27 protein-coding genes and 2 pseudogenes are annotated in these 42,494 nt (G+C 51.7%); 13 read left to right on the top strand and 16 right to left on the bottom strand.

Annotation, left to right across the window (positions count from 1 at the left end; all coding sequences use genetic code 11):
- The first annotated feature begins 500 nt into the window (after positions 1 to 500).
- Positions 501 to 1,772 carry an MFS transporter gene (locus KP702_RS15485; protein ID WP_202207842.1) on the top strand — a complete coding sequence of 424 codons (1,272 nt, stop codon included), beginning with the start codon at positions 501 to 503 and terminating at the stop codon, positions 1,770 to 1,772.
- 291 nt (positions 1,773 to 2,063) lie between these two features.
- Here KP702_RS15485 and KP702_RS15480 read toward each other — a convergent pair whose 3' ends face one another.
- Positions 2,064 to 3,521 carry a PepSY-associated TM helix domain-containing protein gene (locus tag KP702_RS15480; protein WP_215769336.1) on the bottom strand — a complete coding sequence of 486 codons (1,458 nt, stop codon included), beginning with the start codon at positions 3,519 to 3,521 and terminating at the stop codon, positions 2,064 to 2,066.
- Positions 3,522 to 4,236: 715 nt separating this feature from the next.
- On the opposite strand from KP702_RS15480, the gene KP702_RS15475 reads away from it, so the two are divergent.
- Entirely contained in the window at positions 4,237 to 4,881 is a 645-nt protein-coding gene (locus tag KP702_RS15475; RefSeq protein ID WP_202207840.1) for an SCO family protein, read from the top strand.
- Here the strand turns inward: KP702_RS15475 and KP702_RS15470 are convergent.
- From KP702_RS15470 to KP702_RS15455, 4 genes are all read right to left on the bottom strand, one after another.
- Positions 4,861 to 6,210, bottom strand: a complete 1,350-nt coding sequence (locus tag KP702_RS15470; RefSeq protein WP_215769335.1) for a PepSY domain-containing protein — start codon at positions 6,208 to 6,210, stop codon at positions 4,861 to 4,863. The two genes, KP702_RS15475 and KP702_RS15470, sit on opposite strands and share 21 nt — an antisense overlap.
- Positions 6,211 to 6,215: 5 nt before the next feature.
- The gene (locus KP702_RS15465; RefSeq protein WP_202207838.1) at positions 6,216 to 8,543 is read right to left on the bottom strand and encodes a TonB-dependent receptor domain-containing protein; all 2,328 of its coding nucleotides are present in this window, start codon (positions 8,541 to 8,543) and stop codon (positions 6,216 to 6,218) included.
- Between the two features lie 70 nt (positions 8,544 to 8,613).
- Positions 8,614 to 8,967 carry a hypothetical protein gene (locus KP702_RS15460; RefSeq protein WP_237389988.1) on the bottom strand — a complete coding sequence of 118 codons (354 nt, stop codon included), beginning with the start codon at positions 8,965 to 8,967 and terminating at the stop codon, positions 8,614 to 8,616.
- Positions 8,968 to 9,091: 124 nt separating this feature from the next.
- Complete coding sequence (locus KP702_RS15455; RefSeq protein ID WP_202207836.1) at positions 9,092 to 10,420, bottom strand: lipopolysaccharide biosynthesis protein; 1,329 nt, start codon at positions 10,418 to 10,420, stop codon at positions 9,092 to 9,094.
- Between the two features lie 51 nt (positions 10,421 to 10,471).
- Between KP702_RS15455 and KP702_RS15450 the strand changes: the two genes are divergently transcribed.
- On the top strand, positions 10,472 to 11,584 hold the full coding sequence (locus tag KP702_RS15450) for a CDP-glycerol glycerophosphotransferase family protein (protein WP_215769334.1): 1,113 nt from the start codon (positions 10,472 to 10,474) through the stop codon (positions 11,582 to 11,584).
- Between the two features lie 24 nt (positions 11,585 to 11,608).
- Here KP702_RS15450 and KP702_RS15445 read toward each other — a convergent pair whose 3' ends face one another.
- Positions 11,609 to 12,901, bottom strand: a complete 1,293-nt coding sequence (locus tag KP702_RS15445; RefSeq protein ID WP_202207834.1) for an NAD(P)/FAD-dependent oxidoreductase — start codon at positions 12,899 to 12,901, stop codon at positions 11,609 to 11,611.
- A gap of 1,045 nt (positions 12,902 to 13,946) precedes the next feature.
- Between KP702_RS15445 and KP702_RS15440 the strand changes: the two genes are divergently transcribed.
- On the top strand, positions 13,947 to 16,061 hold the full coding sequence (locus KP702_RS15440; protein ID WP_252348777.1) for a beta-N-acetylhexosaminidase: 2,115 nt from the start codon (positions 13,947 to 13,949) through the stop codon (positions 16,059 to 16,061).
- 292 nt (positions 16,062 to 16,353) lie between these two features.
- Here the strand turns inward: KP702_RS15440 and nagB are convergent, their stop codons facing one another.
- From nagB to KP702_RS15420, 4 genes are all read right to left on the bottom strand, one after another.
- Positions 16,354 to 17,145: a glucosamine-6-phosphate deaminase gene (gene nagB, locus KP702_RS15435; protein ID WP_215769332.1), complete on the bottom strand. Its 792-nt coding sequence runs from the start codon at positions 17,143 to 17,145 to the stop codon at positions 16,354 to 16,356.
- On the bottom strand, positions 17,142 to 18,386 hold the full coding sequence (gluP, locus tag KP702_RS15430) for a glucose/galactose MFS transporter (protein WP_215769331.1): 1,245 nt from the start codon (positions 18,384 to 18,386) through the stop codon (positions 17,142 to 17,144). Before gluP ends, nagB begins: the two co-directional genes overlap by 4 nt.
- A gap of 122 nt (positions 18,387 to 18,508) precedes the next feature.
- On the bottom strand, positions 18,509 to 20,929 hold the full coding sequence (locus tag KP702_RS15425) for a TonB-dependent receptor (protein WP_202207830.1): 2,421 nt from the start codon (positions 20,927 to 20,929) through the stop codon (positions 18,509 to 18,511).
- Between the two features lie 206 nt (positions 20,930 to 21,135).
- Positions 21,136 to 22,275 (bottom strand): ROK family transcriptional regulator, encoded by a 1,140-nt coding sequence (locus KP702_RS15420; RefSeq protein WP_202207829.1) that lies wholly within the window; start codon positions 22,273 to 22,275, stop codon positions 21,136 to 21,138.
- A gap of 216 nt (positions 22,276 to 22,491) precedes the next feature.
- Between KP702_RS15420 and KP702_RS15415 the strand changes: the two genes are divergently transcribed.
- The 4 genes from KP702_RS15415 to KP702_RS15400 all read left to right on the top strand — a co-directional run bounded on the left by KP702_RS15415 (position 22,492) and on the right by KP702_RS15400 (position 27,714).
- The gene (locus KP702_RS15415) at positions 22,492 to 23,400 is read left to right on the top strand and encodes an ROK family protein (RefSeq protein WP_215769330.1); all 909 of its coding nucleotides are present in this window, start codon (positions 22,492 to 22,494) and stop codon (positions 23,398 to 23,400) included.
- 314 nt (positions 23,401 to 23,714) lie between these two features.
- Positions 23,715 to 24,659: a sugar phosphate isomerase/epimerase gene (locus tag KP702_RS15410; protein WP_202207827.1), complete on the top strand. Its 945-nt coding sequence runs from the start codon at positions 23,715 to 23,717 to the stop codon at positions 24,657 to 24,659.
- The gene (locus KP702_RS16485; RefSeq protein ID WP_202207826.1) at positions 24,656 to 26,323 is read left to right on the top strand and encodes an FAD-dependent oxidoreductase; all 1,668 of its coding nucleotides are present in this window, start codon (positions 24,656 to 24,658) and stop codon (positions 26,321 to 26,323) included. The genes KP702_RS15410 and KP702_RS16485 overlap by 4 nt, the downstream gene beginning before the upstream one ends.
- 50 nt (positions 26,324 to 26,373) lie before the next feature.
- A complete protein-coding gene (locus tag KP702_RS15400) occupies positions 26,374 to 27,714 on the top strand; it encodes an MFS transporter (RefSeq protein ID WP_202207825.1) in 1,341 nt (446 codons plus the stop codon).
- A 56-nt stretch (positions 27,715 to 27,770) separates the two neighbouring features.
- Here the strand turns inward: KP702_RS15400 and KP702_RS15395 are convergent, their stop codons facing one another.
- From KP702_RS15395 to KP702_RS15380, 4 genes are read right to left on the bottom strand one after another with little or no spacing between them, the layout of a single operon-like run.
- Positions 27,771 to 30,854 (bottom strand): efflux RND transporter permease subunit, encoded by a 3,084-nt coding sequence (locus KP702_RS15395; RefSeq protein ID WP_215769329.1) that lies wholly within the window; start codon positions 30,852 to 30,854, stop codon positions 27,771 to 27,773.
- A 3-nt stretch (positions 30,855 to 30,857) separates the two neighbouring features.
- The gene (locus KP702_RS15390) at positions 30,858 to 32,015 is read right to left on the bottom strand and encodes an efflux RND transporter periplasmic adaptor subunit (protein ID WP_237389986.1); all 1,158 of its coding nucleotides are present in this window, start codon (positions 32,013 to 32,015) and stop codon (positions 30,858 to 30,860) included.
- On the bottom strand, positions 32,012 to 33,280 hold the full coding sequence (locus KP702_RS15385; protein WP_237389985.1) for a TolC family protein: 1,269 nt from the start codon (positions 33,278 to 33,280) through the stop codon (positions 32,012 to 32,014). The genes KP702_RS15390 and KP702_RS15385 overlap by 4 nt, the downstream gene beginning before the upstream one ends.
- A gap of 12 nt (positions 33,281 to 33,292) precedes the next feature.
- Complete coding sequence (locus KP702_RS15380) at positions 33,293 to 33,559, bottom strand: metal-sensing transcriptional repressor (protein ID WP_202207823.1); 267 nt, start codon at positions 33,557 to 33,559, stop codon at positions 33,293 to 33,295.
- 853 nt (positions 33,560 to 34,412) lie between these two features.
- Here KP702_RS15380 and KP702_RS15375 point away from each other — a divergent pair.
- The 4 genes from KP702_RS15375 to KP702_RS15360 all read left to right on the top strand — a co-directional run bounded on the left by KP702_RS15375 (position 34,413) and on the right by KP702_RS15360 (position 40,074).
- The gene (locus KP702_RS15375) at positions 34,413 to 36,638 is read left to right on the top strand and encodes a TonB-dependent receptor plug domain-containing protein (RefSeq protein WP_215769328.1); all 2,226 of its coding nucleotides are present in this window, start codon (positions 34,413 to 34,415) and stop codon (positions 36,636 to 36,638) included.
- A gap of 204 nt (positions 36,639 to 36,842) precedes the next feature.
- Complete coding sequence (locus KP702_RS15370; protein WP_202207821.1) at positions 36,843 to 38,366, top strand: sodium:solute symporter; 1,524 nt, start codon at positions 36,843 to 36,845, stop codon at positions 38,364 to 38,366.
- Between the two features lie 5 nt (positions 38,367 to 38,371).
- Entirely contained in the window at positions 38,372 to 39,304 is a 933-nt protein-coding gene (locus tag KP702_RS15365; protein ID WP_202207820.1) for an N-acetylmuramic acid 6-phosphate etherase, read from the top strand.
- Between the two features lie 5 nt (positions 39,305 to 39,309).
- Positions 39,310 to 40,074, top strand: a complete 765-nt coding sequence (locus KP702_RS15360; protein ID WP_237389984.1) for a GntR family transcriptional regulator — start codon at positions 39,310 to 39,312, stop codon at positions 40,072 to 40,074.
- A gap of 58 nt (positions 40,075 to 40,132) precedes the next feature.
- Here the strand turns inward: KP702_RS15360 and KP702_RS16315 are convergent.
- A pseudogene (locus KP702_RS16315) lies at positions 40,133 to 40,567 on the bottom strand (IS481 family transposase); the annotation flags it as partial.
- A gap of 302 nt (positions 40,568 to 40,869) precedes the next feature.
- On the opposite strand from KP702_RS16315, the pseudogene KP702_RS15350 reads away from it, so the two are divergent.
- A pseudogene (locus KP702_RS15350) lies at positions 40,870 to 41,349 on the top strand (transposase); the annotation flags it as partial.
- 721 nt (positions 41,350 to 42,070) lie between these two features.
- Here the strand turns inward: KP702_RS15350 and KP702_RS15340 are convergent.
- Positions 42,071 to 42,494 (bottom strand): glycosyltransferase (locus tag KP702_RS15340; RefSeq protein ID WP_215769327.1); only part of this gene is annotated, 424 nt, incomplete at its 5' end.

Genomic DNA, 42,494 nt, shown 5'->3' with positions numbered 1-42,494 from the left:
GTATATATTTATATTATAATATTAAAAATTATTTTCATGCGAGTTTAATCCTGAAACCGACCATCTATTCTGCATCCATTAACATGATTTCCTGCGACCTAACTTATAACCTACTTTTGAAGAAATAGATTGCTCAGGCGGTTCAACCAGCTGTCGAGCACCACCGCCTTTCTGTTCTCCCAGAATGTTTCATGGAGTATCCGAACAAAATTCAGGTCAATAAAACCAGTAATGTTTGTATTAAAATAGCATATTATTTATATAATTATCCTTAGATATACGAATAAATTAAACTCCTCGCACTGTTCTACCCTTGAACTCAGTTCAATCACAAGACAGGCATAAGACTAACAAATCGATCAGAAATGATATTTTACGATTTTAAAATAGTATATTATTTCAGATATAATAGACTTTTTGAAACAAATTATTGTATAATATCCAATCCTTTTGTTCCGGCACCCCGCTGGAACCTTTCCGTGTGTAGGAAACGTTACTTCATGTCGTCCAGTCAGGCACCTGCGCCTCTCAGTTCTTCCCAACTTCGTATTCTAGCTTTGGCTTCACTGGGAGGAGCGCTGGAGTTCTATGATTTTGTTATTTTTGCATTTCTCGCAAAACTGATTGCCGCTCATTTCTTCCCGGACAGCCAAGCTGAATGGCTGCGACAGGCCGAGGCTTTTGGTCTGTTTGGTGCTGGCTATCTGGCTCGCCCAGTAGGTGGCCTCATCATGGCCCATTTTGGAGATATTGCGGGCAGAAAGAAGGTCTTTACGCTTAGTGTACTGCTTATGGCACTCCCAACGCTGTTAATGGGGCTTCTGCCCGGCTATCAGACACTTGGAGTTATCGCTCCACTCATTTTGCTTGTTCTGCGCATCATGCAAGGCGCTGCTATCGGTGGTGAAGCACCTGGAGGATGGGTTTTTGTCTCTGAGCATGCTTCCCGCCACCGTGTTGGCCTTGCAACAGGCCTTCTCACTGGTGGACTTACGGGCGGTATTCTCCTTGGATCCGTTGTTATTCTCTTGCTACACGCCGTATTTCCACCTGATGTGGTGTCCACTTGGGGCTGGCGCATTCCCTTCGTTCTAGGTGGTATTTTCGGTTTTGGGGCAATGTTTCTTCGACGATGGCTGGAAGAAACCCCGGTATTCCGGGAAATGCATGCGACCGCTAAAACGGCTGAAGCCATGCCGGTAAAACTTCTGCTACGTGACCATCGCCGCGCTATTTTATGCTCAATGATGACAACGTGGACGCTGACAGCAGCCATCGTGGTGCTTGTTCTCATGATGCCGCCTCTGATGCAGACCCTTCATCATGTGTCACCTTCTCAAACCATGCTGGCAAGCCTTGCTGCCACACTCTGCCTGACAATTTCTGTAGTTCTGGTCAGTGCGCTGACAGACATCGTGCCCCTCAAACTACTTAGTCTCATTTGCGGTCTGATGCTGGCTTTGGGAGGCTTCGGGCTCTACGCGTTCTTTCCGCTGCTCTCCGGAGCCCTTGCTCCCTGGGCGGCATTTAGCGGCCTGTGCTGTGGATTTGTAGGCCTCGTTCCGGTCGGAATGCTTCGCGCATTCCCCGCTCAGGTCCGCTTTTCTGGGCTCTCACTGTCCTATAATATTTCATACGCGATCTTTGGAGGCCTTACCCCCGCTATTATTTCTGCCTTGACACCACATACACCGCTCGCCCCGGCCATCTATGTTGCATTTACTGCACTGATCGGCGGTATTGGTCTCTGGTATTCACCCCAAAAGGGATAATAAGGAAAAATGTCTGTTATCGTTTCAACTCCTGGTATCGGGCCAGTATTGCCCAAACCAGAGCAACGATAACAGATGCCATTGAAAAGGCTGCCACCCAAAGGAAGATAGCGGTGATCGGTTCAAGCCAAAAGGCGATAACAAGGCCCAGAAGCGGAAACACGACCCGTCCGATCCTTACTGGTCTAGGTAAGATATCCTCAGGCAAGCGCGCAAATCGTAGCATTTTAGGTTCGCATGCTGCCTGTAAGCCAAGCCCCAGCAGCCAGAACACCATGCAAAGAGCAAGACTCACAAACGACGCACCATCTCAAGAGTGACCAACCCCAAAAAGAGGGCGCACAGATCCGTAGCCGCAAAAACTGTTGGCGCATGAAAAATGGACGCGCCCGGACGTGTAAAAAAGTCCAACGGTGTCAGGCAAATACTGAGGAAGGCCAGTGCACTTAATTGCATCCTCCACCCTCGTCGTGAGTGATGGAGTAGGGACCAGATCAGACCAGTCACAGTGCATAGGGCCCAAATGGTAAAGAAACAGTGGACCTCTGCCAGATGACGTTCAGGCAAAGATACCGGCAAAAGCCTGTTGGCCCAGAAAAAGGCAAGTGTTGCCAGAATAAATCCGGGAATAAAGCCAATCGTAAGCCCTTCGGCGACCCGGAAAATGACACGAAGGCCGGACATCTTCCGGCGCTTCATTAGAAAAATAATTGACCCACTTGCGAACATCACGGCGCCCATGATGCCGGATAGGAAATACAGCCACCGTAATCCCGGCCCCGTCCAACGGGCATAGTGAATGCCTTCCATGAGTTGCTGCGTTTTGGTGACTGGCGTTGAAAGCAGAACATGACGTAAAAAATGTCCATCAAACGGGCTAAAATCTACATGTTCTCCCTTCAGTCGGGGGACAGACATGTCCAATCGACTGAAGAGAAGGCTTTGGGGCAGGAATAGAATAAAACTCGTTTGGTCTTTACCGAGTGTCTTTTCAGCTTCCTGGAGAAGAGGAGGGAGAGAAGGACTGCCCGGAAACTCTCGTTTTTTCTTCGGTGGCACCAACACGGTTGAATGCGGTGAAACAATATTATGAATAGAATTGATGTACGATACAGGCGGAAAGAGCGTTCGTGCGCGAATGAACGTGCCCGTATAGGCCATCATGATAACGAACGGGATGAAAGGGACGCTAGCGAGGACATGTGCGTCCAACCATGCACGCAGTCTTGATGCGAAAGGCCTTACCAGAAGCAGATCCGAAACCAGTCCTCGCAAATGAATGATAATTCCTGACCCAACTGTTACAAGAAGGGCCAGACCCGCCGCAGCAATAAGTGTTGCTCCGTAGATGCCAGTCCTCAGCGTATAATGCAGATCATAGAAAAATTTCCCGCCAGCAGTATCGCGGGCCTGAAGCCGCTCTCCAGTCTGCGGATTATAGGGGACCGTCAGGAATTCATATCCATCATGGTGCTGCACTCGCAAGAAGGGATCCCGCTGTGACGGGAGCGTGATGAACGGCTTTTCTCCTTGCAGAAGCAACTCATGGACAACTGGAAGGGTGTGATCCAGTGATTGAGGGGAAAAAGCTGGTGCTTCTGGAGGTATTTCGGGCTGGAGCCAGCGCGTCAGCTCAGTATCAAAGACTGCAAGACTTCCCGTGACGAATACGCAAAAAAGAAGCAACCCGGTGATGAAGCCAACCCAGGCATGAAGCCAGCCCATGCGCGTACGAAGATTATCCTGCATCAAGAGTAAAACAGCAACGCAAGTGCGGCACAGATGCAGGCCGCGCCTGCGATAATCCCTCCAGACAAGGGTTTTTGTGTGCCAAAAGAGATGAGAAGAAGCACAGGAAACAGAGCGACTGCAATCATCTGGCCAAACACGAGTGAGTCATGTGGGGTACTCAGGCCCCATTGTGGAGATCCGACAGTTACGAGGTGTGCGAAAGTCCATGCAAGAACAAGGGCTAACAGGCCTCTCCACATCCACCATGATACAGGAGAGGATTTTCGTAAGCGTGAATGAGGTTTCTGCACTGTCATCGGGTGTAGTGTGTTCGCGACACTATGAGGTCTCTTGGTCTGTTAGTCGAGCAAATGCTCTCGGTATTCGGGAATTCTCTATAGCCGATTAGGAGACATTTGTTGACGTAACAAAGTATAAATCTTGTTTCTCCGACCTGAGTGCGAAATTCCTGTCTTTCTGAATGATGCATTCACGATTAATGAATGAGAGAGGCGTAGGAATCACGTCGACCTAGCAAAATTTCATGGCGGACTTATTCTTCTGTTCTAATGCGTATCGAGCCCATGACAATGAGCTCGAGGAGACTGTCAGCGAATATACCCGACTGCTTATAACGAATTTTCCTGTTGATGCAGATGGTGAGCACAGGCCAAGTCAGCTTTAGTAAAAAACATCTGATGCAAACCAATCATGTGTTTGCTATGAACATGCCATGAAACGGCGCTCTATCCGCAAAAAAACTCCTGCCAGAAAAGCCTCTGCGTCTCCGCGGCAGGATAGAAAAGCGCTCGTCCTGATTGTTAGTATTACATTTGCGCTGCTGATCGGCGCTGCCGGGTTTCGGACCTTCCTGACGTCACATCATCATGCAGCCATTGGCGGCCCTTATGCATTAACCGACGGGCAGGGGCACCCTGTCAGCCAGTCCGACTTTCAGGGACGCTATACGCTGATTTATTTTGGCTACACTCACTGCGTAGACGTCTGCCCCCTAACGCTTGAAACAGTTTCGTCAGCTCTAGATGAGCTCAAGACCAAAGGTAACTCTGTCACACCTATTTTCATCTCCGTTGATCCGATACGCGATACCCCTCAGGTTGTGAAGGAATATGTGGAGAATTTTTCGCCCAAAATCATCGGGCTAACAGGCACGTCTGAGCAGCTTCAGCCCGTTATGGAAGCCTTCCATGTTAAGATGCAGCATCATTCTGGTATGGGGTCCGACGATCTGATTGATCACAGTTCTCTGCTGTACCTGATGGACGGTGAGAACCAATTAGTCGGAATGATACCCGTTGATTCCAGTGCGCATCAGATAGCGACAGATTTAAAGCGTTTATTGCTGACCCATTCCTGACTCCCGATAACGCCAGAGCCTCCCCGCTACAGCCAAACAGATCATGGATATTCCCAGTTCTGGCAACAGAATAGCCAGAACACAAAGGACGCCTACCATAGCAAAGCCCATTCGTGATGATGGTAAGGAGGGCGGTACTCCGAATTCTCCCTCCGGCCTGCGTTTGAGCCAGAGAACTGTTGCTGCACAACTCATCAGCAGAAGCCCGAGGGCAACCAGAAGATTGAGCAGCTGATTTGCCCATCCAAACAGGTGTCCCTCATGCGCTGCAACACCATATCCTATGATCCGGTCAATTGCTGCCTTTTGGGAAAAATGCTCTCTCGCGATGATATGCCCATCTCCCGTGACCTTCACACTCTCCCTGAGAGGCCGGTTCTGGGCATCGGATCTGATGGTCCAAACACCATCAGGCCCATTTGGGGGCGTGATAAGAACAGGAGCAGCAAGTGATAGCGTTTCTGCTGTCCGGGCCACATTGTTCAGGCCGTTCAAGTTCACCTGCGACGGCATATCCTCGGACATATCCATGCCAGGCATGTCTTCATGGTGTGACACCATCGGGTGGCCAGCTATTGTCTCCTGAACGGGTACCGCACCAATTTCCCAGTCTTTCACTGATGTGATGCGGCCTACAGTCTTCTCGGCAGAAAGAAGGGCGTGCCCCCAGACATATGACCAAGGGAGGCCAGACACGAGAAACAGTGTCAGAACGATAGAAACCCAAACACCCGTAACGGCATGGAGATCTCTCCATCGTGCCCGTCCAGTCTGGTTAAGGCGCGGGTACAGCACACCAGCCAGCCCCCGTTGGTTTCGCGGCCACCATAGACAGAGACCCGAGAGGATAAGGACGATTGTCCATGACGCGACCATCTCCATGATGATCGAGCCCAGATTGCCCAGTAGAAGCTGGCCATGCAGCTTAAAAACCAGTCGTTCAAAGCGATGCTCTTCAATCACGGTCTTCAGAACGATATGGCGGTTTCGATCCACATAAACTCGTACTGCCTCACCATCCTCGCGATTAACGAGAATACGTGCAGCGCTGCGTGGGGAGGTCGGAACTTCGTACGCAAGAAAGCTGCCATCAGGCACTGCTTTCAGAGCAGCATTGACGTCCTCCTGCGGCAACGAGACGATTACCGCGGGAAGGTGATCGTATTTCCAATCGATCCACCCATCGATCTGTGGCTTGAACAGGTAAACGCTGCCCGTGAGAGACAAGAGGGCAACAAAGGGGAGGCAAAAGAGCCCCGAAAAGAAATGCCATCGCCAAACTGTAAGGCGATCGGGGGCCCAGGACGCCAAATCATCTTTCATACTCATGCGCATCACAATTTTATCCGTACGCCGCCGAAATATGCCCGGGGAGAGCCGGCATAAATCGATCCAGTGCTATTCATCAGCGTTGCTGCCGTTGCTTCTTGCCCGTTTGCTTGCAACTGATCGCTGATATTTGTCGCGCCAGAGACATAAGTCTGGTTGGTGACGTTTTGCACCTCGAAATACCAGTGCAGACGGTGAGCCCAACCCATCCGAGCTGGGGGATCGTAGTGCATTTCCAGATTCAGAAGGGTATATCCGGGCGCTTTCAGGCGGTTCGCATTATCCAGCCAGTAGGCATCTCGCCAGGTCACTTCTGCATATCCACCAACTCCCTCTAAGAAGCCAGAAGGCTGATCGTAAAGAAAACGGGCATTCAGGAAGTTGGGAATAACGCCGGGGATGTATTTCCCATTCCGGCTGAAACGCTTTGATGCGGTACTATTGGAAAGAACTTCCGTGTAGTTTGTGTAGAGTTGATTATCGTAGGTGTAGCTGAGCGAAATCCGTCCACCGGGAAGGGCATGGGCAAGCGGCTTCCAGTCAGCTCCCAAGACAATGCCACGATGCTGTGAGGCAGGGGCGTTGAATGTATAGGCCCCCACGGCGTTCACACCGGCGGACTGGTTAACGAGTTCATTGCTGTAAAACTCGTAAAATCCTGTGAGCTGAATATGTGTGGTCTCTGTTGGATGCCAGTCTGCTCCGAGGTCAACTCCAAGGCTCGTTTGGCTCTTTAGCTGTGTATTGTTCCCGTATTGCCCTTGGGGCGTGATGAAGAAATTCGAAGACGACGGCGTGCCATAAGCTGTTCCAACCCGTGTGTGGAACGTCCAGTGTTCGCTCGGATCATAAATCAGAGCACCTTCAGGCGCGAGATTGAAGTAGAAGCGGTTTGCCGTGACGTACTGGCTATGCACCCCGGAGGCTGAATATCCATATAGCGTCTCAGTGGCGCCAATATCGGAATACGTACCTCCTAGTCCGACAACAACATGCCAATCGGGTGCAAAGTGCCAGTCTTCCTGAAAGCGCGCGCCAAGGTTCCACTGATGTCCGTAGGAAGCAGAACTCATGGCGCCTCGGGTGGCACCGCCTGCCGGCATGATGTTGTACGTCTGATACCCATAGTCGAGGTAATCAAAACTCAGCCCGCCGAATGTATCGAGAGACGTTGTTCCGATCCGAGCATGGTTTGTCACGTCGCTGCTGACGTTATAGGAGTTGTAGGGGCCTACGAAAGACGTTGGTGAGGTGGGTTGGTCTACGTGGCGTTGATCGTATGTGAACTGGTTACGCCAGGTCGTCTGCTCGTTAAAATCATGCTCCCACCGTAGTCCTGTAACGGTACGACGATCAAAACGACCTAGACCAGCAGCCTCGGGACTCATGGCGACTTTGGTGCCGTACCGGCCATTAGCCAGCAGATTGACGGAAGCGCACCCAGCACGGGAAGTGGACGTGTTATAACATCCATTCTGATAAGGATTTGCGTGATACTGGTTCAAAGACAGGCGAACAGGTAAGGACGCGTCCGTCACATTGTTGACGAACTTCAGGATGAGACGGTCTGAAGACGTCAGATTGACGCGAAGCCGGACGTTTTCTGTTGAAGTATTATAACGACTATTGGCGATAAACCCATTTCCACGGACGTCGCTCGCGAACACCATAAGATCGTAACGCTGGTTACCAAGTCCGAGCGTTGCGTAGTTGTTGAACATACCGAAGCTGCCGAAATCCGATCCTAATTCCAGCCCGTGAATATCAGCCCCCTTGCGGGTTCGGAAATTGATTGCGCCATTGATCGCATAATTGCCGTAAACGGTAGATGCTGGTCCTTCGAAGACATCCACCCCCTGGTAAGCATGAGGGTCGATCAGATCGGCTCTTGCCGTTCCGTCGGGCTGCGTCATGGGGAAACCGTCTTCCAACACCTGCAAGTTCTTAAGCCCGTAAGACTGCCGATCCCCCGATCCGCGGACAGACACGACGGTATCGCGCGGACCATTGCCCTGAGTGAAACTGACCCCGGGGAGAGTGACAATCATGTCGGCGACGCTTTGGCCAATCTGATTCCCAAAACTACTTCGGTCTGAGCTGTAAGTCGTTTGCCCGGCCGGGCGGATAGGCGCGGGAGCATGCTTGGCGGCCGTGACGGTAATGACTTCCCTTTTAGGCTGCTTGGGGACAGCCGGAGCTTTACGTCGGCTAGCCTTGAGAGGCGTGCCTATCTCCTGGCGAGATGTTGCCAATGAGGCGGAAGAGAAGAAAAGGACGGCACAGGTCGTCACGCCCGCAAGCAGACGGGAAGATCGATACATAGAATGAAGCATTGGTCTGAACCTGGATAGACAGCACGAAAACCCGCGTGCGCTTGCAGGCGGGTGGCTTTTGCAGTTCAGATCAGGCGGGAGGGCCTTGGGGGCACTGAGAGGGGCGTTCGGGAGTGGGTGGCCCGCGGATTGGGGCAAACATCCAGACGCGATGAACAAACGCAATACTCAGCGCTATCAGTGCGCAGAAAGCGATTGTTAGCTGGAAAAGATCCAAAGCATCAGAGAGCAGGAAGGCATCATCCTGCTGATCGTTCTGATGGTGGTGTTTGTCTGGAGCAGAATAAGCCTCCTGTGGATCACAGAAGACGCTTAGTTTCGTCAATTCTTTCAGTGAATCGTCAAACACAGACGAAGCCGTCACGACGCCACCAAAAGTCAGGCGTGCCAGCAGGGCAAGCAGCACTAGGGGCCAAAAGCCCAATAGATATGCTGAGTTCCTGATCCGGCGATCCATACCGGATGTGCTACTCCACCTTTGGGGTTCTGACCAGATGGCGCCGTGATATTTGGTGAGCGAGGCAGAGGGCGAGGTGGTGACATTGCGTTCAAATGCTGTCTGGAAGCGCAGTAGACTGTCGCGGCGCCTTTGCCAGGGCTTTTCTGGTCGTCAGAACAGAGAGCACAAGCCCCAGAATAGATGACGCCACCATGCCTGAAGCAGCGCCCATAGTGCCAAAGTAGGGCAGCAGCACCGCAAGTGTCACAAATAGGACGCTCGTCCTGGCGATGCGAACCTGAAGGGCTCGGCCTGCATGACCCGTTGCAATAAGAGCGGGTTCGAAGCTGACCCCAATAAGGTCCAGAGAGGCGGCAATACCGAGGGTCACTAGCAAAGGAAATGCTGCTAAATAAGCATGTCCCGCCACTAACTGAAGGACAGGGCGACCTCCAGCCACAAGAGCTACGGCAATGACTAGTGTAACGATGATTGCAAGGCCAGTCGACCGGCGAAGCAATACCCTGATGTTGCGGGATTCCTGACTGGCATGAGCTCGAGCGAGCTCTGGCAATACAGCTCGAGAAAACATTTCTGATATACGGACGAGCGCCTGACTAAGCTGATAGGCCAAGCGATAATGGCCTGCGTCAGTTGCACCTGTAAAAATACCGACAAGCAGTAATACGATGTTATTGCAGCCCGTCCCGATAATTGAATTCAGATTTGTAAGCCATGTGAAACGCCATATTCCCGGGTTCTCGTGCGGAGCCCGCCATCCTTGCCTTAGCTCACTAACGCGAAGAGAGCGAGGCATGGTACGCAGGACGCACACCCAGTAGGCCAAGGCCGTAATAATGTCGGCAATGGCCCAGGCGACAAGAAAACCTGTAACTGTTGGGTGCCACAGGGTCGCGGCAATTGCCCCAATAAATCGCACGATTGGCGTTACAGCATCAGCCATTGCGCCTATACCGAAACGATCATGCAGCCGAAGTAACCCCACAGCCGTAGACCGGACAGACAATAGGATTACAAAACAGAAGGCCAACGCAGCGTGGGAAAGAGCGTGCGACCATCCGAGCAATGGACCAAGAAGAGTGACTCCGCCCCACGAAATCAGACACCCGGCTATGCCTCCAGACACGTCAAGAGCGATACAGAACCCCGTAAGACGTGACAGTGCGGCTTCGTCCCGTGCTGTCACGTGACGTACGCCATACCGAATAATGATTTGCCACGTCTGAAAACTGACGAACGCAGCAATAGCCTGAGCGGTACTGAAAACGAGCGTGAACTGGCCAAACCCTTCGCTTTTCAGCGTGCGAACGGCCAATCCCAGATAAATCAGACTCAGGACAGCCCCCACACCTTTGCCTGCCAGAAGCCATGCAAGATTTGATAACGTACGTTTCAGTAATCCGTTTTCTCGAGACATGGTATTCAATGACGCTTGCTTACCAAATGAGAGAAAACTATATATTCAGGCATGAAGAACGTTGCATTTCTGTACATTGCTGAATCTTATCAGTGTTATCACGCTGCGGCAATTGCGCTGGAATTAGCTCAGTCTGACAAAATCAATATTACAAACTTTTACAACGACCCGGAAACGCCTTACCACCTGGAGAGAGTTCGTTACGCTGCGGGGGCTCCTGAAATGAAGTATCAGCCACTCCGTCGATCGTTCCCTACCGCTGCCATGCAGTCCATCCGTATCCTGGGAATGTTCAAGGATATGGTCCTTCGCGATAATGCTGCAGAACTAGATCGATACGATGCGATTGTAACAGTTGAGGATACGGTTGCGTCCGCAAGGCGTTTCGGCATTTCGTCACCCCGCCTGATTTATATCCCACATGGATGCGGTGATCGAGCACGAGGCTTCACTAGTGAAGTCAAAGCGTTCGACCATGTTCTACTGTCGGGTCAAAAATCGGCTCAGAGAATGTTGGATAACGCTCTGATCAAGCCTGAAAATCATTCAGTGATTGGGTCAGTCAAGCTCGAAACCTGCAAACTTTTTCCAGACGCAACACAGTTCTTTTCTACTCAACGCCCCACAGTGCTTTACAATGCTCATAAGGCGAGGGGCCTCTCATCCTGGAAGCAGTTTATCGAGCCTATGCTCGAGCAGTTTTCCGCGCAGTCCGATTTTAACTTAATAGTAGCGCCACATACAAAAATGTTTGGACGGCGACGACAATCAATTCGGGACAGTTGGAACGGTAGGAGCAGTTCTCAAATTCTGATCGATACTGGATCTGAGCGTTGTGTTGATATGACTTATACCTCTTCGGCTGATATTTACGTTGGAGATGTCAGTAGTCAGGTCTATGAATTCCTGGAAACGCCTAGGCCCTGCGTCTTTCTGAACGCTCATCAGATTGATTGGCGAAATAACCCTGATTTTGCGCACTGGCACTTCGGAGACGTCGTCGAGAACCCCCGCGATCTACTTGATACTATCCGTAAGGCCCCGGCACGCCACGCGCTATATCGCGACCGGCAGAAAGAAATGGCGGACAGGTCGTTGGGTGATCGCTCTCCCGGAGCGGCACGTCGCGGAGCAAACGTTATTCAGAGTCTTTTGAACACCTAATAACGATTTGGGGCTAGGCGGTGTTTAATCCAGCCTCACCGAAGGGCGTACAAAACCTTCCACCCAATCAGAGTAACAAGAAATCAAACCGCGATAGAGGCCAAAGATTTCCATCTGGTGCTTTCTGTAAAGCATCAGATGCCCGAGTCTGGCGGACAAGCCATGCGACAGACCTCCTCCCCAAACGGTGCCGCCGGGAAGGGCTGCCCAGCCATTGTATTTTCCCAACGCGACGATCGCGCCCTTATTATGGAAAATACACGCTGGTACCTTCTGACCTTTTTCGATCCAGGCGGGAAGGTAACGCGCAAGATGCCGAGCCTGCTGCCTGGCGACCTGCGCAGTTGCGGGGAGGGGATCATTCTCAATGAAAGAACAGTCTCCCATGGCGAAGATCCTGTCATCTGCGATCGAAGACAGATTTGGATTGACCAAAATCTGTCCGGTTTTGTTCAAAGCAAGACCACCATAGGTTGTTGTGACTTCGGGTGCCTTGACACCGGCAGCCCAGACCCGAAGCTTTGCCGATACCTGTGTCCCATCCTTCAGAATAAACCCTGTTGAATTTGCTCCCGCAACGCGAGCTGACGTCCGCACCGTTACCCCAATTCGTTCCAACTCCTGCTGGGCCGCCGCGGAGACTGATTCAGGAAAGGCTGGGAGAATACGTGGCCCAGACTGAAGAAGGGTGACCCTGAGCTTCGGTGGGGGCTTACCAAAGGCGTGAAGGTTATATGGCCCGACGATCTCCAATGCCTTGTGTAATTCTGCAGCTAATTGGGTGCCTGTTGCTCCGCCGCCAACAATTGCAATGTCAAGCTCTGAATTATTCGCGAATGATCGTAGAAGCTCCATCCGAAATTTTTCATTGAAAGCGTTTGCTTCGACCAGATTATCAATGGAGAGACAGTGTTCTTTAACGCCTGGCGTCCCGAAATCATTGGCGCAACTGCCAATAGCGATGACTATGGTGTCATATTTAATGGTTCGGCTTTCCAGAACCACCGTACCATCTGAAGCATGAAGAGGACTGAGGACAACCTCATGTTTCTCTCGATCAAGTGACACAACTTCTCCCGGCCAAAACTCGAAATGATGACCGCTTGCCTGAGTGATAAAATTGATGCGGTCGTTTTCATTTCCCACCGTGCCTGACGCAAAACAGTGGAGCATTGGCTTCCAGACATGTGAGAAGCTTTTGTCGATCAGAGTGATGCGGGCTTTCCCAGGCTTGCCCATCGTTTTTCCAAGTCGCGTCGCGAGTGCAAGACCTGCAACGCCACCACCAACAATAAGAATTTCAGATTTAGACGCCATCGAATTTCTCGCCCCTTCATTAGGAGTCAGGCACTAGGAAGTGATACAGATCGTTTCCGACGGAGTTGGTAACCGAATGATCTGGTCACGAATGTTGTGGTGGACATTAAGGTTTTTTGAAATGTGAGAAAGTAATATTCTAGTGATTTCATAAGATTTTCACGAATAATATTACATATATGTTATAGTTTATTTGAATATATTGAAAATAAAACCTTATATTAATTGTAAAATGTCCGTTACAATCATGTATATTGTATAATTATGAGCGAAAATATCTATATTTATTTTAGATATTTTGAGGAAAGGGCACTGTAATAACGACAGAAGACGCAAGGTTTGTCGATTTTTGACTGTGTAAACTAGAGCATTTTTAATCTCGAAAGGGAGATATGACACGTGCATGATTTTTCAATTCAAAATCATGCATCTTCGTTTTAGCGCAGACCTGGATCTCCTTAGGATCGCCTCTCGGACAGCCCCCACGCTTTGCAAATGCCAGGTGGGAAGTGACCAGAGACGATCGTGATTCTGCTTCTAGAGCATTCAGTGACGCAAACGGTTTGAGGTGTCTGACAAGAGAGACGACCTTCCGCCATGAAAAGTGGCCGCTTTAGAGCTCCATTTTCCGTGATCAATTAAGTTTTTCAACTAAACAATCCAGCGAGGGTTAATACCGCCTGAAAATCTATTGACAGCAATTTAATTCCCACTCCGTAATAAGAGACCAGAAAGTCCCTTAGGCAGGAGCAAAGAAACATGACGTCAGATGCGTGACTTTGCGCCGGATTAGGATCAAGCGGTCGCGTTCCTAGAGCTATGGGTCGACCGGCCGCGGGAACGCAGTTTCTACCTCTCCTAGCCATCGCGTCGTGGCCTTTCGTCATCAATCGCTTTGCCAATCCACCAAAAATTTTCTCTCCACTTTGCAGGAAGACAGTTTGTGAAAAAAGGCCTTCACCGCGTTTTGGCGCTCTCTGGGATTTTACTCAGTAGTGTCTGTGCCTTCCCCTTTTCTCAAGCGCACGCGCAATCTCAGGACGTATTGTCTTCCGGACCGGTTCTGCTGCCAGCTCCCACTCATATTTCCTTGAGTGGTCAATCCATCCGCCTTGAGGGAATCAAGATCGTTTGGGACGGAAAGGCTACACCTCTCGAGAAAAAAGCGGCGACACGTTTTCTGGGTCGCCTGGAACAATTGCATGGTGCCGCAACGGATACGGGCCCCAAGACGGTTTTGCATATCCGAACAGGGCAAGACCCTTCATATCTGACGGTAAATGAACGAGAGGGATATCGTCTGTCCGTAAAGGGTCAGAATATTCAACTTGAGGCTGATGGGCCGGCAGGCGTGATCCACGGCTTCGCAACCATTCTGCAGCTTGTACATACCGGACCATCAGGTCGACAGATTACGGAAGCCGACATACAGGATGCCCCAAGGTTCTCGTGGCGTGGTCTCATGATTGATGTGTCGCGACATTTCATGTCGGTTGAAACCATGGAGCGCCAGCTCGATGCGATGGAGCTTACCAAGCTAAATGTCTTGCACTGGCATCTGAGTGATGGAACAGGTTTTCGCATTGAAAGTCTGCGCTATCCGAAACTTCAGCAAGCGGGAGCGCATCATCAATATTATACGCAGTCCCAAGTCCGAAGCATTGTTCAATATGCTGCCGATCGCGGGATCCGGGTTGTTCCGGAAATAGACATCCCGGGACACACACTATCCCTCCTGCAGGCCTACCCCGAACTGGCAGCACAACAGCCCGTATTGGTGACGGACGCTGCAGGTAGAGCCTGTACGACGAGTTCAGCGGATGGTCAGACGACTACACATTGTAACCGCAGACCCAACCTGAACAACGCCGCGCTGAATCCGGTCAGCCCTCAGGTCATTGATTTTGCAGCAAAACTTTATGCCGAAATTGGAAAGCTTTTCCCGGATCGCTATATTCATTCAGGTGGGGATGAAGTTCAGGATCAGCAGTGGCTGGATAACCCAGCAATCGTCTCTTACATGAAAGCTAACGGATACAAGGACGTCCCGGCCCTTCAGGCAGCATTTACAGCCAAAATTGAAAAGGCTCTGGCTGCTCAGGGCAAGATCATGATGGGCTGGGATGAGGTTAGTGAAGCTCCAATTCCTAAAGATGTTGTGGTCGAAGTCTGGCGAAACGCAAAATGGACCGGATCGGCCACAAAGGCTGGTCATCCGGTCGTCGTATCTGCGGGATACTATCTGGATCTATTGTACTCTTCCGCAAATCATTACGCTGTAGATCCTGATGCAACCCGTCCTGCCAATCTAAGCGCCGCGGACACTGAACGTTTACGTCATCAAACACTGGGTCGCCTTGAAAGCGCTTTCGCTCCAGACCCGGATATGGCGCCTTTGGATGAGGCCCAACGCAAACTGGTCCTTGGCGGAGAGGCCCCCTTATGGGCAGAAATTGTCTCTGACGAAATGTTGGATGCGAGGCTTTGGCCGCGTTCGGCAGCAATTGCCGAGCGCTTCTGGTCTCCGGCTACGGTTCAGGATGTTGATGATCTGTATCGCAGACTACCTGTCATCATGAATGAACTGGAAGAAACGGGCTTACTCGCCCGGGAGCACACGGATCGCATGATCGCTGAGCTCACGCCCAGCAATATCACACCGTTGACCATACTAACGTCTGTTACGGTCCCGGTGCAGAATTATGCCATGAACCATCTTGCTGCTCCTGCAGGAGACGCGATGCTAAAGAGCCCAGCCGCCATTGCGTCTCCGGATAGCTTCAGTGCAATCGAATTCAATGCACTCGCGAAGCGCTATGCGGCAGGGGATCGCAGTGTCGTTGAACAGCTTCGCAAATCATTGAACATCTGGGCAGCCAATGATGCAGCTTATGTTCAGGTTGCGACGTCGCCTCAACTCCAACTGGCAGAGCCTGTTTCCCAACAGTTATCTCAATTGGCGGTTCTTGGTCTGGAAGCGCTCGAACCCGGCGGTCATAATCGCGCCTGGCGCAAAAAGGCACATCAGCTTTTGGCTGCACAGGATCTTACCTTGATTGATCCCACCAGTTTCGCCGGTAAGGACCGCGTGATCCCACCGAGTGGGCTGCTGATTGCTATTGTTCCAGGCATTCACACACTGGTTCAAAGCACCCGATAACAGCCCTTCTACCCGGCGCAGCAGGAACATGTCCTGCAAAACGCCGGGTAGAACCGTATGCATTATGGCTCTTGTCGATTACCCAAAAAACCAGCCGGCTTCATAACTTAGCAGTCTACGACTGGACTGTGCGGGTGCTACAGGCGGGCCCGAAGCTGCGTTGCTCCAAATGGAATGCCCTAAACCTATTTTCTTACTATCTTTCGGCATGACGAGAGACCGGCTCGAAACTTCGAAGGAAGACAACGTGCAAGGGTAGGCTCCTAAAAGCCTACCCGGTTCGTCATTATCATCAGTCCATCAGAGCAATCAGCTCAGGATCGTGCTTTAACTGCCAATCTATTGCCGTGCGACCCATAAGAGCGGATGCCGCTTCTTCATCCAAAACCACCAGGCAGGACGGATGATACTGCAATGCGGAGCCGGGCACAGCGGCGGTAACAGGCCCTTCAATTGTTTGTGCAGCAATGTGTGCTTTCGCTTGGCCGGTTACCACCAGCAAGGCCATGCTCGATTCAAGGATGGTTGCCGTTCCCATGGTAATGGCGCGGGAAGGGACGTTGTCTGGATTGCCATCGAACATCTCTGCATTCTGCTCAAGAGTGGTTTGAGCAAGGGTGACGGCGCGTGTTCGGCAATTCAACGAAGAAAGAGGCTCATTAAAGCCAATATGTCCATTTTGGCCAAGGCCAAGGAGTTGAAGATCAATGCCTCCAGCCTGAGCGATAGCGGCTTCGTAATTTTTGGATTCTAAATTGACATCGTCGGCTGCACCATTTGGAACGTGAGTACGTTCCGGAGAAATATTAACCTTCGAGAACAAATGTTCCTGCATATAATATCGATAGGATTGCTCGTCAGCGCCATCAAGGCCGATGTATTCATCCAAATTGAACGTTGTTACAGAAGAAAAATCCAAACCATGTTCACAATGTTCTGCCACAAGAAGTTTATAGATTGCTTCCATCGTCCGGCCGGTTGCGAGCCCAAGGACGGATGACGGTTTCCTAAGTATCTGGCGCTTCAGGATATTGGCAGCAACGGTTCGAGCGGATGCCGCATCTGGGCAGATCAAAATTTTCATGCCTCGGAGGCTCCTGCAGGCGTTTTCGTGAGGTTAAGGTGAGTCGTTTTCATAAAAATAGCAGTCATCCAAAGCCCTATGAAGAGGTAGGACGGAATTACAAGCCCCATGAAAGCGAATGTCGTGCCAAGCCATGGGGTCAGATGAACAAAAATCTGGGGTAACACCGCGCCGCCAGAAAAAGCCATCACCAGAAAAGCCGTTGCTTTAGCCCCATCAGTCCCGGCCTCCGCCAAGACAATGGGGAAGAGAGCCGGCAGGATCATGGCATTAGTAAACCCAAGCAACGCGACGCAGAGGACTGGGATCACTCCTTGTGTGGTCAATGACAGCAGACAGACGAAAACACCCAGAATGCAAGACAGGATCATATAGCGTTCCTGGCTGATAAACCGAGGAACCACAACCATTCCGACAAGGTACCCCGCCATCATGGAGGCGAGTGTCATGGCTGTCAGATACTTGGTTACGTCCAGCGACAGACCGTAAGAGCGACCGAAGAGTCCAATAGCGTCGCCCGCCAGAACTTCAATTCCCACGTACAGGAACATTGCCAGCACACCCGAGGCCAATTTTAAAGGATTTCCCTGGCGTACCGGATCTTGCGTCGTCACTCCTTGTTCTATCGTGATTTCCGGGAGAGAAGATCGCGCAACAAGTATGGCCAACAATACAAGTAAACCGGCCATAACTCGGTATGGGGTATGTACGGCAGTAGTAAATTTTATAAGAATAGCGTCACGTTCTGGTCCGACAGGTGCATTATGGATGCTCGCTGCCACTTCGCCGACATGTGGCATGACAATAATGGCGAACAAAGAAGGAGCCACAATACCCGCAAACTTGTTCGCAACCCCCATGATGGCAATACGCTGAGCTGCACGATCATGATCACCAAGGAAGCTCACGTAAGGATTAATTGTGATCTGAAGCAACGAAAGGCCTGCCCCAATCACCGTCAGTCCACTAAGCGCGCCCGCATACCATCTTGCGTTGACACACTCCCCGAACAGGCCCGTGCCGACGGCCATAATGGCCAGCGATACAACGAGGCCATGTCTCAAGCCAATCCGCTTGGATAGCAAGGTCGCGGGAAGGGGAAAGACAAAATATGCAAGATAAAAACACACGGGAACAAGAAAGGACGCCACGTCACTAAGGTTGAAAGCAACCTGCACAAAAGTGATAAGGGGCCCATTCAGCCAGGTGACAAACCCTATGCTGAAAAAAAGGGCGGCCATGATAAGAACAGGCCGCCATCCATAAGCCCCCGCGGGGCTCGATATGGGAAACTTGAACAAAAGATTGCCCTCTCAATAGGCTGCTGACCAATATTGATGTGATCAGCAGCCTGTCGTGGGAATTAGAAGCCTGTGGAAAGCGAGACCATCGCCGCGAACACGCCACCGACATAATAAACTGGTGCGCTGGCATTTGCGGTCGCACCCGTGGAGGTCAGGTGGGCCTTGGCGTTGGAGGTGTAGCTCGAACCGGATAGATAATGGTTGTCGCCAAGATTAGTGAGGTTCAACTGAATCTGTGGGTGCTTGATACGTCCATACGAGTTCATACGGTAACCAAGTGCGATGTTTGACGTAATGTACGACGGCATCTTCTGGTCGTTCATGAACGTCGTGTACTGGGAGTCCACATATCGCAGATCAAAGTTGCCGAAGAAGTGTCCGTCATCATAGTTCAGGCCGACTGCAGCGGTGAACTTCGGGGCACCAACTGCAATCTTGCCGGCCGTCGGCAGGAGACCGCTGCCTGTGTTGAAGTCATTATCAAACGTGGAGTGCAGGAACTGACCAGACACATAGGGGCTGAAATGGTGCCAGCGCGCCAGTCCAAATTCGGCCTGAACACCACGAGACGTCTGGCCACCAATATTGATCGGAGACGCAACCATCATGTTCGTACCGGGGATGTAGCCCGTTGATGTAACCTGATGGTTCGTGATGTTGATGTTAAACAATGACATCGCAAAGTTGTAGAGTTTGTCCTGGTGACGATAGCCAATTTCTTCGCTGATCGAGTATTCAGGTTTCAGGCTCTGCGGCTGCATCACAGCATGAGCGGAATTCGGATCGAAAATCTGGGAATAGGCTTCAACAGACTCTGGTGCGCGGAAAGACGTGGTGCCGTTGATATAGATCTGATCCTGCTTGGTAATCTGATAGCTGGCAGAGAACTGCGGCAGCGGCTCGAAATAATTGCCCTGCATCTTGTAGGGATCAGCACCTGGAATCAGGTTGGTACCCTGACGTGACACCATGGCAACCCGGAATCCTGCGCTAAGCGTGAGCTTATCGTTCAGGAGCTTCTGGGTGTCAGCAATAAACAGCGTGTTGACCTGCTGCATGAAATTCAGGTCGTAACCGGACAAGATCTTGCCGTTCAGTCGGATTACGCCACCTGAGAGTCCCACACCGTTTGCGTTGACAGGCGTGAAATCTGAAAGCTCTTCATGTGTTGTATACGCGTACCACCAACCAAACGAGAACGTGTTGCTTCTGCTGATGTTCCAGTCTGCAGAAGTATTGAGGCCGCCAGTTTTCTGGTTCCAGGGATCACGGCTGGACGTCAGGATGTTACCATTAACAACCGTTCCACGGTCAAGATTGCCGTATTGTTGTGTTCCGTAATATCCGCCACTCGCAGGAATGTTCTCGCCACCAAGAGAGGGACCGAACTGGTGCACATAGTATGGTGTTACCTGGAGATGCAGGTGATCTGAGAGTGTGAAGTGCATCGGCACGACGACGAGCTGCTGATTCAGGTTCTGCTGGTTCAGCTTGTAATAAGAGGCATTGCCCGGAGAGAACGTCGGGGAGTAGGCAAAGCCAACGCCGTATTGCTTCCACTGCGCCATCGTTGGCGAGCGCCATGATGTTGCCTGCTGACGGTTATAGGAGAACATTGCAGAGATACTGTTCCCGTCGCCCCATTCTTTTACGAATTTTGAATCGACGTGATAACGGAACAGGCCACCTGGTCCACGAGCACCATTGTTATAGCTGGTGTGAGAGAAAGACACGAACCCACGAATACCTGAGTTGCCAATATTGCCCGTTTCGAGGCGGAGAAATTCTTTGTTAAAGCTGTAAGACCCGCCAGCAACATCGATAAAGCCACCAGCTTTTTTCGATGGATTGAGAGCAGACGCTGTGATCTGCCCACCGACAGCATTGTAGAATGGTGCATTCAGATCAGGCGATCCCTGAGAAACCGTAACAGCCCCAAGGTTCTCTGTATCAACCAGCGTGCTGGTATAAGGCGCATAGTTGATCGGATCGGCGAGGGGAGCGCCTTCGAACAGGTAGCCGATCTGCGTCTGGTTCAGGCCCCGCATCTGAATATGATCGCCAGTAATACCGTAAGGGTCTTGGCTCGAAACGGTAACGCCAGGAAGGTCCGCAACCAGTGACGTAATATTGGAAGAGGGTGACTGCTTGGCGATAAAGTCACGAGTGATTCCACTCTGGGATCGTGGAGCCGTCTGATGCGGCATGAGACCGCCGCCAGGGGTGCGGTTCGTAACGCCCGTTGCTGACAGAGAATGGGTTGTAACCGAAATCTCTTCCACCGACGGGGTAAATTGCCCCAGAACGGAGGGGCCTGGGCTTGAAGAGTTGGAATGTCGCGACGTGGCAGAAGCCTTGGTGGTTGAGGAGCCCTTGGATGAGGCGGGGGCAGCTTTGTTATCCTGTGCATTTGCACTTACGCTCACGAGGCTGGCCATCGTGACACAGGAAACCAAAAGCTGACGGAATGTTATGCGCATTGTGACAACTCCACTCTACGGCCCGTCTCAGCGCCGCTCTTTCGTTTCTTTGTGGCAATCATCATGCAGAGCCGTGTTTTAGTACGCAATAGGTCTCAAAGAAGCGAAACTTAATTCACAATGCGAACAAAACAATTTTCGATCTGAATTCGAAACTGTTGCTAAAAAAGCACGAATTTTGATGGTTTCTTTTGTCCAGGGTCGTTTCAGACATCATCCTGACCAAAAATGAAATATCGCGCGGCAAGACTGGCCGCGCCCCTTGCAAAACTATCCGGCTCAAAATCACGGAAATGAATCATGGTCCGTGCGCCGACGCGATTCAGAATGTGGGATTCGGCTTCGTGAAGAAGTGCATGGCCGTAAACCCCGTTTCTCAGTGCTGCGTCGAGCATGACGACAACGTGGCTTGGATCCAGCATTTGGATGAGTTGCGCCGTTGCGATACCCATAGCCGATCCTGCGCGATGCAGAATTGTCAATGCTTCAGGGTTTCCGCTAGTTGCCAAGGTTGTTAGCTCCTGAGCGCCGGTTGGAAGTCCTAGTCTTCGCGCTGAGTTGGAAATAGCCAGCAGTGAAGCAACGGTCTCCAAGCACCCCTTGTTACCGCAGCGGCAGGGAAGGGCATCGGAATTTTCCAGCGTCACAGGGGCGTGCGAGATTTCTCCGGCCCCTCCAGAGTTCCCCCATAACAGCTTCCCGTTGACGATATGCGCGCATCCGATGCCATGGCTGACAAAAACCATGCTGAAATCGGGGCTGCCTCTGAGCGGACCAAAGAGTTCTTCGCCCAAGATCAGGGCCTTGGCATCATTTTCCACCCAGGTCGGAAGACCCGTCTTCTCTGCCATGGCGGTGCCGATGTTTATATCCCTCCAGCCTAAAGCAGTGCAGGCAACACACGTATGTCTGTCCCTTGAGACAAAGCCAGGGAGCGCAATCCCAATTCCGGAGAGCTTGTCGCCTATTTCTCCCATAGTCTGGCGTAGGTGTTCTGTGGCTTCGGCGAGGGTGCTAATGCACTCTTCTGGGTTTGCAAGGCGAGGCAATTCCACGCGCGCATGAACCGTACCGTGCAGGTCCGTCAAAACGAGAACCATCGGATCGTCCTGCATGGAGATGCCGATAAACCATGCTGCATCAGCTCTAACAGCCAATGAAACCGATGGTCGCCCCACACCAAAAACAAGCTCTCGCTCGGACAGGATGTCCTTGTCGAGAAGGTCACGGACCAGACCCGAAATCGTGGCTTTGCTCAATCCGAGAAACTGAGCCAACTCAGTTCGGCTTTTCGACCCTTCACGACTGAGGGTACTGAGGATCTGGTAGTGGCCAGTTGAGAGCATTGGTTTTCCTGTTCGTCCCATCAGGAACGCGTGGGGTAGGATAGTTTTTTGTCTAAATTATAAACCAAGGAATTACACCAATATATTTACAAAGACCTTTCCAATCTCTAACCCGATAACGGGCGTAGTGAATCTGCGTCATTAAACCGACCTGTCTGTGAGACTTTGGCTGCATGTTTTCAGGTTTGGTCGCCTTAATTTCAAACGGACGCATATATGATTCTCTGTGCAGATATAGGTGGCTCATTCATTGATTTCGCCGTCGTGAAGCCAGGGGGGAAGCTGGAACACCGGGTAGCTGTACCAACCCCCGTTGATGATCTGGAAACATTTGTCGCGGCTCTTGTCACGCTTTGCCTTCCGTGGCCGGGAATTCCACTCCACATAGCGATTGCAGGGGTCGAAAACCCTGAAACCGGTATTGTGCATGCTGCCAACATTCCGTGCCTTAGACAGGCTCCACTAAGAGAACTCGTAAAGAAAAAAGCCAATCGGACCGTTTTGATCGCCAATGATGCAGATTGCTTTGCGTTAGCTGAAGCCCGATTTGGTGTTGCTCAGGGCCACAACAATGTATTTGGCATCATTCTAGGGACAGGCATTGGCGGTGGCCATGTCCTGAATGGTGAGATCGTGAACGGCCTCGGTGGAATTACAGGAGAATGGGGCCACTCTCCTGTTGTTTTAGCTCCACCATTCATGAAGTGTGAACCCGATCATTCAGATGTTGTTCCGCTGTTTAAATGCGGTTGCGGCCAGTCAGGCTGTCTGGACACGATAGCGGGTGCAAGAGCACTTGAACGGCTGCATCTTTGGGCCGGAGGAGAATCCATTGATAGCCGCAGCATCCTGGCCGCGTGGGAAAGAGGAGAAAAACAGGCAGAACGGACGCTCTCAGTCTACCTCTCTTACGTTTCTGCTTCTCTGGCACATGTTATCAACATCACGGGCGGCACGATCCTTCCAGTCGGAGGTGGGTTAGGGAATTCCCGTAGTCTCATCATTGCGCTTGATCGTGCCGTGAGGGACAAAATCCTTTACCCCACCACCAAGCCACTTTTGGTACAGGCCACATTGGGAACCGAGGCAGGCCTGCTGGGTGCAGCGTGTCTCATTAGCAAGTAGGCAAAATTGCCAACCCGAATGAGATTAGCGCTGTGAAAAGTGATAACACTCTGCGAGAGGCGTCCTGACGCTTGATAAAGCGGCGCATAGTCCAAAATGTTACCATTCGTGAAAATTGCCCGACTCAACATGCGAGCCAAGAGTTTCTGGCATCTCTATAGGACACAGTAAGCCTCCTACCGTGCAGCAGAACGGGCTTGCGCCTCTTTTGGCAAACGATTGCACGCCATCCGTTTCTTCTTCATAATAAAATGAATCTCATGTGCAAATACCTCGCTTTCCGGCCGGAGAGAGAGATGACGGAAGGAGCCTGCATGAAAACGGGAACTGATCTGATTACGTTCTATAATCCCGAATTCTGGGGGGTATCTTCCGAAGAACAAATTCAACTTCTTGCAGAGAAAGACCCTCGCTTTTTCTGGACAAAAATTCTGGATACGCTCTCCGGCACTGGCGTCAGCGGAATAGAACTAACATTCCCTCCCTTTAATTGGGAGAGTGCACTGCACGCTTTTGGCTCCAGAGAAAATCTGCTCCGCGAACTCAAAACCAGAAATCTGGAGATTTGGTCGAGTTTCTTTGCGGATCTGGACCGCATCCCGTTGTCAGAGCACCGTTCAGCAGAACCAAAAATTTTGAAGGCGGTGGCTGCAGCGGCAGAGTTTCTCGCTTCCGTAGGGGGGAAGATACTGGTCATTGGCCTTCCGTGCCGAACAACGTGGCTTTCGGAGCCAGTCCAATTCGTCGATATGGCACTCGCTCAACCCATGGCGGATTTGTTAAATCAAATGGGTGCAGTAACTGCACGTGCAGGTGTAACTCTGGCTTTGCATACAGAGGCAAACTCCGTCTTCTGCGCCCCTCGGGATGTAGATCTGTTCATGCTCCTGACTGACCCACGCTATGTTTCTCTTTGTCTGGACCCAGCGCATGTCACCATTGAAGGCGGCGAGCCGGTCAAATTACTGGATCGTCATCTTGAGCGCGTCGTGGCGATGCACTGGAAGGACGCTTCGGGTATAATGCCGCTTACAATTACAATCGATGAGACCATTTACGTTCAGCATCGCCCGTATTTCCGCCCTATAGGGCAGGGCAGTGTCAATTTTCCAGAGCTGGCAAATCTCCTGGAAAAGACGCCTTTGAAATGTGGCCCCATCCTAGAAATGGATTCTTGCGCCCATCCTGCAGAAGTCCTGGAAAGTGGTGCCAGGTTCATTGAGAGCATATATGGCCATGCAGAGAGGCCCTGTGTATGAAAGAGGCCACATATGATGTGATTGTTGTGGGGTCCGGGGCCGCAGGAAGCTTTGCAGCGAAAGAACTTGCAGAGCAGGGGTTATCAGTGCTGGTCCTTGAGGCGGGACAACGGCTTAAGCAGTCTGATGTCGAGCCGCGTGCCGGTCGAAACTGGGCTCATACAGCCCTTTTCCCTCGCGTGAAGGCAACGCTTTTGGGGCAGCCGATTCAGGCCCGCGTCGCCTTTTTCAAAGAGCAACTCAGGCACCTTTTCGTCAATGATTGGGCACACGGCTATACGACCCCCAAGGGACGACCATTCCTCTGGATCCGCGGGAAGCAGACAGGTGGCCGGCTGCATGTCTTTGGGCGTGTCCTTTTCCGTTGGTCTGACGCAGACTTCAAAGGGCGAAGCTCCGGAACGGGAACTGACGACTGGCCACTGTCATACGCCGACTTGATGCCATTCTATGAAAAAGTAGAGCGATTTCTTGGAATTTGCGGGAATAATGATGGGGTAAACACTGCTCCTGACGGCATTATGGCTGAGCCTGCAATCCTGACACCAGAGGAAAGAGGGTTTCGAGCCACAGTAAAAGCACGCTGGACAGATCGCCATACAGTGGCATGGCGCTTCAACCGTTATAACAGTTCGCCATTGCCGGCCGCTTTGGACGCCGCCCTCGCAACCGGACGAACAACGCTTCAATCTGAAGCGATCGTTGAACGGATTGAAACCGATCCCGTCAGTGGAAAGGCGACGGGTGTAACCTTTATCCATCGCCGAACACGCAAACGCCGCACCGTTGCTTCGAAAGCTGTTGTAGTTTGTGCATCCCCCATTGAAAGCGTCAGGTTGCTTTTGAACTCGCGTAGTCCACGACATCCTTCAGGGCTTGGAAACAGTTCAGATGTGCTCGGCCGATATTTTATGGATCAATGTGCAAATCTGATGTTTGGACGCTGGCCCGCTACAGTGCGTGAAGGCTTACCGGAAACACTGCCCCAGCATCCTCTGTTTGGCCCCACCGGCGGCATATATGTTCCGCGATATGCGAACATTGGAAATCACCGGGACGCGTCTTTCTCCGGTGGCTACACTTATCAGGGGTCGATTGGTCGTTATGCCGGTCCGGATGCTCAGGGATATCTGCCCGTTACCCTCATGGGTTTCGGCGAAATGCTTCCGTATGAAGACAATCGGATTACGCTGAATTCCTCCCGTAAAGACCGTTGGGGCATTCCTCTCCCACATATCAGTTGCGGTCTTCACACCAATGAGCGCGCGATGCTGGAACGCCAGATTCAGGATAGTGCGGACATGATAGAAAGTGGTGGCGGGCTGGTGGATTTCTGGGCCTCCCCACTGGGCTTGGGGCAGAAAGGCGCGGGCATGTATCCAGACCAGCCCTGGCCGATCCGGTGGTTTATGCGAAAAATGTTTCCAAAAAGTCTGATAATGGGTGCTGCCATTCATGAAAGTGGCGGGGCAAGAATGGGGACTGACCCTGCAACGTCGTACCTGAATTCATACGGACAATGCTGGGAAGTCCCCAATGTGTATGTCACGGATGCATCCAGTTTTCCGACAGGAGGATCGCTCGGAACGACGTTGACAGTCATGGCACTAAGTATTCGTGCCTGTGAGCATCTAGCCAAAGAGTTAAAGGCGGGACGCCTCTAAAGAGTAGCTCGATACGACGTTCAAATTCATTCCGCTATTGGAGAGTAGTAATGACAGGCCAGCCAAACGAACTCTCTCGTCGCGAGAAACTGGCCTATGGTTGCGGAGACCTGTCTTCCAATCTGATGTGGGGTCTGACGTCAGCGTACCTGATGTTCTACTACACTGATATCTACGGTATTCCGGCTGCGTCTGTCGCCTGGATTCTGCTTTTTGCGCGCGTGTTCGATGCGTTCTGCGACCCGGCAATTGGCTGGGTTGTGGATCGAAAAGGCGGCCTCTTTATTCGGCCTCTGATTCGCAATCTGGCAATTCCACTTGGTATTGCTGATTTCTTCTGCTTCCTTCCATTTCCGCTTTCCCCCACAGGAAAAATACTGTGGGCCGGGGGAACCTATATTATATTTGGGGCTGTTTATTCCTGCATCAACACCCCGTACGGCGCACTAGCCCCTATGATGACCAAATCTGCAAGAGAGCGAGTGGATCTGAATTCTTTCAGAATGATGGGTTGTCAGGTTGGGCAGTTTTGTATCGCTGCATTGACCATTCCAGCCGTCACCTGGCTTGGAGGGGGAAGCAGCATGGCTCACCGGCAACGAGGAATTACAATATTCGTCCTGTTGCTGTCTTTTTTGGGAATTATTCTGTGGCGAGTGGTCGCCAAAAATTGTGTCGCACGTTATCCAACCGTACCTGCACGACATGACATACGTAAGACACTGAAATTATTATTCAAAAACAAGCTTTGGCTGATTTGCAACGCAATCGTTTTCCAGCAATTCATCGTCATCGCTGCCCTGTATGGATTTGCCATTTACTATGTGAAATGCGTTCTCGGCGGAACAGATGGCTTGGGCGGAGCGGTTCTGACGCTTGCAAGTGTCTGCAGTTTTATAGGGGCATCATGCTGCCCGATTAGCGCGCGTCGCTTCGGGATTATGAAGACAGCCACCATGGCGACTGCGCTCCAAGCCGTCGCTTATGCAACCATGCTTCTTTCCGGAGCATGGTTGCCAGGATTTTTCATTGCTTTCGTTGCGCTGGCCTTAGGACAGGGACTAATGTCTCCTATCTCATACGTTTTTCTTGCCACCGCCATTGATAACGGCCGTGCTGGTGATGGTACAGGAGCCGCTGGTCTGGCTTATTCTATCAACACACTGATTTCAAAAGTCTCCATGGGCGTCACAGGGTTTGTTCTGGCGTTCTGTTTGTCCTACGGACGTTATGATGCATCTGCCCTTGTGATAAACCACACTACAGCGATATGGGTCACCACAGGTTTTGTTGTTCTGCCACTGGTATCGGTCATAATACAGTACGGTCTTTTAATACTCTGGAGATCGGTCCAAGGGTCTTGGAAAGATTTTTTAGTCTCTTCCCCATAACATTACTGGGCCAGATTCAATTGCAGAGACAAAAAAGCCTTTTAATCTTGGGCACCTCAGGAAGTAGACAGACGTTTTCTTGAACCTGAATGCCGACTGAAAAAGAAGGCGTAAAGAGAGGGGAGAACCAAGAGCGTGAGCAAAGTTGAAGAGATCAACCCTCCGATAACAACAGTCGCAAGTGGCCGTTCCACTTCAGCCCCAGCGCTTCCGGAGAACGCCATAGGAAAAAATCCAAGGCTCGCTACAGACGCTGTCGCAATAACAGGACGGAGCCGGACCCGCGCTGCTTCGAACGCCGCTTGAGCGGCCTCCATGCCTTCTTCACGATAGGTCCGGATCTGCGAAACCAGAACCACTCCATTAAGAATGGCGACGCCAAACAAAGCGATGAAACCAATGCCAGCCGCGATACTGAAGGGCATTCCCCGCATGGCAAGCGCCAAAATTCCTCCTGTAGCGGCCATAGGCAAGTTCGCAAACACCAGAGCTGCGGTACCAAGGGAGGAAAGAGCGGCCACAAGTAATATGAAAATGAGCGCTAGAGCGATGGGCACGACAATACTCAACCGTCGGCTCGCCGATTGCAGATTGCGAAACTGACCTGACCAAGCCATCCGATATCCTGGCGGCAAAACGACCTGTTTTTTAACAGCAGTCTGTGCCTCCTTCACAAAACTTGCGACGTCGCGACCGCGAACATTCGCCTGAACGATGATGCGCCTGCGCAGACTGTCCCGATCAATACGAGAGGTGCCATTAATCAGCGAGATATGAGCAACTTCGTTGAGTAGAACCCACCCCCTGCCATCCGTACGCCGTATCTGAAGGCGGCCAATCCGATCCATGGATTTGACAGCATCACCTGCAAACTGGACCTGAGCAGGAATGATGGCATTTTCCAGCGTAATGAACGTCCCGGTATGGCCACCAATCGCCTCTACAGTCTGAAGAATATCTGAAACATTCACCCCCAGGCGAGCGGCTGAATCCCGATCTACATCAACATGCATGTAGGATATTGTGCCTTCACTAGCGGAGTTCACATCTGCCGCACCCGGGATGCTGTTGATTGCCCTGATCGTCGTATTGGCGAGCCGTGAAAGCATCTCCAGATTATCTCCGTAGATTGAAATTGCGAGCTGTGTCCTGACGCCGGACAGGAGATCGTCCATTCGCATCTGGATAGGCTGTGTCCACGAGTACTCTGCGTCCGGCAGGCGTTCAGCAAGGGCAGCACTCATCTCTTTGACCAGCCCTGCTTCCGTCTTTGCTGTCGTCCACTCAGATCGAGGCTTCAGAAACACGAACGTATCTGTTTCAGCTGTTCCCATGGGGTCAGTCGGGATCGCTGACGTGCCGGTATTGCTGACGACAGTAGCAACATCGGGGAAATTTTTGAGGATCCGTTCCTCCTCTGTCACGCTTCGAAGAACGGTATCCAGAGACGCGCTCGGAAGCCTCAGAGAATTGACAAGGAGCGCTCCCTCATCAAGTTGAGGAACAAATTCTCCCCCCATTCGGGAGGCCAGCAGCAATGCCACGGCAAACGTCGCGAGTGTAATACCGATCAGCAGTTTTGCATGACGCTCGCTCCAGGTAAGAACTGGCTCGTAATAACGACGTACAAATCGCACGAACCGCGTTTCCCGATCAACGAGACCAAACCGCATGACTAGAGCGGCGAGGGTAGGGATGCAGACAATGCAATAAAGCAGGGAGGCTATCAGCGCCATGATGACTGTCTGCGCCATGGGCCGGAACATTTTCCCTTCAATCCCCTGCAGGGTCAGGATCGGGAGATAGACGATAATAATGATGAAAATCGCGAAACTGACAGGACGGATAACGCTCAGCAGGGCTTTGTAGGCAAGGGCTCTGAAGTCGTTTTTGGTGTTGGCTTGATTCCGCGTTGCCAGAAGATGCTCCACAACAACGAGTGAACTGTCCACGATCATGCCAAAGTCTATGGCTCCGAGGCTCAACAGATTGGCAGACACGCCAAACCACCGCATACCCGCCATGGCAAAGATCAGAGCCGCCGGAATGACGGACGCGATAACGAATGCGGCCCTCCAGTCTCCCAACACGACAATCAGAACACCAATGACGAGAATGGCGCCTATCAGAAGGTTTTCCTTGACGGTCCCGATTGTTTCAGACGTCAGGGTCGCACGCGTATAAAATGGATCGAGTTTAACACCGGAAGGCAGAGACTGCCGGATCGCTGGAAGAGCTGCATTGATCGCAGCCAGAGTTGCATTTGAACTGGCACCATTCTGCATCAGAATGACACCATTGACGATCTCACCCTGACCATCACGCGTTACGGCGCCTAATCGGGTGCGGGAACCAATCTCGACTTTACCCATGTCGCGGATCCGAATGACGTGCCCACGGGGGCCCATCTTGACGGGGATCAGACCAAACGCTTCAAGACCTGTGACGCGCGCACGAGCGACAATGACCTGTTGTTCATCATGATGCGCAATCCATCCTCCGCCCGAGGACGCGTTGTTGGTCTCAATGGCCTGATCAATGTCACTGATGGAAACGCCATACGCCACCATTCTGGACGGATCGAGCGTGAGTTCAAAAGTCTCTTCCGCGCCACCATTAACATTGACATCAACCACACCCGGCACGAGTTTCAGCTGAGGCACGACGGTCCAGGTCATGATCCGATTGAGATCCGTTAGGGAATAACCAGCCCCAAGGATCTGAATCTGCATGATTTCGCCCATACCGGTGGCGAGTGGCCCCATCGTGATGGATGTTCCGGGAACCGAGATCGTATCCCGTGCCTGTTGCAGGCGCTGACTGACCCGCGTTCGGTCCAGGTCAATATCTGTCGCATCCGAGAATTGCAGGTAAACAGCAGATACACCCGTACGGGAGACAGACCGAAGGTCCGTCACGCCTGGGATGCCTGTCAGGCTGGTTTCAAGTGGGAAGGTAATGAGTTTTTCGACTTCTTCCGTCGCGAGCCCCGGGGCTGTGACAGAGACCATGACCTGCTTGGGGGAGATGTCTGGTACTGGCTCAACGGGAAGGCCGGGAATAGTCAGAAGGCCGCCGGCCAAAAGAGCACCAACAAGACAGAATAAAAGAAAGGTATTTTTCTGGATAAACGCCAGCATGTCTCAGTCGCCGCTCGAATCTGAAAAGACTGCTGCACTTTTAAGTGCAAAGCTGCCGCTGCTAACGACCTTACTGTCAGGAGACAGGTCACTCAGAACAACGGCCTCATCATCCGTTGACAGGACTATGCGCACTTCATGAGGCTGGAATACCGTGCCCGCTGACAATGTGTAGACGAGATCGTGTCCGTCGAGCTGCTGTATGGCGGCAGTGGGAACAATAAGCCCTTTGGCACCGTGCATTGTTTCAAGTGTGGCGTCGAGCATTGTCCCAGGCCTGAGATTGGCAGCCGGTTTGTCAAATGTACCGATAACCCGAAGGAGGCCTGTATCAGCGTCGGCAGCATCATTGATTGTGCTGATGCGCGCGGAAAGCGGAGGCTGGTTCGCATGACCTGAAGGACGTACGGAAAACTGTCCACCAATAACAAGATCCTGCGCATCTTCCGGCCGGATACTTGCAACAATCCAGACAGAGGAAAGATCTGTTACGGTCGCCACGACGTCACCGCTCGTGATATCATCAGCCACGCCAATACTGACGTTCTGAACGACACCATCAATGGGAGAAATCAGCCGGGAATCTTCACCGTGCCCAATATTCTCAGTCGCTGATGTGAATTCTTCTTCCAAACGGTGCTTTATGGTTTCACTGTCGGTTCGCTTTGCTGCCAGAGTGGCCTGTGCCTGCTGAAGCATCGCAAGACGGCGTTGGACTTCTCCGGAGGAGACGGTTGTCCCGCTCAGGGAGCGACCGCGCTGATAGGCCTTCTCGGCTTCCGAAACAGCAGCCAGCGCGGAACTGAGCGCCGCATTTGTCTGGCCTTGCTCAAGATAGAGTTCATGCAAGGAGTGATCGGTATATGTGAGCAGAATCTGTCCTTTGTGGACGCGCTCTCCCGGCGTGACCAACACCTCCGTTACCTTACCACTTCCCGCTGGCCTGATCATGACCGAATGGGTCGAATTGGCCATGACACTGGCCATTGCAGGAAGACGCGCGTGCAGTTCTCCGTACCTGACCGGGACTACTGACACATTCTCGCTTTGCTGCGCTGCCGCGCTCATAGTGACGGGCTTGAGCCAGGAAGGAACTGCCGCATGGCACGTTGCTGACACCATGCCGAACAGACAGACCGTCAAAAACCATTTAGTGTTCAAGGGAGTTTCCCTGTGGAAATACAGATGCGCACAATGGCACTGTGCCAGGCGACTTCAGCCTGATTGAGGGTAAGAAGGGCACGCCAAGCGTCCGTTCTGGCACGAAGTGCTTCAATCAACGAAGTTTCGCCGAGACGCCAGGATCGCTCCATTGCGTCTGCACGCTTCATGGTCTGAGATGCGCTCGTCTGGGATTGTGTCAGCATTTCTCGGGCTGCCGTCACACGTGCCATGACCTGAACCAATTCGGTGTGGACCGCGCGTCGTGCTTCTATCTCAGCACGGGTAGCAGCGGCGAGCCGGTTTTGAGCCGCAGAAAGAAGAGGCGTATGCGTCACGTCACTCGGAAGCGGGACACGAACATTCACCCCCACCTGCGTGGCCCAAGGGCTGCCATACTGCCCCTGATCAATCGCATCTATGCCAACTTCGGGATTAGGCATGAAGCTGGAACGGGCCAGATGCATGTCTGCTTCCGCAGCCATTACAGCACGGTGGGCAGACTGTATGCGAGGATCAAGATTTTCCAGCGCCTGAAGGTTACCCACAGGAATTCGAGCAAGCCATGGAGCCTGTGCGGAAAGAATGTCAGGAAGGCCAGGAATCCCCAAGAGAGACAGAAGTTCTGCACGGGTTCGCGTCTGATTTTCTTCGGCCTGCGCCAATTCTGATCGGGTATCTGCAAGTTGTGCGTTGACCGCTTGCATTTCAACGCCCGTTGTCTCGCCTTGAGCTTTCGACTGGGACGTTAGAGACGCAATATGCTCCATGGATCGCAAAAGCATATGCGCGGCAATGACGCGCCGATCGGCCAGAATAGCTGCACCACTTTGTTCCAGAACCCGCACCGCAATCGCCATGCGTTCCACTTCAACCTTGGCCAAGGCAGCTTTGGCATCCGCCTGCGCCAGATGCTCAGTTGCACTCCCCTGGCCGGGCAACCAAAGAGGAACAGACACACCGCCTTGCCATGTGATGTACCCCAGATTGGTCCCCGAGGCCCGATCGTCACTATAGCTTGCAGTCAGGATTGGACCTCCCGCAAACCAGGACTTGGCTGCGGCTGCCCGTGCATCGGCAGACTGAGCGTTGGTTGCCAGTTCGCGTCGGACCGGGTCGTTGTCCCAAGCTGCACCTAACGCAGTGTGAAGCGGGATAATAACATCATCTGCCGCCGATACATGTGAAGCCCAGCTGACAGACAACAGACAGGCCAAAGCAATTTCCCGAGGTTTCAGGAAACGCAGCTGTGCTGAGACGCGCACTCGTCCTGTTCCTCAAAAATATTTCACAAGGAAGGAAAATTCCTGAATAGCGTCCTCACGGCTCATCTTGCCCTCGGCCACGGCATCAACAATGCAATGTTCAAGATGGTCCTGCACAAGCAGGCGCTTCGCGCCGCGAATGGTACTCTCAATGGCTGCAAGTTGCTGAGCAAGGTCGGAACAGGATCTTCCTGCTTCCATCATCTCAATAACTTTGACGATATGCCCATGCGCCTGCTTCAGACGGGGCTTAAGGAGAGGGTGCGTTTCGTGTGCCATGCCCATTCCCTACCCTGAGGGGGAGGGGGTAGTAAAGACACACTTTGAACAATTAGAGTAAAATTTCCCGGAGCATGTGGGATGATTCCCGATCTCAAGGAAACCAGGCGATTTCATTTCATTATTTTCTAGCTGAATATGAAGAAAATAAAGTCATCCTTGGAAAGGCTTATGACCGGACGTTTAACATCCGATGAAGGTCGTGAATGGTTTGAGAAAAAAGAGTCATGAAGGAGCCGACAACGGCCAACACATACATGAATGACATCCGCGCCCTAATCGACGTGAGTGAAGGATCATCTGGCCGCGTGCGAGCATCGTCATTTCGCTTTTGTCTCAGCCCCTTTTGGTAAGGCAGGCTACCTGAAATAGCTAACCGATATAAAATCTCCATTTCGAAAACCGATGCGCGATTATTCCAAAGTAATGAAATAAATATGGAAATTTTCTTGCTTCAACGATGTTCATGCTGCGCGTTGAACGCCAGCACTCGACAGGATGGAACCCCGAATGATGGCTCAACTCGACTACAGATCGCCCCATCATGACTTTTCCACTTTCATGTAGAAACTTCAAAACCGTTATTTTAGACCGACACGGAATGTATTCCGATACCGATATGAGAATCGGTTTACAATCGAAATTAATAGGTATTACAAAGGTATTACTGATGGTTTGATCATCTCAACCAGAAATGGGCAGGGGAGCGGTGATGCGGTATCGTAGGGTTCTTATGCTAGGGGTGGGGTGCGCTGTTTGGGCTACAGTTTCTGTAGAGGCAAAATCTACATCGCCAACGGCACCAGAAAGCAAAAAAGAAAAATCAATTTCAGCTTCAGGTGAAGCTGAAGAAGTGAAGGTTACAGCCAATAACGCTCCTGATGGAGCAAGCGGGCATTCTGCGGGAGCGGGCATGATGCCGCCGCAGACTGTGCCAAAGGCCCGGAGTGCCTTCACTCGAGACTTCATTGCGCATCAGCCGCCCACGCAGAATACGGCCTCCATGATTGCTAGCATGCCGGGCGTGGCCGTAGGGCGGAATGATCCGTTGGGGTTGGATGATCAACGCATCAACCTTACGGTCCGAGGGATGGCACAGACTGAAATTGGCTATCTGATGGATGGCATTCCGGCTGCGGATCCTTCGAATTATAAGCTTTACACAACACAGAACGTAGATAACGAAAACCTGGCTCGCGTAGACCTGACGCAAGGTTCAGCTTCACCTACATCTCCGCTTTATAACGCTGTAGGAGGCGAATTAACTCAGACTTTACGAACACCTTCAGACCATGCGGGCGGGTATGCGGACTTCAGCGGCGGGTCTTACAGCTTGGACCGCGAATTTCTTCGGATAGATACCGGAGAAATTGGGCACACCGGCATCCGGTCCTATGCCTCTTTTTCCCATACACATGCAGAAGACTGGCGCGGTCCAGGCTACACGACCCGCTATCATATGGACAACAAGACCGTAAAAGAGTGGGGACATAGCGGAGCGGAGCTATTGGTCTCATACAACACCACAACCAGTTTCTACCCGCGCTTCCCGACACTGACCCAGTGGAAGCAGTATGGTACCAATTTTAACTGGGAAAAGGACTATATCCCAGGCAGCGCCAATTATTATCGCTTTCAGCAAAATGTCCGGAATGCCATTACAATCGGCGCTCCGATGCATTTCGACCTAGGGCATCAGCTTACTGCGCACCTTACCCCTTATTACATGCATTCCGATGGGTATGGAGATGTCGGTAGCACTCTGAGCAATACCGGCAGCTATTACGGAAACATTCCAGCCGGAAACCTGAACGTATCGCCATCTTACAACGGCTCTTTCCCCGTTTCGATTACGGACACGTTCAAAGAAAATAATGCTGGGCTCAATGCTTCGTTGTCATGGAAACATGGTCACAATACCCTAACGGTAGGATACTGGTACGCATATTTTGCGCAGCCCGAAGCCGCAACATATGCTGCTGCAGATGCGAATGGTAGTATCGGCAGCATGTCTGGAAAATACCCGGTTGTTTCTGCATCGGGCGATGTCCTGCACAGCTACAATATTAACTTCATGCAGCAGACCAATACGGCCTATATTGTCGATGAATATAGTGCGCTGAATGACCGCCTAAAACTCTCTGCCGCATTCAAAGAGAGTATGATTACGAGACAACTCACTCAAATCATGCCCGGACTACCATCATACAGAAATGGCAATAGCGACGCAGTCCCGCTTCCTCAAGTGATGGCAAGTTATCAGATCACACCTAATGACCAGATTTTCGTTAACGGAACAACCGGCTTTGCTGAACCCGCAGGATGGCCAAGTTACGCTGATTTTATCAGCGTCTCCACTGGCAAACAAACGCGTGGTCACGCTCAGAATCTAAAGCCAGAATACGCAATTTCTGAAGAGCTTGGATATCGCCATCATGGCTTTGTAAACGTCAACGTGGCTTTATTTAATTACAACTTTACGAACCGTCAGGTCTCCACCACGGAAATGGTCGGTGGAACGCGCGTCAGTTCCTCCATCAATGGGGGCGGGCAAACTTCTCGTGGCGCCACGATTGAATTAGGCCTCAAACCTTGGCATCACTTCAGTCCCTACATCTCAGGGCAGTATATTCACGCGACGATCGATAACAACCTGAGAGCATCTAGCGGTGATTATCTGAGAACAAAAGGAAAAATGGCTGTCAATACGCCAGAATTTACAGCCTCAGTGGGTATCCTGTACGATAATGGTAATGCATTTGGTGGTCTTCTGTTCAATTATGTTGGAAGTCAATATTCAACCTTCATGAACGATGAGAAGATGCCAGCATACGAAACCCTGAATATGAATTTCGGCTACAGATTTAATTCTGTTGGTTTCCTTCATCGCCCACAAATTCAGCTGAATTTGGTCAATCTTGGGCTTGGCAACAAGGGCTACCTCTCTTCGACGTATTCTGTTGCAACAAACGCTCATGCCACAACAGGCGTGTATGGCACAGCGATCGCCGCCAGTGCACCAACGTACAACGTCGCGGGCGGATTTGCAGGAATAGTCTCGGTCTCCTCTGGATTTTGAAACACGCGAGAAAATGAGCGCTCTGGAAATAGTGCAGGACTGTCCCAAGCGCTCATCCATCGCATGTGCAATTTCAAACAGAGATTTAAAGTAGAGTCTGAATGCGTGTTTCCATATCTGAGGCGAAGGGAAGGAGCGAATTATCAGGTATCTTTTTGGTATTATTAAGATTCGATGGCAGTTGAGGCCTATGAGGGAACATTCATGCATTTTGCCGATATTGCTGTAATCTGTGCTTATTTCATTGCGCTGCCTGTTCTGGCTATCACGCTTTCACGCCGAAAGAAGTCTCCCGGAGATTTCCTCTCAGCCGCTCATGATCTTCCATGGTGGGCGATCTGCCTGTCCTTGGTCGCCACCGAGACCTCAACCCTGACATTCATCAGTATTCCGGGAGTAAGTTATGGAAGCGGTATGGTGTTTCTGGGGCTCGCGGCAGGATATTTTATTGGCCGCTTGATTGTCACCATATGGTTTTTGCCACTGTATACTCAGGGCCGCATGACAAGTGCCTACCAGTATCTAGGGCATCGCTTTGGATCTGGACTGCAGCGGGCAGCCTCAGCGGCCTTTTTGATAACACGGTTGCTTGCAGAAGGTGTACGTTTATCAGCAGGCCTCATTCCAATCATGTGGATGCTTAATCACGACGGGATTACCATGAACCGCATCTGGGTCCTGGGCCTCATCATGGTATTTACGATGACCTATACGATGCTGGGTGGCCTCCGAGCGGTCGTATGGTCGGATACTATTCAGCTCTGCATTTATTTTTTTGGCGCAGTCATTTGTGTCTTACTGCTGAATAATGAGATCTCTCCTGAAGGTTGGTCGACAGCTTGGAGATCAGGTCACCTGGCACCTTTTCATCATATAAATATGGACAACATGCTGTCTGATCCCTTTACGCTATTAGCGGCGTTAGTAGGAGGGGCTATTCTCTCCGTTGCGTCTCACGGAACTGACCAACTCATGGTTCAGCGCCTTCTTGCCGCACGAAGCTTGAGAGATGCGCGCTTTGCATTGATGGGAAGTGCCTTTGTTATCGCGTTCCTGTTCGGAGCCTTGTCACTGATCGGAGTGCAGCTATGGATACGCAACGGGGGCACTTCGCTGATGTCTCTGGGGCTACACTCTCCAGACGACCTCTTTCCGACTTTTATTGTCTCGGGATTGCCGGCCGGATTGGGAGGCTTGCTCCTTGCAGGCGTACTCAGTGCGACGATGGGATCACTATCTTCAACCCTAAACGCAATGGCGAGCGCTATTTTAACTGATTTCGGCCCATTACCGGGACAGGTGCTTCAGCCGTGCCAAACACGCTTGAAGCTAGGGCAGGGGCCGCTATTTGCACCAAGAGTACTAACACTGCTTTGCAGTAGTGCTCTTGTGATAGCCGCACTGTGGTTCACAGGGAGTCAACAATCGGCTGTAATTTTGGGCTTAACAATCGCAGGGTGGTCTTATGGACCGACGCTAGGCGCCTTTCTGTTTGGAATGTTATACCCATCAGCACGCTTGAAGGATGCTTTAACGGGGTTTTCCATTTCCTTGACAGGCATGGCAGTCATGATGGGTGCACTACAGTATTATAACTGGCACGTGGCTTTCCCCTGGTTAGTTCCGTTAGGCATTATCCTGACGTTTATTCCAGGAGCTATTTCAGTGGTACTTACAGAGGGAATATTTCGACCCTCATCGTATGCTCCCGACGCTTCAAAGGACTGATAATTATGGCCCTTAAGGACCAAAATGCTTTTGTGTCACAGGCTTCCTCGGGCACAGAATCTCAGGATCCCCGTTATGTGGACGTTGACCTTTGGCCAGCCAGTTCCATTTTGGATGCGCTTGCTGAAGCTCAGATGTCTGCAACGGCAGTTGTTAAAACGTCCGTCCCGCAAATTGCGAAGATTGTAGCGGCGGCGCTTCCTCGGCTACAGGCAGGGGGGCGTCTTTTTTATGTGGGCGCCGGTACGTCTGGGCGTGTCGGCCTTCAGGACGGTGTAGAACTCACACCCACGTTTGGGTGGGATCCTGAGCGTCTGGTTCTGATGTTGGCTGGAGGCACCAAAGCGCTTTTCGAAGCTGTCGAAGGAGCGGAAGACCGTGAAGATATGGCTCGCGCCGAAATATTGTCTCGTACCCCCGAGACCAACGATGTTGTTCTAGGGATCGCGGCCAGCGGCATGACACCGTATACCTGTGCTGCTATTGCCGCAGCGCGAGAAGCAGGTTCACTGACTGTCGGGATAAGCTCTAATCCGGAAGGCCGGCTTCTCAGGGAGGCAGAGATGGGTCTCAGTATCGTCACCGGCCCTGAAGTTATTGCCGGATCAACGCGCCTGAAGGCTGGGACGGCACAAAAAGCAGCTCTAAATCTTCTGTCCACCACGCTCATGATTCAGATGGGTCATTGCTATAGGGGGCAGATGGTAGACATGCGGGTCGTCAATGCAAAACTGGAAAGACGAGCAGCACAGATGGTGCAATTGTTAGCCGGTGGAACTTCAGCAGAAATCGCTGAAGCACTTGCAATGAGCGGTCAAAACGTCAAGCGAGCAGTGCTTGTTCGGTCCGGCATGACAATTGACGAAGCCGAAAGTGCTCTTGCTGCCCATGAGGGCAATTTGCGCGCTGCTCTTACGTCCCGCCAGGAACACGAGTAATTTTCATGCATATGATGAGTTCGCAAAAGCTGTTCGCTGCACTGACGCCTAATCCCGCAGACCGCAAACCCCTCTACCTGCAACTGGCAGAACAATTACGAGAATTGATTGATAGCGGAGCCCTGAGGGGGGGAGATGCCGTTCCGCCGGAGCGGGAAATTGCAGAGTTCACCGGCGTTTCACGAGTGACCGTCCGCAAATCCTTGGCGCAACTGGTGAATGCGGGACTTCTAACCCAACGTCCCGGCGCCGGAACCTTTGTCACCCGCCGCATCCAGCAACCCCTGTCTGCCTTGATGGGCTTTTCCGAAGATATGCGGGCAAGGGGCTATGAACCCGGTTCAATCTGGCTAGGTAAGCGTATGGCTGGGGCTAGCCCCGACGAAGCAATGGCAATGGGTATGGCCCCAGGCGCACCCGTGCTTCGCCTCAAGCGGATCAGAACCGCAGATGGGGAACCACTAGCCATCGAGACTGCCGTTATTTCTCGAAGGGATCTGGCATCTCCCGAATTGGTCAAAGATTCATTTTATGCGGCTTTGAAAGAGCAAGGCCTGTTACCAGTCCGCGCGCTTCAGCGCATTCGCGCCAGAATGGCCTCGGTGCAGGAAGCAGACCTGCTACATCTTGCGCAACCGAGCGCCATTCTCGAAATCGAACGACGGTCCTTCCTCGCTGATGGGCGCATACTCGAGGTAACATTCTCATGCTATCGCGCAGATCTTTATGACTTTGTAGTCGAACTCCGAACATCTGGAGAACGTGATTAATGAAAAAGATCATGCTGACTTTTGCAAACGAGCATGCTTTCTAGTGTAGAGCATTATCCTAGCTATTTAGACCCGGGGTTTATGGGTTGGATTGATGATGATTTTTTCTGATTTTGAAGTCCAGACTTTGCAGAGATATTCGTAAGGCGTGAGACCACTCAGCGTCCTGAGCCTACAAGCCACCATGAAGTCGTTGAGATGAATCTTCAACTGCTCCTGGCTGTCGTAATGGAAGCGCTTGACGGTTGCCTCTTTGAGAGTCCGATTCAACCGTTCAACCTGACCATTGATCCATGGACGATTGGGTTTTGTCGAACGATGTTCGAGGAATTCCCGAGCCGTCTTCCGATCAGCTTTCTCGATCAGTTGTGTGACGGCAAACTTGCTCGTCCGATCATGACCCCAAGGGATAAGCTTGCCTTTGGCGGTCTGGACTTCTGATGTGGAAAAAGCCGATGGGAGTGCGTTTGAAACGCTGTCGTTTGGGCTTGTCTCATTACATGTTCGGCAGGCGTGACCGTGGCGCTGCTATGACACATCTGTCCCCTAAGGCTTCATTTCACTCACGTGAAGATACCACACCATCAAACTCCAAGACTAAACACTTAGGCCTTGGTGACAAAAGTTTATAGGATCAGCGTGAGATCTGATTCATTTTGTGTATGTGGGATATAGGGACAGAGAGAACAGGCATGGCATGAGGCGGTCTGACGGATCAGGAATGGGCGGTTATTGGTCCGCTCCTGCCTCCTGAACGCGAACGTTGAGCCCGTCTAGGGGGGAGATAACCGCCGGTTTTGCAATGGTATGCTGCAGGTTCTACGCGTCGGTTGTCCGTGGTGGGACATGTATGAGCGCTATGGCAAATGGAACTCGCTTTATGTCCTGTTTCGCCGTTGGGCTGAACAGGGCGTGTGGAATGCTCTGCTGCAAACCCTGGTAGAGCTTGGGCTGACCGATGCTGGCAGCATATGGTCGATGGTACCGTGGTTCATGCCTATTCACAGGCTACGGGCGCAAAAAGGGGGTCATGCGGAGATTATGGCGGGTCACCGGCGGCTTTACGAGCAAAATCCATACCCGATGCGACAATCAGGGACACCTTCTTGGCTTGTCCTTACCGAAGGCCAAGTCTCGGGCTACACAGCCACAGATGCCCTGATAGTCCTTCCGGCTCCAAACCCCCGGGCCATGCTGACCGGTAGAGGTTATGACAGCGACAGCTTCCGCCAGGCCCTGCTGATCCATAGGATCCTGCCGGTTATCCCTTCATGAAAAGGCCGCCGCGTTCCACGGACAACAGACTGGCGGCGTTACAGCCGCAACCGCCTCGAGGAGATGTTCAACATGCTCAAGCAAATGCGCCGCATCGCAACCCGCTACGACAAAACCGCCCTGTCTTTCATAAGTTTCCTAAACCTCGCCACTAAAAGGCTCGGGGCAGAGCATTTTGTCAACGCGACCCGGTGTCTGAAAATCAGGGAAAACTTGCTCTATTTAGCTTGACTTCGAATTACGATAATATTTTTTTATTTAATTATATCATTGTAGTTCTGATTTCGAGGGCTCTCGGCCATCTTTGGCGACCTGTAATCCCAAAAAATGTTAATCGGCAAAAGCCTCGCGACGGACTTTTCTCAGTCAAACCTTAAGCAACTAGATTATTCGTACTTTATGTCGTTCCTGCCCAACCAGCCTCGGCTTCACAAGCCATAAAAATATTACCGAGTACGAACAGTTCATCCTTAGTTAAATTATGCATCAAACGACTCCTTTTTTATCCTTACGCCTATCCGCTCCGGTTCTCAGAGAAAAATTCTACGCCATAATTAACGCAGAAAGAATTGACACACGGCCAACAGCGCAAAGCCAGATTGTTTTTTCGAAGCCTTCAACGGATCTGAAGTGGGTGTCGCATTGCCCGTGTGTCAGACAATTTGCTTGCCATGACGGCCATTACCTGGGTCTGTGACGACGCAAAGCTGTTCGGGCACAATCATATGAGTCTGTCGAATGCTGCCAGAATGGCTCTGGCGCTGTCTGTCCAGGGAACGGGTGTGAAGTGGGAGCGGACCTGTTCGGTCCACTCGCCGAGGGCGGTCTGGTTTGTGATGGTGTCGTAGATGAGACGGTAGGCGTCGTTGGTGTCGCGGGGATTGAAATAGCGGGCAAGGCTGCCGCCGGCCTCGGGGATGGACGTCGTGCCGGATGCCACGCAGGGTCGCCCCATGCTCAGACTTTCTGTCACGGGCAGGCCCCAGCCTTCGAAGAAAGAGGGAAAGACGGTAAAGCTGCAGTCGGCGTAGAGGCGGCGGAGTTCGGCGTCGGTAGGGTTCTGGATGAAGCGGATCTTGCCGTTGAGCCAGCGGGCGTTTTCAAGCTGTTGCATGAGATCGGAGACGAGCCATCCCTCCCGCCCG

This window comes from Gluconobacter sp. P5B12, from assembly GCF_018812035.1.
Classification (GTDB): Bacteria; Pseudomonadota; Alphaproteobacteria; order Acetobacterales; family Acetobacteraceae; genus Gluconobacter.
The sequence above is the reverse complement of the archived record's forward strand: the minus strand, read 5'-3'. Positions and strand labels throughout refer to the sequence as shown.

Excerpts from the sequence above, each read along its gene's own strand:
- KP702_RS15475 (WP_202207840.1), top strand. The coding sequence starts at position 4,237 with ATGAAACGGCGCTCTATCCGCAAAAAAACTCCTGCCAGAAAAGCCTCT.
- KP702_RS15445 (WP_202207834.1), bottom strand. The coding sequence starts at position 12,901 with ATGGCGTCTAAATCTGAAATTCTTATTGTTGGTGGTGGCGTTGCAGGT.
- gluP (WP_215769331.1), bottom strand. The coding sequence starts at position 18,386 with ATGGCCGCCCTTTTTTTCAGCATAGGGTTTGTCACCTGGCTGAATGGG.
- KP702_RS15380 (WP_202207823.1), bottom strand. The coding sequence starts at position 33,559 with ATGGCACACGAAACGCACCCTCTCCTTAAGCCCCGTCTGAAGCAGGCG.
- KP702_RS15415 (WP_215769330.1), top strand. The coding sequence starts at position 22,492 with ATGATTCTCTGTGCAGATATAGGTGGCTCATTCATTGATTTCGCCGTC.
- KP702_RS15465 (WP_202207838.1), bottom strand. The coding sequence starts at position 8,543 with ATGCTTCATTCTATGTATCGATCTTCCCGTCTGCTTGCGGGCGTGACG.
- KP702_RS16485 (WP_202207826.1), top strand. The coding sequence starts at position 24,656 with ATGAAAGAGGCCACATATGATGTGATTGTTGTGGGGTCCGGGGCCGCA.
- KP702_RS15410 (WP_202207827.1), top strand. The coding sequence starts at position 23,715 with ATGAAAACGGGAACTGATCTGATTACGTTCTATAATCCCGAATTCTGG.
- KP702_RS15450 (WP_215769334.1), top strand. The coding sequence starts at position 10,472 with ATGAAGAACGTTGCATTTCTGTACATTGCTGAATCTTATCAGTGTTAT.
- KP702_RS15470 (WP_215769335.1), bottom strand. The coding sequence starts at position 6,210 with ATGAGTATGAAAGATGATTTGGCGTCCTGGGCCCCCGATCGCCTTACA.
- KP702_RS15425 (WP_202207830.1), bottom strand. The coding sequence starts at position 20,929 with ATGCGCATAACATTCCGTCAGCTTTTGGTTTCCTGTGTCACGATGGCC.
- KP702_RS15420 (WP_202207829.1), bottom strand. The coding sequence starts at position 22,275 with ATGCTCTCAACTGGCCACTACCAGATCCTCAGTACCCTCAGTCGTGAA.
- KP702_RS15365 (WP_202207820.1), top strand. The coding sequence starts at position 38,372 with ATGGCCCTTAAGGACCAAAATGCTTTTGTGTCACAGGCTTCCTCGGGC.
- KP702_RS15370 (WP_202207821.1), top strand. The coding sequence starts at position 36,843 with ATGCATTTTGCCGATATTGCTGTAATCTGTGCTTATTTCATTGCGCTG.
- KP702_RS15395 (WP_215769329.1), bottom strand. The coding sequence starts at position 30,854 with ATGCTGGCGTTTATCCAGAAAAATACCTTTCTTTTATTCTGTCTTGTT.
- KP702_RS15455 (WP_202207836.1), bottom strand. The coding sequence starts at position 10,420 with ATGTCTCGAGAAAACGGATTACTGAAACGTACGTTATCAAATCTTGCA.
- nagB (WP_215769332.1), bottom strand. The coding sequence starts at position 17,145 with ATGAAAATTTTGATCTGCCCAGATGCGGCATCCGCTCGAACCGTTGCT.
- KP702_RS15485 (WP_202207842.1), top strand. The coding sequence starts at position 501 with ATGTCGTCCAGTCAGGCACCTGCGCCTCTCAGTTCTTCCCAACTTCGT.
- KP702_RS15360 (WP_237389984.1), top strand. The coding sequence starts at position 39,310 with ATGCATATGATGAGTTCGCAAAAGCTGTTCGCTGCACTGACGCCTAAT.
- KP702_RS15400 (WP_202207825.1), top strand. The coding sequence starts at position 26,374 with ATGACAGGCCAGCCAAACGAACTCTCTCGTCGCGAGAAACTGGCCTAT.
- KP702_RS15480 (WP_215769336.1), bottom strand. The coding sequence starts at position 3,521 with ATGCAGGATAATCTTCGTACGCGCATGGGCTGGCTTCATGCCTGGGTT.